The organism is Rhodococcus sp. SJ-2, from assembly GCF_053750035.1.
The window spans coordinates 3,429,815-3,485,149 of sequence record NZ_CM132340.1; the positions used below are offsets into that span (position 1 = coordinate 3,429,815).

The 55,335-nt window shown below is 66.3% G+C and carries 57 protein-coding genes, 2 pseudogenes and 1 riboswitch (2 of these 60 only partly in view); of the genes and pseudogenes, 33 read left to right on the top strand and 26 right to left on the bottom strand.

Features of this window, described 5'->3' with window-relative positions:
• The 4 genes from ACSYG9_RS16125 to ACSYG9_RS16140 all read right to left on the bottom strand — a co-directional run.
• Positions 1 to 104, bottom strand: partial view of a nuclear transport factor 2 family protein gene (locus ACSYG9_RS16125; protein ID WP_454839116.1) — the 5' end (the start) only. Its footprint begins 256 nt before the window's first position; only the first 104 of its 360 coding nucleotides appear in the window; its start codon is at positions 102 to 104; its stop codon lies beyond the left edge, outside the window.
• 49 nt (positions 105 to 153) lie between these two features.
• Positions 154 to 588 (bottom strand): SRPBCC domain-containing protein, encoded by a 435-nt coding sequence (locus ACSYG9_RS16130; RefSeq protein WP_440123525.1) that lies wholly within the window; start codon positions 586 to 588, stop codon positions 154 to 156.
• Entirely contained in the window at positions 581 to 916 is a 336-nt protein-coding gene (locus tag ACSYG9_RS16135; protein ID WP_454839117.1) for an ArsR/SmtB family transcription factor, read from the bottom strand. Before ACSYG9_RS16135 ends, ACSYG9_RS16130 begins: the two co-directional genes overlap by 8 nt.
• Before the next feature lie 100 nt (positions 917 to 1,016).
• On the bottom strand, positions 1,017 to 1,658 hold the full coding sequence (locus tag ACSYG9_RS16140; protein ID WP_454839119.1) for a class I SAM-dependent methyltransferase: 642 nt from the start codon (positions 1,656 to 1,658) through the stop codon (positions 1,017 to 1,019).
• Between the two features lie 56 nt (positions 1,659 to 1,714).
• Between ACSYG9_RS16140 and ACSYG9_RS16145 the strand changes: the two genes are divergently transcribed.
• The gene (locus ACSYG9_RS16145; protein WP_454839121.1) at positions 1,715 to 2,170 is read left to right on the top strand and encodes a MerR family transcriptional regulator; all 456 of its coding nucleotides are present in this window, start codon (positions 1,715 to 1,717) and stop codon (positions 2,168 to 2,170) included.
• 32 nt (positions 2,171 to 2,202) lie between these two features.
• Here the strand turns inward: ACSYG9_RS16145 and ACSYG9_RS16150 are convergent, their stop codons facing one another.
• The 5 genes from ACSYG9_RS16150 to ACSYG9_RS16170 form a co-directional block, all read right to left on the bottom strand.
• The gene (locus tag ACSYG9_RS16150; protein ID WP_454839122.1) at positions 2,203 to 3,540 is read right to left on the bottom strand and encodes an LLM class flavin-dependent oxidoreductase; all 1,338 of its coding nucleotides are present in this window, start codon (positions 3,538 to 3,540) and stop codon (positions 2,203 to 2,205) included.
• Positions 3,540 to 4,319: a 3-oxoacyl-ACP reductase gene (locus ACSYG9_RS16155; RefSeq protein WP_454839124.1), complete on the bottom strand. Its 780-nt coding sequence runs from the start codon at positions 4,317 to 4,319 to the stop codon at positions 3,540 to 3,542. The genes ACSYG9_RS16150 and ACSYG9_RS16155 overlap by 1 nt, the downstream gene beginning before the upstream one ends.
• Before the next feature lie 54 nt (positions 4,320 to 4,373).
• A riboswitch (TPP riboswitch) is annotated at positions 4,374 to 4,465 on the bottom strand.
• A 43-nt stretch (positions 4,466 to 4,508) separates the two neighbouring features.
• Complete coding sequence (locus ACSYG9_RS16160) at positions 4,509 to 5,099, bottom strand: DUF998 domain-containing protein (RefSeq protein WP_454839126.1); 591 nt, start codon at positions 5,097 to 5,099, stop codon at positions 4,509 to 4,511.
• Positions 5,100 to 5,103: 4 nt separating this feature from the next.
• Entirely contained in the window at positions 5,104 to 5,871 is a 768-nt protein-coding gene (locus ACSYG9_RS16165) for an ABC transporter permease (protein WP_454839127.1), read from the bottom strand.
• Entirely contained in the window at positions 5,868 to 6,617 is a 750-nt protein-coding gene (locus tag ACSYG9_RS16170) for an ABC transporter ATP-binding protein (RefSeq protein WP_454839129.1), read from the bottom strand. The genes ACSYG9_RS16165 and ACSYG9_RS16170 overlap by 4 nt, the downstream gene beginning before the upstream one ends.
• A gap of 112 nt (positions 6,618 to 6,729) precedes the next feature.
• On the opposite strand from ACSYG9_RS16170, the gene ACSYG9_RS16175 reads away from it, so the two are divergent.
• The gene (locus tag ACSYG9_RS16175) at positions 6,730 to 7,830 is read left to right on the top strand and encodes a sensor histidine kinase (protein WP_454839131.1); all 1,101 of its coding nucleotides are present in this window, start codon (positions 6,730 to 6,732) and stop codon (positions 7,828 to 7,830) included.
• Positions 7,827 to 8,471, top strand: a complete 645-nt coding sequence (locus ACSYG9_RS16180; RefSeq protein ID WP_454839132.1) for a response regulator — start codon at positions 7,827 to 7,829, stop codon at positions 8,469 to 8,471. The genes ACSYG9_RS16175 and ACSYG9_RS16180 overlap by 4 nt, the downstream gene beginning before the upstream one ends.
• A gap of 25 nt (positions 8,472 to 8,496) precedes the next feature.
• Here ACSYG9_RS16180 and ACSYG9_RS16185 read toward each other — a convergent pair whose 3' ends face one another.
• Positions 8,497 to 8,856 carry an Rv2640c family ArsR-like transcriptional regulator gene (locus ACSYG9_RS16185; RefSeq protein ID WP_454839134.1) on the bottom strand — a complete coding sequence of 120 codons (360 nt, stop codon included), beginning with the start codon at positions 8,854 to 8,856 and terminating at the stop codon, positions 8,497 to 8,499.
• 92 nt (positions 8,857 to 8,948) lie between these two features.
• Between ACSYG9_RS16185 and ACSYG9_RS16190 the strand changes: the two genes are divergently transcribed.
• Positions 8,949 to 9,467, top strand: a complete 519-nt coding sequence (locus ACSYG9_RS16190) for an ArsI/CadI family heavy metal resistance metalloenzyme (RefSeq protein WP_454839136.1) — start codon at positions 8,949 to 8,951, stop codon at positions 9,465 to 9,467.
• An 82-nt stretch (positions 9,468 to 9,549) separates the two neighbouring features.
• Here the strand turns inward: ACSYG9_RS16190 and ACSYG9_RS16195 are convergent.
• A pseudogene (locus ACSYG9_RS16195) lies at positions 9,550 to 9,872 on the bottom strand (arsenate reductase/protein-tyrosine-phosphatase family protein); the annotation flags it as partial.
• Between ACSYG9_RS16195 and ACSYG9_RS16200 the strand changes: the two are divergent.
• Positions 9,870 to 10,168, top strand: a pseudogene (locus tag ACSYG9_RS16200) (amino acid permease); the annotation flags it as partial. The pseudogenes ACSYG9_RS16195 and ACSYG9_RS16200 overlap by 3 nt on opposite strands.
• Before the next feature lie 204 nt (positions 10,169 to 10,372).
• On the opposite strand, the gene ACSYG9_RS16205 reads toward ACSYG9_RS16200, so the two are convergent.
• Entirely contained in the window at positions 10,373 to 10,744 is a 372-nt protein-coding gene (locus ACSYG9_RS16205) for a MerR family transcriptional regulator (RefSeq protein ID WP_454842969.1), read from the bottom strand.
• Between the two features lie 203 nt (positions 10,745 to 10,947).
• Here ACSYG9_RS16205 and ACSYG9_RS16210 point away from each other — a divergent pair, with 203 nt between their 5' ends.
• The gene (locus ACSYG9_RS16210) at positions 10,948 to 12,489 is read left to right on the top strand and encodes a SulP family inorganic anion transporter (protein ID WP_454839137.1); all 1,542 of its coding nucleotides are present in this window, start codon (positions 10,948 to 10,950) and stop codon (positions 12,487 to 12,489) included.
• 37 nt (positions 12,490 to 12,526) lie between these two features.
• Here the strand turns inward: ACSYG9_RS16210 and ACSYG9_RS16215 are convergent, their stop codons facing one another.
• A complete protein-coding gene (locus ACSYG9_RS16215; RefSeq protein WP_454839139.1) occupies positions 12,527 to 13,033 on the bottom strand; it encodes a GbsR/MarR family transcriptional regulator in 507 nt (168 codons plus the stop codon).
• A 79-nt stretch (positions 13,034 to 13,112) separates the two neighbouring features.
• Between ACSYG9_RS16215 and ACSYG9_RS16220 the strand changes: the two genes are divergently transcribed.
• Positions 13,113 to 14,033 carry an ATP-binding cassette domain-containing protein gene (locus tag ACSYG9_RS16220; RefSeq protein WP_454839140.1) on the top strand — a complete coding sequence of 307 codons (921 nt, stop codon included), beginning with the start codon at positions 13,113 to 13,115 and terminating at the stop codon, positions 14,031 to 14,033.
• Complete coding sequence (locus tag ACSYG9_RS16225) at positions 14,030 to 15,691, top strand: ABC transporter permease (RefSeq protein ID WP_454839141.1); 1,662 nt, start codon at positions 14,030 to 14,032, stop codon at positions 15,689 to 15,691. Before ACSYG9_RS16220 ends, ACSYG9_RS16225 begins: the two co-directional genes overlap by 4 nt.
• A gap of 19 nt (positions 15,692 to 15,710) precedes the next feature.
• Here the strand turns inward: ACSYG9_RS16225 and ACSYG9_RS16230 are convergent, their stop codons facing one another.
• Positions 15,711 to 16,376 (bottom strand): potassium channel family protein, encoded by a 666-nt coding sequence (locus tag ACSYG9_RS16230; RefSeq protein ID WP_454839142.1) that lies wholly within the window; start codon positions 16,374 to 16,376, stop codon positions 15,711 to 15,713.
• The gene (locus ACSYG9_RS16235) at positions 16,369 to 17,724 is read right to left on the bottom strand and encodes a TrkH family potassium uptake protein (protein WP_454842970.1); all 1,356 of its coding nucleotides are present in this window, start codon (positions 17,722 to 17,724) and stop codon (positions 16,369 to 16,371) included. The genes ACSYG9_RS16230 and ACSYG9_RS16235 overlap by 8 nt, the downstream gene beginning before the upstream one ends.
• Positions 17,725 to 17,949: 225 nt before the next feature.
• Between ACSYG9_RS16235 and ACSYG9_RS16240 the strand changes: the two genes are divergently transcribed.
• From ACSYG9_RS16240 to ACSYG9_RS16255, 4 genes are all read left to right on the top strand, one after another.
• Positions 17,950 to 18,498: a TetR/AcrR family transcriptional regulator gene (locus ACSYG9_RS16240; protein WP_454839143.1), complete on the top strand. Its 549-nt coding sequence runs from the start codon at positions 17,950 to 17,952 to the stop codon at positions 18,496 to 18,498.
• On the top strand, positions 18,495 to 19,229 hold the full coding sequence (locus tag ACSYG9_RS16245) for an ABC transporter ATP-binding protein (protein ID WP_454839144.1): 735 nt from the start codon (positions 18,495 to 18,497) through the stop codon (positions 19,227 to 19,229). Before ACSYG9_RS16240 ends, ACSYG9_RS16245 begins: the two co-directional genes overlap by 4 nt.
• The gene (locus ACSYG9_RS16250) at positions 19,226 to 20,002 is read left to right on the top strand and encodes an ABC transporter permease (protein WP_454839145.1); all 777 of its coding nucleotides are present in this window, start codon (positions 19,226 to 19,228) and stop codon (positions 20,000 to 20,002) included. The genes ACSYG9_RS16245 and ACSYG9_RS16250 overlap by 4 nt, the downstream gene beginning before the upstream one ends.
• 212 nt (positions 20,003 to 20,214) lie before the next feature.
• Complete coding sequence (locus ACSYG9_RS16255) at positions 20,215 to 21,285, top strand: potassium channel family protein (protein WP_454842971.1); 1,071 nt, start codon at positions 20,215 to 20,217, stop codon at positions 21,283 to 21,285.
• A gap of 98 nt (positions 21,286 to 21,383) precedes the next feature.
• On the opposite strand, the gene ACSYG9_RS16260 is transcribed toward ACSYG9_RS16255, so the two are convergent.
• The gene (locus ACSYG9_RS16260) at positions 21,384 to 21,812 is read right to left on the bottom strand and encodes a DUF6653 family protein (RefSeq protein WP_454839147.1); all 429 of its coding nucleotides are present in this window, start codon (positions 21,810 to 21,812) and stop codon (positions 21,384 to 21,386) included.
• Positions 21,813 to 22,120: 308 nt separating this feature from the next.
• On the opposite strand from ACSYG9_RS16260, the gene ACSYG9_RS16265 reads away from it, so the two are divergent.
• From ACSYG9_RS16265 to ACSYG9_RS16285, 5 genes are all read left to right on the top strand, one after another.
• Entirely contained in the window at positions 22,121 to 23,026 is a 906-nt protein-coding gene (locus tag ACSYG9_RS16265; protein ID WP_454839148.1) for an alpha/beta fold hydrolase, read from the top strand.
• 28 nt (positions 23,027 to 23,054) lie between these two features.
• Positions 23,055 to 24,347 carry a Na+/H+ antiporter NhaA gene (gene nhaA, locus ACSYG9_RS16270; RefSeq protein WP_454839149.1) on the top strand — a complete coding sequence of 431 codons (1,293 nt, stop codon included), beginning with the start codon at positions 23,055 to 23,057 and terminating at the stop codon, positions 24,345 to 24,347.
• An 84-nt stretch (positions 24,348 to 24,431) separates the two neighbouring features.
• Positions 24,432 to 25,604, top strand: coding sequence for a glycosyltransferase family 87 protein (locus ACSYG9_RS16275; protein ID WP_454842972.1), 1,173 nt, complete (start codon positions 24,432 to 24,434; stop codon positions 25,602 to 25,604).
• A 112-nt stretch (positions 25,605 to 25,716) separates the two neighbouring features.
• A complete protein-coding gene (locus ACSYG9_RS16280) occupies positions 25,717 to 25,860 on the top strand; it encodes a hypothetical protein (RefSeq protein ID WP_454839151.1) in 144 nt (47 codons plus the stop codon).
• Positions 25,861 to 25,903: 43 nt separating this feature from the next.
• The gene (locus ACSYG9_RS16285; RefSeq protein WP_454839152.1) at positions 25,904 to 26,761 is read left to right on the top strand and encodes an SDR family oxidoreductase; all 858 of its coding nucleotides are present in this window, start codon (positions 25,904 to 25,906) and stop codon (positions 26,759 to 26,761) included.
• A gap of 23 nt (positions 26,762 to 26,784) precedes the next feature.
• Here the strand turns inward: ACSYG9_RS16285 and ACSYG9_RS16290 are convergent, their stop codons facing one another.
• Entirely contained in the window at positions 26,785 to 27,264 is a 480-nt protein-coding gene (locus tag ACSYG9_RS16290) for an FABP family protein (RefSeq protein ID WP_454839154.1), read from the bottom strand.
• Between the two features lie 69 nt (positions 27,265 to 27,333).
• On the opposite strand from ACSYG9_RS16290, the gene arcA reads away from it, so the two are divergent.
• On the top strand, positions 27,334 to 28,545 hold the full coding sequence (gene arcA / locus ACSYG9_RS16295; protein ID WP_440123539.1) for an arginine deiminase: 1,212 nt from the start codon (positions 27,334 to 27,336) through the stop codon (positions 28,543 to 28,545).
• A gap of 7 nt (positions 28,546 to 28,552) precedes the next feature.
• Here the strand turns inward: arcA and arsC are convergent, their stop codons facing one another.
• Positions 28,553 to 28,900: an arsenate reductase (glutaredoxin) gene (gene arsC / locus ACSYG9_RS16300; RefSeq protein ID WP_454839156.1), complete on the bottom strand. Its 348-nt coding sequence runs from the start codon at positions 28,898 to 28,900 to the stop codon at positions 28,553 to 28,555.
• A 154-nt stretch (positions 28,901 to 29,054) separates the two neighbouring features.
• Between arsC and mscL the strand changes: the two genes are divergently transcribed.
• From mscL to ACSYG9_RS16330, 6 genes are all read left to right on the top strand, one after another.
• The gene (gene mscL, locus ACSYG9_RS16305; RefSeq protein WP_440127676.1) at positions 29,055 to 29,498 is read left to right on the top strand and encodes a large conductance mechanosensitive channel protein MscL; all 444 of its coding nucleotides are present in this window, start codon (positions 29,055 to 29,057) and stop codon (positions 29,496 to 29,498) included.
• 94 nt (positions 29,499 to 29,592) lie between these two features.
• Positions 29,593 to 29,952, top strand: a complete 360-nt coding sequence (locus ACSYG9_RS16310; RefSeq protein ID WP_440123541.1) for a GntR family transcriptional regulator — start codon at positions 29,593 to 29,595, stop codon at positions 29,950 to 29,952.
• A 585-nt stretch (positions 29,953 to 30,537) separates the two neighbouring features.
• The gene (locus ACSYG9_RS16315; RefSeq protein WP_454842973.1) at positions 30,538 to 32,016 is read left to right on the top strand and encodes a BCCT family transporter; all 1,479 of its coding nucleotides are present in this window, start codon (positions 30,538 to 30,540) and stop codon (positions 32,014 to 32,016) included.
• Complete coding sequence (locus ACSYG9_RS16320; RefSeq protein ID WP_454839157.1) at positions 32,013 to 32,423, top strand: hypothetical protein; 411 nt, start codon at positions 32,013 to 32,015, stop codon at positions 32,421 to 32,423. The genes ACSYG9_RS16315 and ACSYG9_RS16320 overlap by 4 nt, the downstream gene beginning before the upstream one ends.
• Positions 32,420 to 33,721: a class I SAM-dependent methyltransferase gene (locus ACSYG9_RS16325; protein ID WP_454839159.1), complete on the top strand. Its 1,302-nt coding sequence runs from the start codon at positions 32,420 to 32,422 to the stop codon at positions 33,719 to 33,721. Before ACSYG9_RS16320 ends, ACSYG9_RS16325 begins: the two co-directional genes overlap by 4 nt.
• A 96-nt stretch (positions 33,722 to 33,817) precedes the next feature.
• A complete protein-coding gene (locus ACSYG9_RS16330; protein WP_454839161.1) occupies positions 33,818 to 34,594 on the top strand; it encodes a T3SS (YopN, CesT) and YbjN peptide-binding chaperone 1 in 777 nt (258 codons plus the stop codon).
• Between the two features lie 33 nt (positions 34,595 to 34,627).
• On the opposite strand, the gene ACSYG9_RS16335 is transcribed toward ACSYG9_RS16330, so the two are convergent.
• Complete coding sequence (locus ACSYG9_RS16335) at positions 34,628 to 36,181, bottom strand: dolichyl-phosphate-mannose--protein mannosyltransferase (protein WP_454839163.1); 1,554 nt, start codon at positions 36,179 to 36,181, stop codon at positions 34,628 to 34,630.
• Between the two features lie 23 nt (positions 36,182 to 36,204).
• On the opposite strand from ACSYG9_RS16335, the gene rsmI reads away from it, so the two are divergent.
• The 3 genes from rsmI (at position 36,205) to ACSYG9_RS16350 (ending at position 42,851) form a co-directional block, all read left to right on the top strand.
• Positions 36,205 to 37,089 carry a 16S rRNA (cytidine(1402)-2'-O)-methyltransferase gene (rsmI, locus tag ACSYG9_RS16340; protein ID WP_440123547.1) on the top strand — a complete coding sequence of 295 codons (885 nt, stop codon included), beginning with the start codon at positions 36,205 to 36,207 and terminating at the stop codon, positions 37,087 to 37,089.
• A 76-nt stretch (positions 37,090 to 37,165) separates the two neighbouring features.
• Positions 37,166 to 38,563: an amino acid carrier protein gene (locus ACSYG9_RS16345; RefSeq protein WP_440123548.1), complete on the top strand. Its 1,398-nt coding sequence runs from the start codon at positions 37,166 to 37,168 to the stop codon at positions 38,561 to 38,563.
• A 313-nt stretch (positions 38,564 to 38,876) separates the two neighbouring features.
• Entirely contained in the window at positions 38,877 to 42,851 is a 3,975-nt protein-coding gene (locus ACSYG9_RS16350) for an NACHT and WD repeat domain-containing protein (protein WP_454839165.1), read from the top strand.
• Here ACSYG9_RS16350 and ACSYG9_RS16355 read toward each other — a convergent pair.
• From ACSYG9_RS16355 to metG, 5 genes are all read right to left on the bottom strand, one after another.
• Complete coding sequence (locus tag ACSYG9_RS16355) at positions 42,796 to 44,100, bottom strand: aminodeoxychorismate synthase component I (protein ID WP_454839167.1); 1,305 nt, start codon at positions 44,098 to 44,100, stop codon at positions 42,796 to 42,798. The two genes, ACSYG9_RS16350 and ACSYG9_RS16355, sit on opposite strands and share 56 nt — an antisense overlap.
• 12 nt (positions 44,101 to 44,112) lie before the next feature.
• A complete protein-coding gene (locus ACSYG9_RS16360; RefSeq protein ID WP_440123551.1) occupies positions 44,113 to 45,012 on the bottom strand; it encodes an RNA polymerase sigma-70 factor in 900 nt (299 codons plus the stop codon).
• Positions 45,009 to 46,157, bottom strand: a complete 1,149-nt coding sequence (locus tag ACSYG9_RS16365) for an FAD-dependent oxidoreductase (RefSeq protein ID WP_440123552.1) — start codon at positions 46,155 to 46,157, stop codon at positions 45,009 to 45,011. Before ACSYG9_RS16365 ends, ACSYG9_RS16360 begins: the two co-directional genes overlap by 4 nt.
• Positions 46,158 to 46,244: 87 nt before the next feature.
• Positions 46,245 to 47,390, bottom strand: coding sequence for a DUF2786 domain-containing protein (locus tag ACSYG9_RS16370; protein ID WP_454839170.1), 1,146 nt, complete (start codon positions 47,388 to 47,390; stop codon positions 46,245 to 46,247).
• A gap of 131 nt (positions 47,391 to 47,521) precedes the next feature.
• A complete protein-coding gene (gene metG / locus ACSYG9_RS16375; RefSeq protein ID WP_454839171.1) occupies positions 47,522 to 49,102 on the bottom strand; it encodes a methionine--tRNA ligase in 1,581 nt (526 codons plus the stop codon).
• Positions 49,103 to 49,124: 22 nt separating this feature from the next.
• On the opposite strand from metG, the gene ACSYG9_RS16380 reads away from it, so the two are divergent.
• From ACSYG9_RS16380 to ACSYG9_RS16405, 6 genes are all read left to right on the top strand, one after another.
• Positions 49,125 to 49,955: a TatD family hydrolase gene (locus ACSYG9_RS16380; protein ID WP_454839172.1), complete on the top strand. Its 831-nt coding sequence runs from the start codon at positions 49,125 to 49,127 to the stop codon at positions 49,953 to 49,955.
• A gap of 42 nt (positions 49,956 to 49,997) precedes the next feature.
• Positions 49,998 to 51,056, top strand: coding sequence for a maleylacetate reductase (locus tag ACSYG9_RS16385; protein WP_454839174.1), 1,059 nt, complete (start codon positions 49,998 to 50,000; stop codon positions 51,054 to 51,056).
• A gap of 109 nt (positions 51,057 to 51,165) precedes the next feature.
• Positions 51,166 to 51,630 (top strand): DoxX family protein, encoded by a 465-nt coding sequence (locus ACSYG9_RS16390; RefSeq protein ID WP_454839176.1) that lies wholly within the window; start codon positions 51,166 to 51,168, stop codon positions 51,628 to 51,630.
• A gap of 370 nt (positions 51,631 to 52,000) precedes the next feature.
• Positions 52,001 to 53,128, top strand: a complete 1,128-nt coding sequence (locus ACSYG9_RS16395) for a transglycosylase family protein (protein WP_454839177.1) — start codon at positions 52,001 to 52,003, stop codon at positions 53,126 to 53,128.
• A gap of 39 nt (positions 53,129 to 53,167) precedes the next feature.
• Positions 53,168 to 54,073 carry a 16S rRNA (adenine(1518)-N(6)/adenine(1519)-N(6))-dimethyltransferase RsmA gene (gene rsmA, locus ACSYG9_RS16400; protein WP_454839179.1) on the top strand — a complete coding sequence of 302 codons (906 nt, stop codon included), beginning with the start codon at positions 53,168 to 53,170 and terminating at the stop codon, positions 54,071 to 54,073.
• 220 nt (positions 54,074 to 54,293) lie between these two features.
• A complete protein-coding gene (locus ACSYG9_RS16405; protein WP_006553820.1) occupies positions 54,294 to 54,500 on the top strand; it encodes a cold-shock protein in 207 nt (68 codons plus the stop codon).
• Positions 54,501 to 54,579: 79 nt separating this feature from the next.
• Here ACSYG9_RS16405 and ACSYG9_RS16410 read toward each other — a convergent pair whose 3' ends face one another.
• Both ACSYG9_RS16410 and ACSYG9_RS16415 read right to left on the bottom strand, forming a co-directional pair.
• The gene (locus ACSYG9_RS16410; RefSeq protein WP_440123560.1) at positions 54,580 to 54,849 is read right to left on the bottom strand and encodes a hypothetical protein; all 270 of its coding nucleotides are present in this window, start codon (positions 54,847 to 54,849) and stop codon (positions 54,580 to 54,582) included.
• Between the two features lie 68 nt (positions 54,850 to 54,917).
• Positions 54,918 to 55,335 carry the 3' portion of a WYL domain-containing protein gene (locus ACSYG9_RS16415; RefSeq protein WP_440123561.1) on the bottom strand. The gene runs 551 nt beyond the window's last position, so only the last 418 of its 969 coding nucleotides appear in the window; its start codon lies off the right edge, out of view; it ends in the stop codon at positions 54,918 to 54,920.

The following is a 55,335-nucleotide window of genomic DNA, read 5'->3' on the forward strand; positions in this document are numbered from 1 at the left end:
CAGATGATGTCGTCGGCAACGTGGGTCATGGCACGCGCGACATCCCCGCTCGTCCAGGCCCGGTGGTAGTTCTTCACGACGTCGTAGGCGGATTCCTGTGGCATGGGAGACTCCCTCGATTCTCGTTCGTGTAGTGATGTCTTTCGGGTCGGTTCACTCGCCGCGCGGCTGCCACTCGTCCGGTCCGGCGTCGCCGCCGGAGCCTGCTGTGGCCAGACGGGGGAGGAAATGGTCCCACCCGTGGGCGTGCCCGCGCAGTTCGGTATCGGGAAGGTCGGAGTGGACGAGGTCGACACGGGTGCCGCCGGCGACGGCGGTGAGCCGGAACTCGACCGTCGATGCTCCGATGGGCAGATCCGCATTCCCTGCAAATCCCCACGAGACGACCACGCGGGTCGGGTAGTCGACGTGAAGATACTCGCCACGCACCGGGTAGCCGGCGATGTCGACCGCGAAGAGGCCGCCGGGTCTCGGATCGAGTTCGGCGTACTGGCCCATCCACGCTGTCATCCCGGAGTTCGTGGTGAGGTACTCGAACACTGTCTCGGGCGCCGCGGCAATGTCGATCGAATCTCGGAACTCAGCCACGGTTCTCGCCCGCCCTCGCTTCGATCACGGTCTTGAGTGCAGACAACTTCCCCGGCCAGAAATCGTCGAGGTATGACCGCACTGCGGCAAGACCGTCGGTGTTCACTGTGAACAAGTGGCGTGTGCCCTCGCGTGTGCTGGTTGCGAGGCCCGCTTTCCGGAGGACTCCGAGGTGGTGCGACGTCGTCTGTTGGGACAATCCGACTTCCTCGGCGATAGAACCCACCGGGCGCGGAGCGGAGCGGATGACCCGTAGGATCGTCCGTCGATTCTCGTCGGCAAGCGCCCGTAACGCCCTGTCGAGGTCCGCTGCAGCCTCGGCACCCATTGTTCGCCTCCGCTCATCGAGTGCCATGAGGGTAGCACAAATGAATATTTGTACTCATGCATATGCGTGGACTCGAGTGCTCGGAATAGCTATCCCGCGCTCACAGCCGCCGCAGGACCACGACGGTGTCGTCGAGTACGACCTGGGTTCCGTCCGGGCCGATGGCGTCACGCGCGCGGGTCTCGGCGATCCGCACTTCCCAGCTGCCCGGTTCGAGGTCGAGTGCCTCGACCTCTTCCTGCGGGCTCGGGAACCGATGGTCGCCGTGCCCCTCGTGCGCATCCGCGCCCGCCCACGGTGGGAATGCGGCGTGCGAGACGATCACGAGGTGCCCGCGCGGCGCGACGAGTCCGGCGGCGTGGCGAAGCACGTCGGTGCGCGGAAACTCGACGGGCGAGTGAAGGAACGATGCGGCGACGAGGTCGTAGCTGCTGTCTTCGCGCCAGGTTGCCAGGTCTGCCGCGGCGAACCGGATGCGGTCGTCGGGAAGTCCGGCGGCGCGCGCAGCGTCGGTGGCGCGGCGGACGGCGGTGCGGGAGATGTCTACTCCGGTCGCGTCCCAGCCGCCGCGTGCCAGCCAGATCGTGTCGGCACCTTCGCCGCAGCCGAGGTCGAGAGCAGTGCCCGGTGCCAGGCCGGATACTGCGTCGACGAGGGACGCGTTCGCGTTGCCCGACCACAGACCGTCGCTGTCGGTGTATCGGTTCTCCCAGAATTGTGCCGGTGATGTGTCGGCGTGCATGAACTCTCCTCGTGTGCGGGCTTGCGTCACCGCCGATAATGCGACTTCATGTTGACATGAAGTCAAGTCTGAGGTGGACGATCGGTGAGGTGGCCGGGCGCTTCGGCCTCGCCACACATGTATTGCGGCATTGGGAGGATGTCGGGCTGATCGCGCCCGACCGCGACAGCGCAGGGCGCCGCCGCTACCGCGACGCCGACGTCACCAGGGTGGCGGTGATCATCAGGAGCAAGGCCGCCGGAATGAGTCTCGACCAGATCCATGTCCTGCTGGCAGGGCAGACGGACGAGCGGCGCGAGGTGCTCACCGCGCACCTCGACGACCTGGAGCGACGGATGGCGGAGATGGCCCGCTCCCGGGAGATGACACTGCATGCACTCGAATGCCGCGCTCACGACATCGCGACATGCCCCAATTTCGCGGCAGGCGTCGCCGATCTCCTCGAGAACCGCACCGACACACGTCCTGATTTCGGCTCGGGCCGCACCGTCACGGAAGAGGCATCTCGATGAGTTCTTCTCGGACCCGGCACAATTTCCGTGCGCTATCCGGCAACCGCACTCTGCCGAGGCGGTAGAGCCGGTACCTCCAGCCCCAGCGATTCGCGCAGGGTCCTACCCGGATACTCGGTGCGGAACAGACCGCGGCGCTGCAACTCCGGCACCACGAGGTCGACGAAGTCGACGAGAGAATCCGGGTAGGCAGGGCACATCAGATTGAAGCCGTCGCAGGCGCCGGCAGCGAACCATTCCTCGATACGGTCGGCGATCGATTCCGGTGTGCCGATCATGGTGGCGTGGCCGCCACCTGCAGCGAGAAATCCGAGCAGTTCCCGCAGCGTGGGACGTTGCGTCTCGATGATTCGCTGCACCGTCGCGTACCGCCCCTGCGGGCCGGTGAACTCCGATATGGGAGGCAGGTCCGAAACCGGAGCGTCGAGAGCATGACCGGTGTAGTCCCGGCCGGTGAACGACCCGAGCTGGGCGAGAGCACCCTCGACATCGAGAAGAGAGTCCAATGCGGCCTTCTTCGCGTGTGCTTCGTCGTCGGTGCGGCCGACGTAGGTGACGAGACCGGGCAGTATCGCGATAGACGCGGCATCACGCCCCGCGGCGGCGGTGCGGGCCCGCAGATCGGTAGCGAACTCGAGCGCTGCCGGAAGGTCCCAGGCGACCGAATACACGGCCTCGGCGTGGCGTGCTGCGAGGTCGCGTCCGGTGTCGGAGGCGCCGGCCTGGAACAACACGGGGCGTCCCTGCGGGCAGCGTGGCACCGTGAGCGGGCCGTCCACGCGGAAGTGTCTACCGTGGTGTTCGATCCGGTGGATCGCGTCGGCATCCAGGAAACGCCCGGCAGCGCGGTCCGCGATCACGGCGTGCTCTTCCCACGAATCCCACAGCGCGACAATCGCGTCGATGAACTCCTCCGCCCGTCCGTATCGTTCGGCGTGGGCCGGTAGCGACTCGAGTCCGTGGTTGCGGGCTTCGGCGTCGAACATCGAGGTCACGATGTTGGCACCGGCGCGTCCACCGCTGATGTGATCGAGCGAGGCGAGCATGCGGGCCGCGTGGAAGGGCGTGTAGAAGCTTGCGGACACCGTGGTGACCAAGCCGATCTTCTCGGTGGCCCGCGCCATCGCAGACAGCGCCGTGAGCGGTTCGAGAAACCACGTCGTGCCCGCCGTGTACGCGGTATTCACGCTGTGCCCGTCGGCGAAGAACACCGCATCGAAGCAGCCCCGTTCGGCGGTGCGCGCGAGTTCCTCGAAGTAGGCGATGTCGCCGATGCGCTCCGCGGCGGAGTCCGGGTGCCGCCACGCCGAAGAATGATGGCCGGCACCGTACAGAAATGCGCCCAGATGCAGGGTGCGTACCGCAGGCATCAGTCCATCACCAGCCCGCCGTCTACGACGAGGTTCTGCCCGGTCACTGCCCGCGACCAGTCGGACGCGAAGAACAGCACGGCGGCGGCGAAGTCCTCCGGCGTCGTGACCGCACGCAGCGGGGTGGACGCGGCGATCAGGTCGAAGACCTCAGGAGGTGTCGCGGACGATGCATCGGTGGTGCGCAGGAGTCCGCCCGACACCATGTTCACCCGGATGCCTTCGGGGCCCAGATCCGCAGCGAAGGTGCGGGTCGTCGACAGCAGGGCCGCTTTCGCCGCGGTGTAGTCGTGGTACGGCACGACCGGGTTCTGGAACAGGTTGGTCCCGATGTTGACGATGCTGCCGCCGCCGGCTTCGCGCATGCCCGGCAAGGCGGCCTGGATCGTGTTCACCGCGCCACCGACGACGCCTTCGAGTTGCGCTGCGAACGCACCGTAACCGATCTCGTCGGCCTTGTCTCGGGCGTCACCGTTGAAGGAGAAGTCGGGAAGGGCATTGTTCACCACGGTGGTCACCGGACGTCCGAAGTGTTCGCGCGCCCGGTCGAACGCAGCCTGTACCTGCGTGCGGTCGGTGACATCGGCCTGCACGGCGATCGCTCGTTCGGAGCCGATGCTCTCGGCGAGAGCCTGTGCTGCATCGCCGCTGCGTCGGTAGTTCACCACGACCGACGCGCCTTCGTCCGCGAAGGCCTGCGCGATGCTGCTGCCGAGCCCGCGGGCTGCGCCGGTGATCAGGACGATCTGATTCTGCAGTGACGTTGTGACGAGAGCCATTGTGGCGCCTTCCCTTCGGAGCGAGGGATACACAGGCGGCATCGGTCCACTGGCCTGTTGCCGACTCGGCATCCCTTCGCTCGCATGATCGAGATCAGGTTCTACGGGTGTGGTCTCAGCCGTTTCCGGCACCCCGTGTCGAGTTCCGAACGCCAGGTTAGCAGTGTGCACGGGCAACGCCGGAGCACGTCACGTTCCGGCATGGGCGAACAGCAACGCGAGCCACGCCCAGCCCACGGTGATCACCACCCGCTGCACGAGCCCGGCGAGCCGGGCGTCGTTTTCCCACGCCTGCCCGAATGCGACGAAGCCGATGCTCAGCGCGCCGGCGGTCAGGCCCGAAAACCATGTCCACGCGGCGCCGGACACCGTGAACGCGGCGATGATCGCGGCTGCAGGAAGCGAGGTGAACACGACTGCACCCGCGTGGTCGTGAATCTTGTGGCGGCGCGTGTACTCCGTCGGTGTGCGGTCCGGTGTGCCCGGCGGATATCCACGCATCGCATCCATCGGAAAGAGTCCCGAGAGTACGAGGGCGACGCCGAACACTCCGATCGTCACGCCGAGCAACACACTGCCGAATGCGTCGGCGACGCCGACGGATCCGAGGGCCACTCCTACGCCGCACGCGATGAAGTTGGTGGTCTGGATCCAGCCTCGGCGGCCGAGTGCGAGCGCACTGACGGGCTGGCGTACCGGGTGATAGCCGGGGCGGGTCCACCCCTCGACGAGGAAGACCACGACGAAGACCGTGAGCGCGACCGAACCGATGATCGTCACGCGGTCATTCCCACCGGAAGAGCGCCGCCGCAACGACGACACCGGTCACGATCGCCACGCCGAGCGCGACGAAATGGGCCGGATCGGCCGGACTTCCGGCCCATGCCGCGGACATGGCCTGCGACGAGGCGCCGAACGGTAGCCACTCTCCCACCGCGGCAACGGGCTCCGGGAGCGAATCGATGCTGCCGAACAAGCCGCCGGTCGCGCCGAGTGCGAAGAACGCGACGAGACCGATCGCCACCGCGGAGTTCGGGGTCGGGGAGATCGCCGCGACGATCATTCCCACCGCATACATCGCCGCCATCGAAAGCACGAAGACACCGAGAGCAGTGCCTGGGTGCACAGGTAGCCGGGCGTCGAAGAAGACGATCGCGACGATCAGCGCCGCACCGAGCCCGACCAGGGTCTGCAGCACGCTCACCACGACCTGCGCCACCAGGACCATCGCAGGCGACGCCGGCGTCACCGACAGCCGGCGCAGAATCCCCGTGCGACGGTAGTACGCGAGGAAGCTCGGCATATTGATGACGCCGATCGTGGCGATGATGATCGTGAACACCAGCGGCAGAACGTACACATCGAGCGCTGACCGTCCGTTGATCACAACCTCGCCGCTCGCAGACGACGCACTCATGACGAGGATCAACAGCGGGAGTCCGATCGGAACGACGAGACCCGCAGTGTCGCGTGCCACCATCTTCGCCTCGCACACGATCAGTGTCAGCCACGCCGCGAGACCGGGACGCCGGGTTTCGGTGACGGTGTTCATACGGTGTCCTCCAGTTCTTTTCCGGTGAGGGCGACGAATGCCTCGTCGAGGTTGTTCGCCGATGCTGCCGAAACGAGTCCGGACGGAGTGTCCAGAGCGACGAGCCTGCCTGCGTCGAGCAGGGCCACACGGTCGCAGAGACGTTCGACCTCTTCCATTGCGTGGCTGACCAGGAGGACCGCAACATCGTCGTCGCGCAATCTCTCGACCGTTTCCCACATCTGTCGCCTGGCCCGCGGGTCGAGGCCGGTGGTGAGTTCATCGAGGATGACCACTCGTGGCCGTCCGACGAGTGCCAGCGCGATCGACAACCGCTGCTGCTGACCACCCGAGAGCTTCTCGAATCGGATTCCTCGCTGCGCGGTGAGACCGACCATCTCCAAGAGTTCTGCGGCACCGGCGGGTGCCGGATAGAAGGTGCGATACAGGCCGACGAGTTCGGCGACGGTCAGCGCCCCGTGGAGGGTGGCCGCCTGCAACTGAACTCCGAGAATCTGTCGGGCGTGCGCACGGTCGCGGTGGGGATCGACGCCGAGAACACGCACACGTCCACCGTCGGGCGATCGCAAGCCCGCGACCATTTCGACGGTGGTGGTCTTTCCCGCCCCGTTCGTCCCGATGATCCCGAGGGTTTCGCCGACCCCGAGTGTGAAGCTGATGTCGTCGACCGCGACCTTGTCTCGGTACCTCTTGCACAGGTGCTCGGCGACGATCGCCGGGGTACTGCCCGGGGCGCTGATGTTCATGACGCCGACGGTATGAGCCGAGCGTGCGTGATCGCGTGTGCCGGATGTCAGGAATGCCGACCATGACTTTCGGCACCCGCTCAGCATGATGGTCGCGGCTTAGAGTGGTGTCGTGCATCGATGGTCACCTGAGGGATTGTCGGGCGTGGCGATGCTCGTCGTCTCGGTTGTGGTGGGCGGACCGATCCTGTTCGGCGGCGCTCACACCGAGATCCCGCGCGCCGCATGGATCGTGCTGTTCGGTGTCCTGCTCGTCGCGTTGTTCGGTGCCGCTGCGGCCCAACGACCGTCGGCAGGCAAGGTCTCGTTCGCGGTGGCCGTCGTCTCCGGCTGGGCGGTGGTGGCGACCGCGCCGGGGATGGGACCGCTGCCGATTCTGCTCGTCGTCGTCGCTGCCGTGAGTGTCTACGTCGTACCGGTTCGCGCGGGTCTGCTCGTGGTGGTTCTCAACACGCTCGTCATCGCCTTCGCGGCGGCGCAGCAGACCGGGGATACGGGTGCGACGATCCTGACCGCAGGCTTCTATCTCCTCATCCAGCTGGCCACGCTGTTCAGTTCGTTGTCGCTGCTGCGGGAACAGCGGATGCGGCGGGAGCTGGCCGAAGCACACGTCGAACTCCAGGCAGCGACCGTCCTGCTGTCGGAATCCGCGCGCACCGCGGAACGACTGCGGATCTCCCGCGACTTGCACGACCTCATCGGTCACCAGCTCACGGTGCTCGCTCTCGAGCTGGAGACCGCACGGCACCGCGACGGTGACCGGGCCCGTGAACACGTCGAGCGAGCAAACAGAGTTGCACGGGAATTGCTCGCCGACGTCCGGTCCACGGTAGGGGAGCTGCGAGTCGAGCCCTTGAATCTCGAGGTCGCCTTGAACCGTGTGGTGCGCGATCTGCCCGGGCTCGATGTGCAGATCGACGTCGCATCCGATGTGGAGGTCCGAGAAGAGCAGGCTGCGGCATTCGTGCGTGCGGTGCAGGAGATCGTGACGAACGCGCTTCGGCACGCCGATGCTCGTACAGTTCGCGTCGAGGTCTCGTCGGAGGCCGGAAGCGTGGTCCTGTCCGCGACCGACGACGGGGCAGGCACCCGGAAGTTGACCGTCGGCAATGGTCTGCGCGGCCTCGCTGAACGGTTCGAAGCTCTGGGCGGATACGCCACATTCGACGGCAACGGTGGGTTCCGAGTCACAGCGAGAGTGCCGATCTCATGATCCGCGTTGTGGTGGTGGACGACCAGACGCTTGTGCGTCAGGGAATCCGGAGTTTGCTGGAGGTCGCCGAGATCGACGTGGTCGGGGAGGCGGACGACGGTCGGGTGGCCCTCGACGTCATCGCCGAGGCCGGCCCCGACGTGGTCCTGCTGGATCTCAGGATGCCCGGGTACGACGGCATCTGGACGCTCGATCGCCTGCGTGAGCGGGAGGTCGCGGTCCCGGTCCTCGTGCTCACGACATTCGACGACGACGCCCTCGTGCTCGATGCTCTGCGCTCGGGAGCGCGCGGCTACCTGCTCAAGGACGTCACACTCGACCAGTTGACGCACGCGGTGCGGACCCTTGCCGACGGCGGAACGCTCATCGCCCCGTCGATCACCGACCGGCTTCTCCGCGCGATCCGGTCCGGCCCGTCGCCCGCGGGCGTCGATGCGCCGCCCGCGCAGCGCCTCACCGACCGCGAACTCGAAGTGCTTCGCCTGATGGCCGAGGGCTTCAGCAACCGCCGAATCTCCGAGGCACTGTTCCTCGCCGAGGGCACAGTGAAGAACCACGTGTCGTCGATTCTGCTCAAATTCGGTGCCCGCGACCGGACCAACGCGGTGTTGCGGGCACTCCACGACGGAGTTCTACGCTGAGTGGCCCGAGGACGACCCGGGCAGATCAGCGGCAGCAGTTCGGATCGAGTACCGTGCGCAGGGCGTCGAGGGCTTCACCGTGGACTCGGTGATAGACGTTCATGCCTCGTCGGGTCGAGTCGACCATTCCGGCTCTACGGAGTTGCCCGAGGTGATGGCTGACGGTTGATTCGGCCAGGCCCACCGCGCCGGCGAGGTCGCATGTGCACACCTCACCGGCGTCCGCTGTGAGCAGAATCGACATCAGCTGGATGCGAGTCGGGTCGGCGAGCGCTTTGAGCCGCAATGCCACCTCGAGAGCGGCGTCGGCGTTCATCGGAGCAGCCGAGACAGGGGCGCAGCAGATCGGGGCGGTGATGTCGACGACGGGCAGGGCCTTGGGCATGTTTCCATCCTCCCCACCTTCTTGACATATGTCAAAAAGGGGGGAGACTGAACCTTAATAATTCGATGTATGTCTCACAGGTGGAGGTTCTCATGTCCCGCGCTCAACTCGCCCTCAACGTCGACGACCTGCAACAGGCAGTGACGTTCTACTCGAAGCTGTTCGGTGTCGAGCCGAACAAGCTCAAGCCCGGCTACGCCAACTTCGCGATCACCGAGCCGCCGCTCAAGCTCGTGCTGCTCGAAAACCCCGGCCGGGGCGGCACCCTCAACCACCTCGGCGTGGAGGTCGACTCCAGCGAGAAGGTGCATGCCGAGATTGCCCGCCTGACCGACGCGGGGTTGTTCACCGACGAGGAGATCGGCACCACCTGCTGTTTCGCCACACAGGACAAGGTGTGGGTCACCGGCCCGGCAGGGGAGAAATGGGAGGTCTACACCGTGCTGGCGGACAGCGAGACCTTCGGCAGCAGCCCGAAACTGCTCGCCGGCGAGAGCGCCGACCGGGACGCGAACTCCGCTGACGCGGTGTGTTGCGGGTCGGCCGCCGCGGCCGCTACCACCGACGGCGCGAACGGCACGCAGACCGCGCAGACGAGCGCGTGTTGCTGACACCCGAGTGGCAGTGCCCTCCCGAATCCGGATTCGGGAGGGCACTCGCATTCATGGTGAGCACAGCGAACGCTGATCTCATCTATGGGGTAGCACCGGGAACCATTTCGGCAATCAGGGCTACGACCTTGGCTTTGATCTCGTCGCGGATCGGCCGGACCGCCTCGATGCCCTGGCCGGCCGGATCCTCGAGCACCCAATCGCGGTAGGACGTGCCAGGAAAGACCGGACAGGTGTCGCCGCATCCATCGTAATCACCACATCGGAGGCCTGCACCGCATCGACAGTGAGGATCTTCGGGTTCTCAGTGGAGATGTCGATACCGACCTCGGCCATGGCTGCGACTGCAGCCGGGTTGACGTGTTCGGCCGGAGCAGAGCCTGTGGATCGGACCTCGATCGTGTCGTCGCGTTGGCGGTGCTGCACGTGTTGGGACCTCAGAAACTCGGCGAGGCCACGGCTCCGTTGGCCGAAGCCGTGCGTGCCGCCGGGGCGGGCTGGCTGGTTCCCGTGGTCCAGGGTGGGGCTGCCGTCGTCGCTGCCCTTGGGCTCGCTGCCGGCGCTGATCCTCAGGGTCTCTCGCACCCCTTTGGCAATGGTCCGCGACCGGCACCTGCCTCACGCCCGGGTCCGCGGTGCACTCTCGATTCCATGTCCCGCATCGCGCCGAGATCGCGGTGGGGCTGGTGGTGGTCGTGCTGGTGGTGAGACACCCGAGTAGCCCGAGCGCCGGGACCACGCGTCTCGCCGCGGAACCAGAGCCAGAGGGCCCAGCAGAGCCACCTCGATATGCGGAGGCGATCGATGGATCGCGAGCCGGGCGACGCTGCTTGCCAGCGCGGGAATCTTTGAATTCGGCCGCGACAGGGCGGTCTTCGTAGGCACTCGGCAATGAGGCCTCAATGTCAGCCGGCGTGCGTTTTCAGAATGGACGTCAGCTCTTCCGCATACGTGACTTGGGTGCGCAGCCGGGCGCAGCTGTCCTCGGCGCGCTCGTAGAATCCGGCCAGTACCGTGCGGGCCCCGGCGACCGCATCCGGGGCGGCGTCGGCACCGGCGATCGTGTCGAGTGCAGCCAATAGCTCACGCATCTCCTCGAGCGAGAACCCCAGCGGCTTCATCCGCCGGATCACCAACAGACGCTGCACATCGTCCTCTGTGTAGAGCCGGAACCCGCCGCTGCTGCGGGCCGACGGGGTGACCAGGCCGACCTCATCGTAGTGGCGGATGGTCTTGAGCGAGAGTTCGGTGCGCGTAGCCACCTGCCCGATCTGCATATGGTCCCACTCGATCGTCACCTGTCTGCTCCCTTGTCGCCCTGGTCGAGTGTCCACCGTACTGGGACGGCGTCCCTCGATTCGAACTCTACCCTTACGTGAGGGTAGAGTTCGCCGCGTTCCGTGGACGCGACGACGCAGTCCCGTCCGCCGTGGGCCCCTGGCCCGCTCTCCCCGATTCATCCCCGGACAGAAAGACGCCTGTGACCACTCCTGCCGGAAAAGCGCCGACTGTCCACGAGGCAGACGACGATCCCGCTATCTCGGTGCGCGCCGCGCTGCGCTCCCCCCGACGCCTGAAAACCGAGGTTCTCGCCGGTCTCGTCGTTGCACTGGCGCTGATTCCGGAGGCGATCTCGTTCTCCATCATCGCGGGCGTCGACCCGCGGATCGGATTGTTTGCCTCGTTCACCATGGCCGTGACGATCTCTATCGTCGGCGGCCGGCCGGCAATGATCTCCGCCGCCACCGCTGCGATCGCGTTGGTCATCGCACCGGTCGCGCAGCAGCACGGCCTCGATTACTTCATCGCCACCGTCATCCTCGCCGGCCTGCTGCAGATCCTGCTCTCGATCCTCGGCGTGGCCAAGCTGATGCGATTCATCCCGCGCAGCGTGATGATCGGTTTCGTCAACGCGCTCGCAATCTTGATTTTCACCGCGCAGTTGCCGCACCTGATCGACGTGCCCGTCTTGGTGTATCCGATGGTCGCGGCCGGGTTGGCCGTGATGTTCTTCCTGCCCAAGATCACCACGCTCGTCCCCGCGCCGCTCGTTGCGATCGTCCTGCTCACCGCCACTGCCCTCATCTTCGGCTGGGGCATCCCGAACGTCGGCGACGAAGGTGAACTCCCCGAATCCCTGCCGGCCTTGTTCTTCCCGGACGTGCCGTGGACCATGGACACCTTGTCGATCATTGCCCCGTATGCGTTGGCCATGGCACTGGTAGGCCTGCTCGAATCGCTCATGACCGCAAAACTCGTCGACGACATCACCGACACCCACTCGAACAAGACCCGGGAAGGCTGGGGCCAGGGCGTGGCGAACATCGTCACCGGGTTCTTCGGGGGCATGGGTGGCTGCGCCATGATCGGCCAGACCATGATCAACGTCAAGGTCTCCGGCGCCCGCACCCGCATCTCCACCTTCCTGGCCGGGGTGTTCCTGCTGATCCTCGTCGTCGCCCTCGGCGACATCGTCGCCGTGATCCCGATGGCCGCCCTCGTCGCAGTGATGATCATGGTCTCCGTCGCCACCCTCGACTGGCACAGCATCCATCCGCGCACCCTGAAGTTGATGCCCCGCAGCGAAACCCTCGTCATGGCTGTGACCGTCGTCGCCACCGTGGTGACGCACAACCTCGCGATCGGGGTGATCCTCGGCGTGGTCACCGCGATGGTGCTGTTCGCGCGCCGAGTCGCGCACATGATCAGCATCGAGAAGGTGTCCGACGTCGATTCCGACCATGACGGCACCATCGATACCCGCGTCTACAAGGTGCACGGCGAGTTGTTCTTCGCCTCATCCAACGACCTGGTCTATCAGTTCGACTACGTCGACGACCCGACCAATGTCGTCATCGACCTCACCGGTGCCGACATCTGGGATGCCTCGACCGTGGCGACTTTCGATTCGATCAGGCGCAAATACGCGAGTAAAGGCAAAACCGTCGAGATCATCGGCCTCGACGGTGCGAGCCTCGAACGCCTGAATCGGCTCTCCGGCCGTCTCGGTGACGGCCACTGATCAGGTCGCTGGGCCGAGATGATCCACCGCTCTCTCCTCACCGAGGTCGAGCGTCAGGAAACACTTCGCGTCGGTGGATTTGCCAGCGCTGCATCACCTGCGGAAGTTCGGCGGACATGAACCTGTAGTACTCCAACGTCTCTCGGATACGACGTGCCCCAGGGCGGGCCTGATCCAGCAGTTCGACGCCCTCGGCCAGGAACACGACCCACCTCTCGATCACCTGTTGGCGCTGGCGAGTGATCGCAGACCAGACGTCGTCGTCGTAGACGCGGTAGCTGTCCTTCCGGGCGCCGGGTTCGCGCTCACGACCGAGCAGCCCGGTGTGGACGAGATAGTTCACCGCACCGGAGATTGCGGCCGGACTCACCCGCAGGCCGTCGGCAAGTTCCTTCGCGGTGTAGCGCTCGGCGTCGTCGGCGAGCACGAACGCGAAGACCCGCGCCGGCATGCGGGGCATGCCCCCGTCGGTGAGCAGCAGCGCGAACTGTTCGACGAACCTCAACACCGATTCTTGGTGCGGATCGGGCTGAGCACCAGACACCCTGACCTCCTCGAAACTTACGAAATTTATACAGTTCAGACCATTCACAAATTTGTGAAATGATCGTAGCGTGGCTCTCATGAGCAACGCCATCACCATTGCGGGGCTGTACAAATCGTTCGGCAACGTCCACGCGCTCGACGGTCTCGACCTCGAGGTCGCCCACGGCGAGGTACACGGCTTCCTCGGACCCAACGGGGCCGGCAAGACCACCACCATCCGGATTCTCCTCGGCCTGCTCAAGGCCGACCGGGGCACATGCACGATGCTCGGCGCAGACCCCTGGCGCGACGCCGTGTCCCTGCACCGACGCCTCGCCTACGTCCCCGGCGACGTCGAACTCTGGCCCACTCTCACCGGCGGCGAATCGATCGACCTGTTCGCGAGGCTGCGCGGCGGAGTCGACACGCGGCAGCGCGACGACCTGATCGAACGCTTCGACCTCGACCCCACCAAAAAGGGCCGCACCTACTCCAAGGGAAACCGGCAGAAGGTGGCGTTGATCGCCGCATTGGCATCCCACGTCGACCTGCTGCTCCTCGACGAACCGACCGCCGGTCTCGACCCGCTGATGGAAGTGGTCTTCCAGGACATCGTCCGCGAAGCCACTTCCGCCGGTGCCACGGTGCTGCTGTCCAGTCACATCCTGGCCCAAGTGGAGAAACTCGCCGACCGGGTCAGCATCATCCGACGCGGACGGATCATCGAATCCGGTTCCCTGGTGCAGCTACGACACCTGACGAGAACGGCCGTCGAGGCCGTGACCGTCGGGCGGGTCTCCGGGCTGGACCGTCTCGACGGCGTCCACGCCGTCGTCACCGACGGCGACCGCGTGCGATTCTCCGTGGACGGAGCGGCGATCGATACCGCCATCGGCGTGCTCAAGGGCGCCGGAATCCGTTCGCTGACCAGCCATCCACCCACCCTCGAAGAGCTCATGCTCCGCCACTACGGAGATGAGGTCGCCGACAGCAACGACCACGACACGGTGCCGCGATGACCACCAGTGCAGGTCCGCGCGTCGGTGCAGCTGCTCGCCGTACCGGCTTCGGGCCACGCGAGCCACTCGCCGGCACCGGCACCCTCATCCGGTTCATTCTGCGCCGCGACCGCATCAAACTGCCCGCATGGATCCTGGGTATCACCCTGGTGGTGCTGTATTACGGCGTTGCGCTGCAACAGCTCTACCAAAGTCCGGACGACCTACGCTCGGTCGGTCAGTTCGGCCGGGGTGTGATGGGTGCACTCGTCTCCGGACCCGGATTCGGTCTCGACGAGCCCACGCTGGAACGGATCATCGTCGGTGTGTACGGCCTGTATCTGATGCTGCTCGCCGCGCTGATGAACATCCTGCTCGTGTCCCGGCACACCCGAGTCGAGGAGCAGACCGGCCGCGCCGAACTGGTCCGCGCCGCTGTCGTCGGCAGGCACGCGCCCCTGTCGGCGACGCTGATCGTCGCTGCCTCGGCCAACCTCGCGCTCAGTGTGCTGCTGGCCGGGGCGGTCGCCGCCGCCGGCCTCGACACCGCCGACGGGTTGCTGTTCGGCGCGAGCGTCGGCGCCGTCGGCCTGGTGTTCGCGGGAATCACCGCGATCACAGTCCAGGTCACCGCATTTTCCCGCGCGGCAGCCGGAGCGGCCGGCGCAGTGCTGGGCCTGGCGTATGTGATCCGCGCCTCCGGCGACATGCTCCGCGACGGCGGCAGCCCGCTGTCCTGGTTCTCCCCGCTGGCGTGGTCGCAGCAGACCCGGCCATATGTGGACGGTCGCTGGTGGCCGCTGCTGTTGTCGGTGGGCTTGTTCGTGGCGGCCACCGCCGCGGCATATGCGTTGTCGGCGCGGCGAGACCTGGGCGCGGGCCTGGTCGCGCCGCGGCGCGGGAACCGCGAGGCGCCAACATGGCTGAATTCACCTGTTGCCCTGGCCTTTCGGTTACAGCGCTCGGCGCTGACCTGGTGGGCGATCGCCCTCGGTGTGGGAGGCGTTGTCTACGGCGTCATCACCCGGCCACTGGTCGATGCGTTTGCAGACATGCCCGAGTCGGTGGTGCAGGTCATGGGCGGCGACCCGACCCGCATGCTCGACGGCTACCTCGCCACGATGGCGTTGTTCGATGCGCTGATCGTGGTCGTTTTCGTCATTCTCGGCGTCCAGTCGTTGCGCGGCGAGGAAACTGCCGGACGGGCCGAACCGGTGTTGGCGACCGCAACCCGGCGCGTGGCGTGGATGGGCGGCTATCTGCTGGTCCTCGCCGCGGGTGTCGTCGCTCTGCTGGCCGTCGTAGGTCTGGCGTTGGGGGTGGCGAGCGCGGTCTCGGTCGGTGAGAGCGAGTACGTCGGGACCATCCTCGGTGCTCACCTGACCTACGTTCCGGCGGTGTGGACGGTGCTTGCCGTGGCGGCATGCCTGTACGGGATCCTGCCGCGGGCTGTCGGGGCGGTATGGGCCGTGTTCGGGTTCGCCATGATCATCGGCACGTTCGGGCCGCTGATGGATCTGCCTCGGTGGGTGCACGATCTGTCCCCGTTCGAGCACATCGCGCGCCTGCCGATGGACGCATTGTCCTGGGCCTCGCTGATCGTGCTCACGATCGTCGCGTTCGCGGTGTCCGTGATCGGCCTGGCGGGGTTCCGCCACCGCGACCTGGAGACCACCTGACCACCCTGGGCCGGACCGCTCAGCTCAGATCGGCGAAGCGTTCGGTGTCACGGACCTGGCCGGAGACGATGATGGTGTCCCCGGCCGAGAGAACGGTGTCGGCGGTGGCGTAGGTGAAGCCTTCGCCGGGGCGTTTGATCGCGACGACGGTGACCTTGTAGGTGGAGCGGATGGTGGTCTCGGCGAGCCGCTTGCCGAGCGCGAAGGCCGGCGGGGCGGTCTTGACCATGGCGAAGCCGTCGTCGAATTCGATGTAGTCGCTCATCCGTCCGCGGACCAGATGCGCGACACGTTTACCCATGTCGTGCTCGGGGCGGATCACGTGGTGCACGCCGATCTGGGTGAGGATCTTGGCGTGCGCGTTGCTGATCGCCTTCGCCCAGATGTTCGGTACTTCCAGGTTGATCAGCGCGGACGCGGTGAGCAGGCTCGCTTCGAGGTCGGAACCGATACCGACGACGGCGCGGGCGTACTCGGGTACCGAGAGTTGACGTAGCGAATGCTCATCGGTGGTGTCGGCCACCACCGCGTGGGTCAGTCGGTCGGCGACCTTCGTGATGACCGTCTCGCTGCTGTCGATGCCGAGGACCTCGGCGCCCTGCGCCATCAGCTCGAGTGCCAACGATTTACCGAAGCGGCCGAGGCCGAGCACAACCACGACATCGGAAGCGGGTTTCCTAGCCAATGAACGGCCTTTCCACAGGGTATTCGTAACGGCGGCCACGGTGTCGGGCAGCCAGGGCGCTGACGAGGGTGATCGATCCGATGCGGCCGAGATACATCAGCAGCACCAGAATCAGCTGCCCCCAGGCGGGGAGCTGGGCGGTGATGCCGGTGGACAGCCCGACGGTGGCGAATGCGGAGGTGACCTCGAACAAGAGGACGTTGAGATCGAAGTCGGTTTCGGCGAGCAGGACGATGGTCGGCACTATGACCAGCGCGACACCGACCAGTGCCACCGACAGTGCCTGTCGCTGGACGCGGGTGTCGATGCGGCGGTCGAAGATGGTCACCGACTTCTGGCCGCGGACCTCGGCGGCGATGACGAACAGCAGCAGCACGAAGGTGGTGACCTTGATGCCGCCTGCGGTGCCGCCGCTACCACCTCCGATGAACATCAGCACGTCGGTCACCAGCAGGGTGGCGTCGTCCATCTGGGCGTAGTCGACACTGTTGAACCCGGCGGTGCGAGGCATGACGCCTTGAAACGTGGCCACAAGCAGTTTGTCGGCGAACGCGTACTGCTGCAGCGTCCGGGACCATTCGAGTAGCAGCACCAGGGCCGGTCCCACCACCAGCAGCACCGCCGTGACCGTCACGGTCAACCGGGTGTGCAGGCTCCACCGACGAGAGCGGTCTTTGAGTGGGCGTCGAAGTCTGCGGCCGACTTCGAATAGCACCGGGAAGCCGATTCCGCCGAGAATCACGGCCACCATCAGCGGGATGCAGATCCACGGGTCGTCGGCGAATCCGATGATGTTGTCGCTGTAGAGGGCGAAGCCGGCGTTGTTGAATGCCGAAATCGCGTGGAACACGCCCAGCCAGAGCGCCCGCAACGGTGGTTCGTCGTATCCGAGTGCGAACCGGAGCGTCAGCGCCGCCGCGACAACGGCTTCGATGAGCACGCTGACGCGGACGACGCCGTAGACCACCGAGCGTACGCCTCCGAGCCCGGACGCCCGCGCCTCGGCAGCGGTGTTGAGCCTGGCCTTGAGTCCGATCCGGTTGGCGAGTACCAGTCCGACGAGCGAGGCCATCGTCATGATCCCGAATCCGCCGGCTTGGATCAGCGCGAGGATGACGCCTTGTCCGAACCCGGACCAGTGGACGGGGGTGTCGACGACGATCAGTCCGGTCAGGCACATGGCGGAGGTCGCGGTGAACAAGGACTCGATGACGGAGGTCTGCGCGCCGGACCTGGTCGCTGCCGGGATGAGCAGCAGGACCGAACCGATGATGATCGCCGCGGCGAAGCTCAACGCCACGACTCGGACCGGGGTGAGGGTGGCCTGCGCCGCCAGCCGGCGCCGCAGTGCAGTCCGTGTCGACGGTGCGGTGCGTTCGGTCACGCCGACGAACACTAGACCTGTCGACGCTGCTGAGACACCAGGCCTGCCGGGTGGCGCCGGAACAGGCGCATCCGGCCGTCGTTGACGCAGGACTTGTGACGGCATGCACCGAATCCCGACCCGCCTGGGGGCTCGGCAGAAGGCGAACCGCTCTTGCCAAGCTGAATGTTAGTGACTAACATTCAGCAGATGGGAAGGTCCGAACAGACTCGCAAGCGACTTCAGGCGACAGCGATCAGGCTGTTCGCCGAGGAAGGCTACGACGCCGTCACCATCGACCGCATCGCCGCCGCTGCCGGCGTCTCTCATATGACGTTCTTCCGGCATTTCCCTTCCAAGGACGCAGTGCTCCTGGACGATCCGTACGACCCGCTCATCGCAGAGGCCGTCGCCGCGCAACCGGCTGATCGCAGCCCCCTCGAACGGGCATGCAACGGAATCCTCAGCGCATGGACGCGCATCCCCGAGGAACATCTCGGCGACGTGCGACTCCGCCTGCAGATCGCGGTGTCACATCCGGCCCTTCGTGCACGGATGTGGGAGAACACCTTGGAGACCCAGGAGGCAATCGCGGGTGCGCTCCGATCTCGCGGAGTGCGTGCGCTCGAAGCCGACGTGGCAGCCGGGGCGTGCGTGGGGGCACTGATGGCGGCGTTGACCGATTGGGCACGGCACGGCGAGGAGCCGCTTGGCACCCGGATCGCGCAGGCGATGCAGCTGCTGCAGGTCGAGTCATGACCGGCGATGGAGTTGCGCTGCTCGAATGCCGCAACGTCCGCACCCGCTACGGCGATGCGGTCGTGCTCGACGATGTGACCACCGAGGTCAGACCCGGGGAAGTGCATGCCTTCGTCGGCCTCAACGGTGCCGGAAAGACAACACTGATGCGCCTGTGTCTCGGCATGCTCGAACCGGACGAGGGCACCGTCCGGGTCGACGGACGGGCACCGACGACGATGGCCGCGCGGTACTGGACCGGTGTCGGGCATCTGGTCGAGACACCGTTCGCCTACCCGGAATTGAGCGTCACCGAGAACCTGTGCATGACGGGACGACTGGCGGGCCTGTCCACCAGGGCCGCCCGCGCCGCTGCCGACCGCGGGATCGAGGAACTGGCACTGACACCGTGGGCGATGACCGGGGCGCGGAAGCTGTCGCTGGGCAATCGTCAGCGGCTGGGCCTGGCCGCGGCCTTGATTGCCGATCCGCGTCTGCTGATCCTGGACGAGCCGACCAACGCGCTCGATCCGGCAGGGGTCGTTCTGGTGCGCACGCAGTTGCAGCGGTGTCGCGAACGTGGTGCGGCCGTGATGGTGTCGAGTCACCATCTCGATGAGGTTGCCCGCGTCGCCGATCGCATCACGGTCGTGGGTGCCGGTCGCATCGTCGGGTCCCTCGATCCGGACGGCATCGACCTCGAGCGGCAGTTCTTCGAACTGGTGTATCGGGACGGCGAGACGAGACGATGACCGGCACCGACCAGCTCCGCGTCGCCCTGGCGGTGGAATGGGTGAAATTCCGGCGAGCGCGTCCGGTATGGACCGCGACCGCGTTGCTCACAGTCGGGGTGATCGCCTTGTCCGTGGCCACCCTCGCGTCCGTGGGCGGCGCCAATCCGGCTGTTGCGAGCAAGGCTCAGTACCTCGTCGACGGCGGCGGGCAGGACGGCCTGTTCGCCGCCGCCTCCACGATCGTCTCGGTCGGCGGCATGCTCGGTTTCGGCGTGATCGCGGGATGGGTCTTCGGCCGAGAATTCACCGAGGGCACGATCACCGGGCTGTGGGCCACCCCGGTCGCGCGGCCCGTCGTTGCCACCGCCAAATTGCTGCTCCTGTCGGCGTGGAGTGTGGTCACCACGGTGGTGCTGGCCATTGCGCTGACGGTGGCGGCCTTGTTCGCCGACCCCGGCACCCTCGGAGCCGACGTCGTCGCGCTCGTCGGTAAGTTCACCGCCATCGCCCTACTGACCGCCGGACTGGCGATGCCCTGCGCATGGGTCGCCACCGTCGGCCGGGGTTTCCTTCCGGCGATCGGAGCGATCATCGCTGTCGTGCTCGTTGCTCAGATGGCGGTCATGGCGGGACTCGGCGGCTGGTTCCCGTTCGCTGCCCCCGGGGTGTGGGCGGCGGGAACGCAGGCCGGCACGGTAACGGGAGCACAATTCGCCCTCACACTCATGGTTCCCGCCATTTTCGCGGCCTTGACGATCCGATCGTGGCGCCGACTCACCCTGACGCGCTAGGTGTAGTTCCCTCGAGAGACACACGCTCCGGTACGAAGCGTTCCGGACAGGTTAGGCACACGATAGGGTGATCGGCGGTGTGCCGGGAAGTCTGGTCGGCGAGCAGATGAGCGCTGGACCAACCAGGGAGGCACCGTTGAATGCAGACAGGGTCCTGAACCGGGTATTCGGGTGAACTCGGTCCGGACCGGACACACCGTGCAGCTGTCGTGATGGTCGCCAGGAAATGGCGTAGCCACTCGAAGGGGACGGACATACTCACCCAACGACCCTGGTTTGCGCTGGTGGGCGTGTTACAGGTGCCGCAGCCGCAGACCAGCCCCGGCCGGGCGATCGTCCGCCGGGTCGGGTACGCCCTGGCCGCCCTGACGCTGGTGGTGCTCGTGGTCTACCTCGACCGCGACGGCTACACCGATGCTCAGGACAACGAGCTGTCACTGCTGGACTGCATCTACTACGCGACGGTGTCCCTGTCGACCACCGGCTACGGCGACATCGCCCCAGTGACCGACCACGCGCGGATGGTCAACATTCTGATTATCACGCCCCTGCGGATCTTCTTCCTGATCGTGCTGGTCGGCACCACCTTGTCGGCCCTGACCGCGAGCTCCCGCGACGCCTGGCGCATCCAACGCTGGCGGCGGCGGGTGCGCGATCACACCGTGGTCGTCGGGTACGGCACCAAGGGACGCGCCGCGGTGGACGCGATGCTCGGCGACGGTCTGCCCCCGTCAGGGATCGTCGTCGTCGACACCGACCCGACCGTCCTCGAAACCGCCACCGGCCAGGGGCTGGTCACCGTGCAGGGCTCGGCCACGAAATCTGATGTACTGCGCCTCGCCGGGGTACCGCACTGCACCTCGATCGTCGTCGCCGCCGACCGCGACGACACCGCGACGCTGATCACCCTCTCCGCCCGCGAGCTCGCCCCTACCGCGAAGATTGCCGTGGCGATCCGCGAATCGGAGAACACCCACGTGGTGCGCCAGTCCGGAGCCGACACCGTGGTCATCACGTCCGAAACCGCCGGGCGCCTGCTCGGGGTCGCCACCGCCGCACCGAGTGTGGTGCAGACAATCGAAGACCTGCTCACCCCCGAAGCCGGATTCGCCATCGCCGAACGCCCTGTCGAGTCCGACGAGATCGGCAGTTCGCCGCGAGACCTACCGGACATCGTGCTCGGTGTCGTGCGCGACGGTCACCTGCTGCGCGTCGGAACCCCCGAGGTGGGCACCGTCGACGTCGGCGACAGGCTGCTCTACACCCGCCGCAACTCGGGCTGACACCGCCGAATCCAGGTGTGGGCCGTCAGGATCTGCGAGAAAGTACCCGGGCGCAATTCTCGCACCGGACCGCAGGTTTCCCGTCTTCAGCGAGAACGTCAGAGGGCATTTCGTGCTCCGTCGTAGAGGTTGGCGTAGCGCCGCCAGCCGTACAGCGTGAGCGCCATGATGGCAGCTACACCGAGGACGGTGGGAACCTTCCGACGGTGCCAGGCCGCGAGGACGGCTCCGCCGAGGGCGATGGCGCCTAGTGCGTTGAGCGCGCTCATCGTCCGGTCCAGGCCAGGTTGGGTCAGCCAGCGCTCCTCGCCGAGAATGGCTCGGGTGGCAAACGATCTCCGATCGGCCGGCTCGGGAGTCATGATCGGGTTGATCGCGAACCAGACGAGAATTCCAGCGACCACATCCGCCCGCCGGGTCCAGAACGGTGCGACAACCAGCGGTGTGGTCAGTAGCCGGCTCCAGGCACTGATCGGGTGGGCATGCCGGGCGAACATCCAGTGTCGCAGCTGCTGCACTCGGTTCATGATCGTTCCTCGCGTTTGGGGGCGGTTCATGGCCACCAGGTCCGGCGCACCCCGGCGCACCGAGGACCGGGCGTGGACGAGGAGTCTGTCGGCGTCGGGTCGGCCCGGGTTTCCCCGAGGACAACACCGTCCCGACGACTGTGGCCTACGCCCGGCGGTGGATCGGTTCTCGTGCGGTACGGTATGGGACGGTGCGCCGGGAAGTCTGGTCGGCAAGTAGGTGATCATACTGTCGACCCTGGAGGGCCCATGTTCTCGTATTATCCTGTCCACGCCAGCACTGGCGGCAGCGATGCGCGATCGGCGCAGTGACCGAATCCCGAACCAGGTATCCGTACCGCAGTCCCGGTGACCACACCGCGGTGCAGGCTGCATGCCGCCGTGCGCTGACCGCCTCAGGTCTGCGTTGCGAGGTGCAGCTCGTCGACACTGCGCAGGGAGCCACCGGTGTCCTGGTCGCCGGACATCCATCTGCATTGCCACCCGTCGTGCTTGTCCCCGGAGCGCAGGCCCCAGCCGTGACCATGACCCCGGCGATCGAGGCGATCGGACGGTCGCGGCAGGTCTTCGTTCCCGACCCGCCCGGGATGCCCGGTCTGAGTGCACCGAAACAACCGGAACGCGATTTCTGGGCCTTGTACGGGTCCTGGCTCGACACGGTGCTACCTGCGCTCACGCCCGATCCCGTGATGTTGGTGGGGCACGGACTCGGAGCCTGCATCGCCCTGGCCGCCTCGCGTGAACACCAGGTCACACAGCTCGTTCTGACCGGCCCACTCGGACTGTCCCCGGTTCGGCACCCGCTGCCGGTGCGATGGCGCCGGTGGCTATGGAGGGTCAACGCCGACCACCAGGCCACCGGCCGGCTCCTACAATCCCTGACCTCACCCGGCTTTCGGCCCGACCCCGCAGCACTCGCGGTGTTGTGCGTGATCGGCGCGCATTACCGGCCTCCGCACATTCCACACCGGTTTCCTGAGGAATCGGTTCGACGGTGGACTCAGCGCACGCCGCTCACCGCAGTCGTCGGCGACTGCGACCCCGTCCTGACCGGCCGGGCACTTCGCGCGCTGGCAGCGCGGCTTCCCGCCGCATCGGTCCGCGTGCTAGACGGCGTCGGGCACCTGTTGCCACTCGAAGCGCCGGACCGTTTCGCTGAGCTGCTCGACCATGTGACGACCGCACGGTCGGCTCCGCGCAACGACCACCACTGATGACCACCCGCACTCTCGAGGACCCCTCATGCCCAAAAGGTTTTCTGCTCTACCGTTCCTCTCCCGCGGCTCCTGGGACGACTCCCGTCGGGTGGCGGAGATTCTCCGTAAGGAAACCGTCGGCGGAATATTACTGCTGATCGGCGCGCTGGCCGCGTTGATCTGGGCCAACACCACTTGGTCCGACTCCTACCACGCGTTGCGTGATATCACCGTCGGCCCTGCTGCACTACACCTGGACCTGTCCCTGGGCACATGGGCAGCAGACGGGTTGCTCGCGGTGTTCTTCTTCGTCGTCGGTGTCGAACTCAAACGTGAATTCGTCGAAGGCAGTCTTCGCGATCCACGTCGGGCAGCGATGCCCGTTATCGCCGCACTCGGCGGAATGGTGGTCCCGGCGCTGATCTTCGTCGCGATCAATGTGCGTGGCGGGGCCGAGTCCTTGAGCGGATGGGCGGTTCCGACAGCCACCGACATTGCCTTCGCGGTGGCCATCCTCGCCGTGATCGGGACCCATCTGCCGTCGGCCTTGCGGACTTTCCTGCTTACCCTCGCCGTGGTCGACGACCTGCTCGCCGTGACCGTGATCGCGATTTTCTACACCGATGAGATGAACCTGTTCTATCTCGGAGCAGCACTGATCCCACTTCTCGCCTTCGGTTTCGCGCTCAAAAAGGGCGTGCACGCCTGGTGGGTGCTGGTGCCCTTGGCCGTCGTCGCGTGGGTGCTTGTGCACGAATCCGGGGTGCACGCCACCATCGCCGGCGTCCTGCTCGGTTTCCTCGTCCCCGTCTCCCGCGATGCGGATGGAAAGAAGGTGTCCGTCGCCGAGCACATCGAACACCGGATTCGACCGCTGTCGGCCGGCCTCGCGGTCCCCGTGTTCGCGTTCTTCGCCGCCGGCGTCACGGTCGGTGGCCTCACCGGCTTGACCGAGGCGCTCACCGACACCATCTCACTCGGGGTGATCGCCGGATTGGTGCTCGGCAAGGTCGTCGGCATCTTCGGTGTCAGCTATCTGGTGGCCCGATTCACCCGCGCACATCTGGACGACGAGTTGAGATGGGTCGACGTCCTCGGGGTCGCGTTGCTCGGAGGCATCGGGTTCACCGTGTCCTTGTTGATCGGTGATCTCGCATACGGTGCGGGCACAGTCGCGGCAGACCATGTCAAGGTCGCGGTCCTGGCCGGTTCGTTGCTCAGCGCCGCCCTCGCCTCGGTGGTGCTGACCATCCGCAACCGCGCTTACCGTCGGATCATCGCCCTCGAACAGGTCGACGACGACGGTGATGGGATTCCGGACGTCTACCAGGGACGGTGAACAGCCATGCCCTCCACCGAGTTCCGCAGATCGCCCTGGTGGACAGCGACCACTGTCGACTCGCCGGAGTCGCTGGTCAAGTGCATGCTGTGGCCGGTCGCGGTGATGCTCGTGATCCACCGCACGGTGATTCTCGCCGTCAACGGTGCCCGCACCGACGATTTCACCGGGGTGTACCGGGCTGCGGTCGCGTTCTGGAACCGCGAACCGGTCTACACCGCCGCCTACCAGCACGTTGACCCGCATTACCTCTATCCGCCGTCCGGATCCTTGCTGATCGCACCGTTCGCGGTCTTCGAGCCGGACAGTTCACGGTGGCTGTTCATCGGTGTCAACGCGGTCGCAGTGCTGATCGCGGTGTACCTGGTGGTCCGGATGTTCGGATTCACCGCACACTCCGCAGCGCTACCCGTGGTGATCGTGCTCGCCTTCGCATCGGAATCGGTGACCAACACTCTGGTGTTCACCAACATCAACGGGGTCATCCTGCTCGGCCAGATGGCGTTCTTGACGTTGCTGCTTGCCCGGCGAGATCTGTGGGCCGGTGTGGCGATCGGGCTGACATTCGCGATCAAACCGATCCTGGCACCGTTGTTGCTGCTTCCACTGTTGCGGCGCCAGGGCAAGTTGTTTGTTACTGCCGCGGCGGTGCCGATTCTGCTCACCGCGCTGGCGTGGCCATGGGCCGCTGATCCGTGGCAGTTCGTCGAACGCACCGTGCCCTATCTGCTGCAGTCCCGGGATTACTTCAACAGTTCGATCACCGGTAACGGCAGCTACTACGGCCTGCCGGATCTGTTGATCCTGTTTCTGCGGGGTGGTTTCGCGCTGTTGGCCGCAGCCACGATGTATCTGCTCTACCGCTACCATCGCCGCGACGACGTGTTCTTCGTCGTCACCAGCGCGGGGGTGCTGATGACAGCCTCATTCCTGCTCGGGTCGCTCGGTCAGATGTACTACTCGATGCTGCTGTTCCCGTTGTTGATGAGTGTGGTGTTGCCGCAGTCGGTGATGCGTAACTGGCCGGCGTGGCTCGCGGTGTACGGGTTCCTCAGCGCCGACGAATGGTATTCGGGACGGTGGGTCGAGGCCGGACGGTATGCGGAGTACATGCGTCCGACGTGGGGCTGGTCGTTGGTGCTCATCGTGATCTTCGCGGTGCTGCTCGACCGTCGCCTCGACATCCGGCGCCGGGACTCGGTCTCCGCCGGCCGCGACGTAGACCCATGCGCCGACGCCGTGGTAATCGGAAAGTGAGGTCGCACGTCGATACCGTCGGCCTGTGAGGAGCGTATCGATCTCGCAATCGCACGTTCGGCTATGGCGCGGACCAGGGGGAACCGGCACACTGTGTGACATGGACCATAGAATGAGTGACGACGAATTGCGGCGTGCGATTCGGGTGCTGCGTGACCGAGCGGACCTTGCAAGAAATGAAGGTCGCCAGGATGACGCCGACATGCTGGAACGGACCATTCACGAATATCAGGAGGAGATGTCGCAGCGGCTCTGAGCAGGTTACGCACTCCAGATGTCCTGGCGGTTAGGGTGTCGCCATGGCGATCAAGGATCTGCGCGGCACTAGATTTCTCGTCACGGGCGCGGCCAGTGGAATCGGCCGGGCTCTCGCTTTCGCTGCGTCCGACGACGGCGCCGAACTCATTCTCACCGACCTTCATCCGGACGGTCTCGCCGATGTCGTGACGGCTGTCCGCAGCCGCGGAGGGACGGTACTGCATTCCGCAGCGTTCGACATCTCCGACTACGACGCCGTCACCGCCTTCGCACACGCCGTCCACGAGCGTTGCGAGTCGGTCGACATCGTTGCCAACGTCGCGGGAGTGTCGGTGTGGGGGACCGTCGACCGCCTGGAGCACAAGCACTGGAAGCTCATGGTCGACGTCAACCTCATGGGACCGATCCACGTCATCGAGAACTTCGTGCCGCCGATGATCGCGGCCGGTCGCGGAGGGCATCTGGTCAACGTCTCGTCGGCCGCTGGGCTTCTCGCATTGCCGTGGCATTCGGCGTACAGCGCCAGCAAGTTCGGGCTACGTGGCGTATCGGAGGTGCTGCGGTTCGACCTCAAACGGGACGGTATCGGTGTTTCGCTGGTGGTGCCCGGAGCTGTGGCCACCCCGCTGGTCGACACGGTGGACATCATCGGCGTCGATCGCGACGCGCCCGCGGTCCGGAAACTGACGGGGCGTTTCGTCAAGCACGCGGCGTCGCCCGAGAAGGTCGCCGAGTGCATTCTCGCCGGCATCAGGAAGAATCGCTTCATGGTGTACACGTCGTTCGACACCAGGTTCGGTTTCTGGTGGGCCCGCAAGTTCGCCCCGCCCTACAACCTCGTGATGCAGGGCGCCAACGACTACTTCCGCAAGGTTCTACGCTCGGGCTCCGCGAAGTAGCCGGACCTGCCCGCGAAACCGATCTATGCGTCGCGCCGGAGTGCGGCGTGCAAGTGGTGGGTGAGCGGGGTGTCGGCGTGGGCCATCCACAGGTCGTAGGTGAGCGTGTCGCCGTCGAGGACGTAGCGACGCTTCAGTTCGTGCACCGGTTTCGCATCGGGTGAGCGTTCGAGAACTACCGCGGTGAGGTCGAGCACGCCCTGGGTGAGGCGACCGCGCTGGATTTCGACGAAACCCGTCGGTTGCGACACGAGCAGTTCGATGTCCCCGCCGCTGTTGCGCAGGTACCCGTTCTCGGTGTGCAGCGGTCGCGCCTCGGTGCGGTGACGGGTCCGGCTCACGTACATCAGGAACGGTTTGCCGGGGATCGAGGCGAATTCGATCGTCTCGTCGTACGAGAAGTCGTCGATGGTGGGGTAGTGGCCTTCACCGCCTCCCACCCAGCGACCCGCGAACGCGATGAGCTCGCCGAGTGGATCGTTGTCGGCCGGATTGTCGGACATCGGTAACTCCTCGCGGGTGGGCTGCGCGTGTGCACCCGCCATCCTTCCGCAGAGAGTTACCGTTGTCGCATGAACCAGCAGTGGGGTGTCGATTCCGAGGTGGGTGCGCTCACGTCCGTGATGCTGCATCGGCCCGGCGCGGAACTCGAGCGGCTCACCCCTCGGAACAACGATCAACTGTTGTTCGATGCGTTGCCGTGGGTCGCGCGAGCTCAGGAGGAGCACGACGCGTTCGCCGAGGTGCTGCGGAGTCGGGGTGTGGAAGTGCTCCTTCTTTCGGATCTGCTGACCGAAACCCTCGAGGTCAGCGGGGCTGCGCGGGTGCAGAGCATTTCGTCGGCCGTCGATCCGCGTCGCCTCGGGCACTCGCTGGCCAAGGAACTCGCCGGTCATCTGCGCACCGTTGCCGCACCCGAACTGGCGCGAATCCTGATCGCAGGAATGACTTTCGACGAATTGCCCGCGGCCGGTATGGGTTCGCCACCGTCGCTGGTGCGGCTGATGCATCACGGCCCGGACTTCGTCATCGAGCCGCTCCCCAACCTGCTCTTCACCCGGGATTCGTCGTTCTGGGTGGGCTCGCGCGTGGCGATCTCGACGCTCGCGCTGCCGGCAAGGCGACGGGAAACCAACCTCACCGACCTCATCTATGCGTTTCACCCGAAGTTCCTCGGTGTACGACGGGCGTACGAGTCGCACACGGCTCCCGTCGAAGGTGGCGACGTGTTGCTCCTCGCACCGGGCGTGATCGCGGTGGGAGTCGGGGAGCGGACGAGTCCGGCAGGGGCAGAAGCATTGGCGCGCAGTGTCTTCGAAGACGGTCTTGCTCATACGGTACTTGCCGTGCCGATCGAGCAGCGGCGCGCATCGATGCATCTCGACACGGTGTGCACCATGGTCGACGTCGACGCCGTCGTGATGTATCCCGCCATCCGCGACACGTTGGAGGCGTTCACGATTCGACGCGAAGACGGCTCTGCGCGGATATCGGGACCGCAGCCGTTCCTCGAGGCAGCGGCCGACGCAATGGGCATCGAGAAGCTCCGGATGATCGACACGGGGCTCGATTCCGTTGTCGCGGAGAGGGAACAGTGGGACGACGGGAACAACACCCTTGCGGTCGCGCCGGGGGTGGTCGTCGCGTACGAGCGCAACGTCGAAACCAATACGCGACTCGAGGATTCCGGAATCGAAGTGCTGCGGATCGCCGGGTCGGAGCTGGGCTCCGGCCGCGGCGGTCCGCGGTGCATGTCGTGCCCGCTGGCGCGGGCGGCGCTGTAGTAGCGCGTCAGAGAATGTCGCGGACCTTGTCGACGGGGCGTGCGAGCACCGTTCCCTTGTCGGTGACGACGAGGGGGCGTTCGATGAGGATGGGATTGTCGGCCATCGCGACGAGCAGTTCTTCCTCGGATGCTTCGGCGAGATTCAGCTCTTTGTAGAGCGATTCCTTCTTCCGGATCGCTTCGCTGGGGCGCAGTCCCGCGTCGTCGAGGAGCTTGCGCAGGCCGTCGCGCGACGGCGGGGTATCGAGGTACTTCACGATCGTGGGTTCGAGACCTTCCTCGCGCAGGAGTGCGAGGGTGTTGCGAGACGTGCTGCAGCGAGGATTGTGGTAGATCGTTGCGGTGTGTGCCATGTCTCGATTGTGCCCTGCCGGTACGGCTGTCGGAAATGTCCCTGCCGGTGCGGCTGTCGGAAATGTCTCTGTTGAGCGTGGTTGCTCGGCCCCATTAACATTTCCGGGTCAATCTGTTCGCACCATGTGGCTCAATCGTGAAAGGCCCGGGGGAATGCTCAAAGGTTTCAAGGATTTTCTGCTGCGCGGAAACGTCATCGAACTCGCCGTCGCAGTCGTGGTGGGCGCGGCGTTCACCGCGATCGTCACCGCGTTCACCGACAACATCGTCAATCCGCTTGTCGCGGTGGTCGGCGGCAACAACGAGATGGGCTTCGGCTTCAAGATCCTTGCGTCGAACGAGGCGACCTTCATCAACCTCGGTGCTGTGATCTCCGCGGTGATCAACTTCGTCATCATCGCTGCGGTCGTCTACTTCGTGCTGATCGTGCCGGTCAACGCAGCCAAGGCCCGTTTCGCCCCGGACAAGGAACCGGAGGACGAGCCGCTCAGCGAGACGGACCTGCTCATCCAGATCCGCGACCTGCTCGAGAAGGGCAGCTACAACACCGTCGACGACGACACAGATGGCCGCCACAGCGGCAAGGTGCGCGTCTGACTTCGCGGTCGCCGGGCCGAACCGGCGATCCTGTATCCGGGGCCCGCGTTCTCTTCCGGTCGAAACCTCTCGAGGACGCTGCTAGCCTGCATTAATGCTCGATATCGCGATCGATTCGGACTCATCCGTCCCACCGTTCGAGCAACTCCGCCGGCGGATCGTGGAACTTGTCCGGGATGGAGAGTTGATCGCCGGCACGAAGCTGCCCACCGTGCGTGGAATGGCAGAGACCCTCGGGATCGCACCGAACACGGTGGCGAAGACATATCGCGAGCTAGAGCAACTCGGAGTACTCGAAACACGCGGACGGGCCGGTACATTCATCGCGGATTCGGGCGACCCGACGCGTTCGCTCGCACAACAGGCGACGATCGAATACGTCGCATCTGCGCGTGTACTGGGAATGTCCGACGAGGAGATCATCGAGTTCGTCGAGGCCGCGCTGCGCGCCTGACAGACGACTTCCGCGCGATAGCACAACGTCGCCCGCCGCCCCCACCCCGGTGCTTCGGCAAATTCCGTCGTGGAGATGAGATGATCGAAAACCATGGCACGGAACAACCACTACGAGGCGTTCCTGCGACAGGTCTCGACCTTGGCAGGCCCACGCTGGATGCGGCCACCTGATCAGGGGCTTTCGGGTACCTGCTGTCCCACGCGCACCGGCAACATATGGAACGAAGTGCACTTCGAATGATGTCGCCGCAGCGATAGATCAATCCTCGGTATTTCGCGAACCGCGCCGACCTTCCGAGCCCGCCGCGCCACCACACGCGCGTCAGCGGCGTCATCCACTACCGTCGCCACGCGCCGGGAGCGGTGGCCCGGACGGCGCAGGAAATACCGCACAGTGTGCCGCTCGAGTTCTGCGAAAGCGGCACAATTTCGAGTCAATGAAGGAAAGTTGGGACATATGACTGTGCCAGACGACCGGACTCACGACGCAGACGCCGCTGTCACCGCCGGACCACCGGATGCTCCATCGTCGGATCCACCGCGCAGCCGCACCGACCGCGTCGTGTTCGGAATCTCCGCCGCCATGGTTGTTGCCATCGTCGTGTGGGGTCTCGCGGCTCCGGACAACTTCGGCTCCGTGACCGGGTCCGTTCTCGACTGGATCGTCATCGAGATGGGCTGGCTGTTCGTCCTCTCGGCAACGGCCTTCGTCATCTTCGTGTTGTGGATCGCAGCAAGCAAATACGGGCAGATACCACTCGGCAAGGACGAGGAGGAACCCGAGTTCCGCACCGTCAGCTGGATCGCCATGATGTTCAGCGCGGGAATGGGCATCGGACTGATGTTCTTCGGCGTGTCCGAGCCGGTCTCGCACTACGTGACAGCGCCTCCCGGCACCGATGGCGGAACGGGAGTGGCGATGGCGACCACGATGTTCCACTGGAGCCTCCATCCGTGGGCGATCTACGCGGTGGTGGGCTTGGCCATCGCTTACGGGACCTTCCGAAAAGGCCGCAAGCAGCTGATGAGCGCCGCGTTCATTCCGCTTCTCGGACGCCGTACCGAAGGCCCCATCGGTAAGCTCATCGACATCCTTGCCCTCTACGCGACACTGTTCGGAACGGCTGCGTCGCTCGGCTTGGGCGCATTGCAGATCGGGTCGGGATTCGAGGTCACCGGATGGCTGGAGACCGCCGGGGTGGGGCTCCTCGTGGCGATCGTCGCGGTGCTCACTCTCGCGTTCGTGGCATCCGCGGTGTCGGGAGTCGCGAAAGGCATCCAATGGCTCTCGAACATCAACATGGTGCTCGCGGGTGTCCTCGCGCTGTTCGTGTTCGTGCTCGGCCCGACGATCTTCATCCTCAACCTCATTCCCACCACTCTCGGCGCCTACGCTGCCAACCTCGCCGAGATGTCGGCGCGCACCGCGGCATCCGGACCGGAAGCAGGCGAGTGGCTGTCCAGCTGGACGATCTTCTACTGGGCCTGGTGGATCTCATGGGCGCCGTTCGTCGGCATGTTCCTGGCGCGGATCAGCCGTGGGCGCACCATCCGTGAATTCGTCATCGGCGTGATGATCGTGCCGAGTGTCGTGAGCCTGCTGTGGTTCGCCGTCTTCGGTGGCGCCGGGATCAACCAGCAGGAACAAGGGTACGACGTCGCCGGTGCCGGAAGCGTCGAAGAGCAGCTGTTCGGCATGCTCGACCACCTACCGCTCGTGGGCATTTCCACCGTCGTCGTGATGGTGCTCGTGTCCATCTTCTTCGTCTCGGGCGCCGACGCCGCGTCGATGGTGATGGGCAGCCTCACCCAGCGGGGAACGCTCACACCGAGCCGCGGCGTCGTCGTGTTCTGGGGTGGTCTGACGGGCGGTGTCGCAGCGCTGCTGCTGTGGACGGGCGGCTCGGAAGCGCTCAATGCACTACAGACGATGACGATCATCGCCGCCGCACCGTTCGTCATCGTGATGATCGGTCTGTGTGTGTCGCTCTACCGCGATCTGAGACGAGATCCGATCGTCACCGGTGGCCGTCGACGGCGACTGCTCAGACGCGTCGAGTGACGCCCGGGCATGCGGCATTCGCGGTCGAGGTGACGGATCCGCAGCCCGGATGCAGTGTCCTCGTGATCGGGACGGCCACCGCCGCCGAGGAATTCGCGTCGCGCGTCGGGCCGGGCGGCGTGATTCGAACCAGCGTCACCCTGGCCGACGCGGCCGGCTTCTTCGATCTCGTCTGTGGATTAGGGGTGCCGGAGTTCCGTGGCAGCGACACGTCGCGGCTCACCGGTGTCGCGGAGTTGCTCGCACCCGCCGGGCAACTGTGGGTATTCGATTCACCGGCGCACGGCGAGTCCGCCGGGCCGCTGTCGATGCAGATCAGCACGACGCTCTCGCATGCGGGACTCGCGATCGTCGACATACTCGAAGGGCGGTGCGTGATCGGTGTCTGTGCCATGGTGAAAGGATGAGCGCCGCACGCGACCTCCTGACCACCTTCGAAGAGTTCCTGCGAGTGCAGATTCCAGTTCACGTCCGATGCTGGGACGGCTCCGAAGCGGGACCGCCCGACGCCGACGCCCGCGTCGAATTCCGCAACCGCCGGGCACTGCGCCGTGTGCTGTGGGCTCCCAACGAACTCGGGTTGAGCCGCGCCTACGTCAGCGGCGACCTCGTGGTCGATGGCGATCTCTACGCGGTCCTCGGGCTTCCTGACCTCGTCGACAGCCTCGGCAGCCGCACGCTGCGCGACACCTCGCCACGTGAGTTCGCGCGTCTGGCGCGAAAGTTCGCCGCACTCGGCATCGTCGGGCCCCCGCCGCGACCACCCTCGGTGGAGATCCCTCGCCGGCGCGGTGCCCTGCACAGCAAACGACGCGACGCCCAGGTGGTCTCGCATCACTACGACGTCGGAAACGACTTCTACAGGCTGTTTCTCGGCCCCTCGATGGTGTACTCGTGCGCCTATTGGAGCCGGCCCGAAACCGGCACACCCGGCCTCGAGGACGCACAGCACGACAAGCTCGACCTGGTCTGCCGCAAGCTCGGACTCGAACCGGGCATGAGGCTGCTCGACGTCGGCTGCGGGTGGGGATCGATGGCGCTGCATGCGGCGCAGCACTACGGCGTCGATGTCCTCGGCGTCACGCTCAGCGCCGAACAGCGCGACTTCGCGCAGGCGCGTATCGCCGAGGCAGGCATGTCGGATCGCATCGAGATCCGGCTGCAGGATTATCGCGACATCGACGAGACCCCGTTCGACGCGATCTCGAGCATCGGGATGTCCGAGCACGTCGGGGCGGCCAAACTCCCCGAGTACGCGCAGCACCTGCACGAACTGCTCGTCCCGGGTGGGCGGTTGCTCAACCACGCCATCGCGTCGGTGGTGCACCGGCCCGATCCCCGCAGTCGTCCCGCTACCTTCATCGACCGTTATGTGTTCCCCGACGGGGAGATACTGCCGCTGAGCCGGACCCTCGATGCATTCGAACGCGCGGGCCTCGAAGTCCGCGACGTCGAGGCGCTGCGCGAACACTATGCGCTGACATTGCGTGCGTGGGTCGCGAACCTGCAGGAATCGTGGGACGAGGCGAGCTCGCTCGTCGGAGCCGAACGAGCTCGAACCTGGTTGCTGTACCTCACCGCGAGCGCACTCGGCTTCGAGGAACCCGGACGTCTGTCGATCAACCAGGTTCTCGCGATACGTCCCACCGCTACCGGCGCGAGCAACATGCCGCGGACCCGTCACGAATGGCTCTCGAGCGGGTGATGTCCCGGTGTCGGACGGTGCGCCTGACGGGAGTTGTCGGCACCTCGCAGTAGCGTGACCGCAGCCCGCTGTTGCACTGCGAGAGGGGAGACACGGATGGCCCGCACAGACCGCTTCGACGGAATTCTGGAACGGGGCTGGGACCGTTTCCGCACTCGACTTGCGGGGCGGATCGCCGCGCTCGGAAAGGGCGAGCGGATCGACCTCGCCGCCGAGACCACAGGTGAACATCTCACCACCCTGGTGAAGATCGTCGCGCTCGATGCGAGGTGTATCGAGGTCGAGATGGCGGGAATCGGCCCCAGCATCAGCCCGGTGCGTCAGGCCGACGAGATCGCGCACCGCATCGTCTCTGCGCTGCGCGAGACGTACGGCGTGCTGCATCCCACCTTCCTGCGCAGCGAGGAGCCCGACGCTCCCCGCACACTGCGCTCGCGTGTCGGTGAGGCACTCCAGCTGCAGTTCGGGCGGCCGATCCCTCTCGACGCCGACGGAGACTATGTCGTCGTCGTCGATTCCCAGGCGGTGTTCGTCGTGGTCGACGACAGTGCCCGCACCATCCAGCTGTGGGCGCCGCTGCTGCACGGCATCACCGGGCGTGCGCGGGCGGCCGAGGAACTACTCGAACTCAACCGCGCATGGCCGCACATCAAACTGCTCCTCGTCGAAGATCGGCTCGTGGCGACGATCGACGTGATGGGCGACCCGTTCGTGCCCCGGCACCTCGCCGACCTCTTCGGTGCGTTGAGAGTGCTTCTCGGCACCATCGACACCGGATTCGCACAGCGCTTCGACGGGGAGCGGTACACCGGCGACACCGACGCAGAGCCCACATTGTTCGACGAACCGACGGTGTTCGACGAACCGAGCTGACCGAGCCGGACACGCACGGTCGGATCAGCAGAATCAACGCCAGCTGGGCAACCACAGTTCGCTGTGCCAGTGCGCCACCGTGATCGGCAACCCGGTCAGGATCGGCCACAACCACACGAAGTTCGCGACCACCAGACCCACGTAGAGGCACACCACGAGCAGACCGGTGGTCCGCCTTTCCGGCGACGCGTAACGCTGTCCCAGCACCTCACCGAGAACCAGCGTGATCGCCATGACGAGGAACGGCGCGAGCGGAACCGCGTAGAAGTAGTACATCTGCCGGTCGAGGCTCGCGAGCCACGGCAGAATGCCGGCCCCGTAGCCGGTGAGCACCGCAGCCCACCGCCAATCGCGGCGGACCAGCATGTGCCACAAACCCCACCCGAGGACGGGCACCGACACCCACCACAGGGCCGGAGTACCGATGAGCATCACGGCCTTGACGCATTCGTCGGCTCCACAACCGTCGATGTTCGACCCGTCCGCGAAGTAATACAGCATCGGGCGCAGCCCCATGGGCCACGTCCACGGCTTCGACTCCCACGGGTGGATGTTGCCCGCGGAATTGGTCAGACCCGAGTGGAACTGCAGGACACTCGCGCTGTAGTACCACAGCGACCGCAGCGCATCCGGCACGAACGAGAAGGCACTGTCGTGGCCGATCTGATTGCCCACGGCATGGCGGTAGACCCCGGTCTCGCTGGCGAACCATGCCCAGAACGTCGCCAGATAGACGCCGACGGGGATCACCACCAGTGCGTACAGCGCGGGACCGATATCGCGGAGCGCGGTGCCGATCCACGGTCGCTGCACACCGTAGGCCCGGCGTGCAGCGAGATCGAACGCCACCGACATCAGACCGAAGAACGCAATGAAGTACAGCCCGGACCATTTGGTGCCCACGGCCAGACCGAGCAGGACACCGGCCCCGAAACGCCACCACCGCACCCCGAAGCGAGGCCCCCACACCGAGTCGCCGAGGCGACCCTCGGCGTACACGCGGGCCATACGGCGGCGGATATCGTCGCGGTCGACGAGCAGGCATCCGAATGCGGCGACGACGAACACCGCCTGAAAGATGTCGAGCATGCCCATCCGCGACGAGACGAACGTGACCCCGTCCACGATGAGGAGCAATCCGGCAACGGCACCGAGCATCGTCGAATGCGTCATCCGGCGCACGATGCGCACAACCAACAGCACCAGCACGACGCCGGCGACGGCAGACGAGATCCGCCAACCCCAACCGTTGTAACCGAACAGTGCTTCCCCGACCGCGATGAGCTGCTTGCCTACCGGCGGGTGCACCACGAGCCCGTATCCCGGGTTGTCCTCGATCCACCCGCCGGTGAGGATCTGCCAGCCCTGCGGAACGTAGTGTTTCTCGTCGAATACCGGCGTCCTGGCGTCGGTCGGATAGTTCAGCATCGTGAAACGGGTGATGGCCGCGAGAACCGTCACGAACGCCGTGACGACCCAACCGCGTGTCCGATCGGCCGGAGCGGACTGCGGAGGTGGTACCAGCGGAGCGGGACTCGAGAGGCGGCGGTGCGGGGCCTCGGAAGGGCGCAGGTCCGTCGCGGTCACAATCCGATCGTAGGCTGAACCGCATGCAGGCAGAAAATCCGGGACAACAGGGGAATCCGGGACACCACGCGAATCCGGGGCGGGGTCGGCTCGTGCTGGCCGCGACACCGATGGGCGATATCGGCGACGCCTCCAAACGGCTCTGCGACGCGCTGGCCACCGCGGACGTCGTCGCGGCAGAGGACACCCGTCGCACCAGGTCTCTCGCCTCCGCGCTCGGCGTGACCATCACCGGCCGTGTCGTGAGCTTCTACGACCAGGTCGAAGTGTCGAGGGCGCCCGCGCTGATCGCCGATATCGAAAGCGGCCGCACGGTGCTGCTCGTCACCGATGCGGGCATGCCGTCGGTGAGCGATCCCGGTTACCGGCTGGTCTCCGCATGCGTCGAGGCGGGCCTGCCCGTGACGTGCCTGCCGGGCCCGTCCGCGGTGACCACCGCACTCGCGTTGTCTGGTCTGCCCGTCGAACGCTTCTGCTTCGACGGATTCCCGCCCCGTAAGCAGGGGCAGCGCCGCACCTGGCTGGCGACACTCGCGACCGAGCCACGGGCCGTGGTGTTCTTCGAAGCGCCGCACCGACTGGCCGCGTGTCTGGTCGATGCCGCCGAGGTCTTGGGCGGAGAACGCCGCGCCGCGGTGTGCCGCGAGCTGACGAAGACCTACGAGGAGGTCAAACGCGGAACCCTCGCCGAGCTCTCCGAGTGGGCAGCGGGCGGGGTTCGAGGTGAAATCACTGTCGTGCTCGAAGGCGCCGCCCCACGCAGCAGCGATCCCGCCGATCTCGTCGATGACGTCGAAGAGCTCGTCGCCGATGGTGTCCGGCTCAAGGACGCCTGTGCGCAGGTGGCGGGGACCTCCGTATCGAAGAAGGAACTGTACGACGCGGTGCTGGCCGCTCGGCGCGTCTGACCTCAACTCCGGTACACCGCGGGCATACACTTTCCGTCCATCGGATCACCCACCGGACGACGAGCAGGAGAAGTGTATGGACGCTGTCAACGATTTCCTCGTCGAGGTGGCGGGGGTGGTGTGGGGTCCGTATCTGCTGATTCCTCTGCTGCTCGGGACGGGTCTGCTCCTGACCATCCGGCTTCGTGGTGTGCAGTTCCGCAAGTTGGGCCCCGCCCTCAAATTGGGGCTGATCACCCGTAACGATCCCGGTGCCGCCGAAGGCGACATCTCTCAGTACCAGGCGTTGACGACCGCTCTGGCGGCCACGGTCGGCGTCGGCAACATCGCGGGTGTCGCGACGGCCATCTATCTCGGCGGTCCCGGAGCGCTCTTCTGGATGTGGGTGACCGGCCTGCTCGGCATGGCGAGCAAGTATTCGGAGGCTTTCCTCGGGGTCAAGTACCGCACCAGGGACGCCAAGGGTGAGCAGAGCGGTGGCCCGCAGTACTACCTGGCACGCGCGATCCCGAACAAGTTCGGGCTCGTCCTCAGTCTCGTCTTCGCCGTGTTTGCGGTGCTCGCGAGCTTCGGTATCGGCAACATGACGCAGGCCAATACCGTCGCGACGCAGATGGACGGCACGTTCGGGGTGCCGACGTGGGTCAGTGGGGCCGTCATGACGGTGCTCGCCGCCGCTGTGCTCCTGGGCGGAATCAAGTCGATCGGGCGGGTCACCGCCGGGTTCGTGCCCGCCATGATCGTCCTGTATGTCGGTGCGGGCATTCTCGTGCTCGCGGTGAATTTCGGCGATATTCCCGCAGCCCTCGGCCTCGTGTTCTCCGACGCCTTCACCGGAACGGCAGCGACCGGAGGCTTCATCGGCTCGGTGTTCATGGCCGCGATGCGCTACGGCGTCGCGCGCGGTATCTTCTCCAACGAGTCGGGCATGGGTAGTGCCGCGATCGCGGCCGCCGCAGCCCGGACGACGCACCCGGTCCGGCAGGGCCTGGTGTCGATGACGCAGACATTCATCGACACCATCATCGTGGTGACCTTCACCGGCATGGTCATCATCACCACCGGCGCCTGGCAGTCGGGCGAGGAGGGCGCCGCGATGACGTCCACGGCGTTCGCAGACGGCCTCGGCGGCGACTGGGGCCACTGGATCGTGGCGATCTCCGTCGTGTTCTTCGCCTTCTCGACGATCCTCGGATGGTCGTACTACGGCGAGCGATGCGTCGAACGTCTCGTCGGCCGCGGTGGTGTGGTGCCGTACCGCGCGATCTTCGTGGTCGTCGTGTTCATCGGCGCGACCACCGAACTCCAGGTGGTGTGGAACTTCTCCGACGTGATGAACGGTCTGATGGCGCTGCCGAACCTCATCGGCCTGATCCTGCTGTCCGGGATGATCGCGCGGGAGACGAAGGCGTATCTCGACCGCGACCCTTATCTGCTGGGGGAGCCACCTGCCCGGGAACCGGACAAGGCCTGACCGGAACGGAAGGTAGCGGAGATACGCAACGGCCGGACGATCATCGATCGTCCGGCCGTTGCTCTCCCGATTCAGGGCGCCCGCTGTACCGAATGGAACTACCCCTCGATCAGTTCCACTCGATGCAGAGCACTCGCCCTGGTGCAAGGTGACCTTGCGTGGTGACCAGTTTCGTACCCGATGGCAAAGCTCTCCAATCGCGCACCGTGGCGGAACGGGTATCATCCCAGGTCGGACATAGTGAGGAACTTTTCCGCAGCGGACTTTCCTCGGCGGATTCCCCTCGCGGAAACGGATCGGAAGGGCGCGGAAGGTGAGTGCGGACGACGGTACGACGCAGGACGCAGATCACCGGCGCTTCTTCGCCGACCAGCTCCGCATCCTGTTCGCCGCTGCAGGCCGCCCGGCGTTGAAGAAGGTGGTGTCGGGCGCGTCGACGATCTCTCGCGCGGTCGGAAACGACCGAACGGTATCGGTGCAGCGGGTCAGCGATTGGCGTAGCGGCAAGCGCGTGCCTGCGAGCTTCGAATCCGTCCACCCGGTGCTCGTCGTGTTGATCCGCTCCGCCCGCGAGCTCACCGCCGAACCCCCGGCCCCGGGCCTCTACTCGCTCAAGCAGTGGGAGCGATGGTGGAAAGCCGCGCGCGGCGAGAGCGGTGGAGCCCGGTCGGCCGACAGACCACCCGCGGTGATCGTGGACACGCGCCCCTACAAGGGGCTGTCCGCCTATCGAGCGGACGACGCGCGGATGTTCTTCGGCCGGACCACGAGTATGCGCATGCTGGCCGACACGGTCGTCGCGGCGCACGGTCAGGGGCTGGTCATCGTGACCGGTGCGTCCGGTGTCGGAAAGTCCTCACTCGTCCAGGCCGGTCTCATCCCGCTGATGTGTGGTGGTGGCGAGTGCGACCCGGTGGTCTTCACCCCCGGCTCCGACCCGGTCGGCCGGCTCGTGGAGGTACTGCCTGCCTTGGCCGGACTCGATGGCCCCTCCGGCAATCCTGTGGCCGATCGGGCAGCGGTGCACGAGGCCATGGCTGCGGAAGCGGAAAAGGCATCGGTGTCGACGCTGCTGGTCGTGGTCGACCAACTCGAGGATCTGTTCACCCAGTGCGATGATCCCGACAGCCGCGCGCACTTCTTGATGCTGCTCGAACACATGTCGACGGCCGGCGACTCCGATGCGCCCGCGCATGTCGTTGCGACGATGCGTTCGGACTTCTACGAGCAGGCCGTGGCGTATCCGGCGCTTGCTCGTGCACTCGAACGCCGAAGCAAGGCCGTGCAGCCGTTGGACCGGGACGATCTCGTCGAGGTCATCTCTGCGCCGGCCAAGCTCCTCGGTGTACGACTCGAACCGGGACTCGTCGACCTCATCCTGCACGACCTGGGTGTGCTGGCACCGGGGGACATCAGCGGCACCGAGCTGCCGCTGCTGTCCCATCTTCTCGACACCATGTGGGACAAACGCACCGGCGGCGCGCTCACCGTGGCCGGCTATCGCGCGACCGGTGGGGTGCGTGGTTCGATCGCCGCAGGAGCCGAGCGGGCCTGGGAAAGCCTCGACGAACGCGACCGCGAGATCGTGCGGACGGTGATGGTCCACCTCGTCTACGTGACGAACACCGGCACGGACGTGAAGATGGCCCGCCCGCTCTCCGTGCTTCTCGCAGTCGGAAGCGACGACCGCGCGGCCACCGCAAGAGTCGTGGACCATTTCGTGTCGGCGCGCGTGCTCGTCGTCCACGAGGGGCACGTCGAACTCATCCACGACGCGGTGATCGTGGCATGGCCGCGCCTGAAGGCGTGGGTCCACGAGGACAGGCAGTTCGCTGCGTCTCGCCAGCAGATCGAGGCCGACGCCGCGAACTGGATCGAGAGCGACCGCAACAAGGGCATGCTCTATCAGCGCGGGCGGATGGATCTGCTCTCCGAACAGGGCGCGCGGTTCGGCGGCAGCGCGCCAGGAGAACGGTCCGTTGCCGCGGTGAGTCCGGCCGCCCGCGAGTTTCTCCGGGCGTCCCGACGGCAGATCGATTGGCAGCGACGTCGTCGCGGGGGAGCACTGGCAGGACTGGTCCTGCTGACGATAGTCGCGCTCGTGATGGGCGGCCTGGCGTGGGTCGGCAAGAACAAAGCAGACGAGGAACGAGAGGCCGCGCAATTCCAGCAGGTCGTGGCGCTGTCGGATTCGAGCCGATCGGACGATCCGACGATGTCAGCGCATCTTGCGCTGGCCGCGACCTCGCTCGGCGACGGCAGCGAGGTGGCCTACTCGCGACTCATCGCCACGCAAGGGGTGCCCCTCGCACGCGTCCTGGTGGGGCATACCGGGCCGATCTACGGAACCGCTGTCTCGCCCGACGGCGCGACGTTGGCCTCGGCCAGTGACGACGGCACCGTGCGCTTGTGGTCGTTGACGGGTGACGTCTCGTCGATCGGCACCCCGCTGGTGTCGTCGTCGAACTACATGGCGTCGGTGTCGTTCAGTCCGGACGGGCGTTATCTCGCCGCAGGCGGCGGCGACGGGGGTGTGTGGATCTGGGACATCTCGGACCGCGGCGCACCCCGATCTGTGCTGGACCGTCGAGTTCTGGGAGCGGGCGCTGTGCACAATGTTCGGTACAGTCCGGACGGGCGGACGCTGGCGGTGCCCTACGACGACGGTTCCGTTGTCCTGCTCGACACCTCGGCGCCTGCAGCCGGCCGGTTCCCTGTGACGGAGATACGCGGACACGAGGGCGGTGTGCGGACGGTCTCGTTCCGCACCGATGGTTCGGTTCTGGCCACCGCGAGCGACGACCGCACGGTGCGACTGTGGGATCTGTCCGATCGTTCGGCGCCGATTCCGCTCGCCGACCCATTGACCGGGTTCGGTGACGTCGCCCATTCGGTCAGCTTCAATGCGGACGGCACCCTCTTGGCTGCGAGTAGCGACGACGGTGTGCTGTGGTTGTTCGACACCACCGACCCTCGGAACCCCCAGCAGATCGGCACTCCGGTGCAGGCCCATACCGGAGGGGTGTGGAGCGTGTCCTTTCTTCCGGACGGGCTCACCCTCGCCAGTGCGTCGTGGGACGGCACCGCGAAGTTGTGGTCGGTGGATCAGGACGCTCGGCGGATCGATGAGCTCACGCCCGCGCTCACAGGGCACGGCGGTGGTGTACCCGCGCTGACGGTCACCCCCACCGGAGACACGATCATCACCGGAGGCCAGGACGCGAATCTGCGAATCTGGACCATGCCGCATCGCCGCGTGTTCGTCTCGCAGGCGCCTTTGACATTGCCTGTCGCCGACCGCTCGGGCGATCTCGTCGCCACCGGAAGCTACGACTCGGTCGTCCGGCTGTGGCACGTCGACGACGGTGGATGGTCCCGCGTCGGCCAGGTGGAGCTCACGCGTCCACTCGGCGGCGGCTACGTGAGCGCACTGTCTCCGTCGGGTGAGGTGCTGGCGGCGGCGGCAACCTCCGGGGGAAGCATCGAACTGTGGAATGTCGCCGAACCTGCGGCGCCACGGCAGCTGGGTGAGCCGCTCGCGCTCGCAACCCGATTCACCTCGGCCCTTGCATTCGGGCCCGAGGGCACCACCCTGGTCACGGGCAACGACGACTTTTCGGTGCAGTTGTGGGATCTGTCCGATCCGGCAGCGCCGAAGCCGTGGGGTGAACCGCTCGGCGGGCCGACCAACCTGGTGCGACACACGGCGATCAGCCCCGATGGACGCAGTCTCGTGGTAACCAGCGCCGACGGCCGGATCTACGCCTGGGACATCACCGACCGGTCTGCCCCCCGCTCCGTGGCCGTCACCGAGGGGCATACCGCCGGAGCGAACGGACTGGCGTTCGCTCCCGACAGTTCGGTTCTCGTCACCGGTGGTGACGATCATCAGGTCGTGGTGTGGGACCGCGGCCCCGCAGGAGGTTTCGTCGCACGCGACACGCCGCTCCGCGGTCACACCGGCACGGTGTACTCGGTGTCGGTGTCGCCCGACGGCAAGCACGTCGTCAGTGGCAGCGACGATGGCACGGTCCGGTTGTGGGACGTGTCGGATCCCGAGGGCATGCGCGCGGTGGGGGGACCGATCACCGATACCGGTTCGGGGCGCTGGCAGGTGATGTTCCATCCGAACGGCACGGTGATCGCTGCGGGCGGCGACGGTGTGCTGCGCACCTGGAGTCTGAACCCCGACGTGGTCGTCGAGCGGATCTGCTCCGCGACGTCGGGGCAGTTCAGGGAACTCCTACCGCAGTTCGGACTGCCGTTTCTGCGTGACGAGGTGTGCTGAGAGCCAGGATGCTCGCTGCCTTGTCGAGACATTCCTGCCATTCGGCGTCGGGGTCGGAGTCGATGGTGATGCCTCCACCGACCCCGAGGGCGCAGGTCCCGTCGGCGTCGAACTCGACGGTCCGTATTGCGACGTTCGATTCGGTGCCCGCCAGCGGACTCGCCATTCCCACTGTGCCGCAATAGACACCGCGCGAGGATGGTTCCCACTGCTGCAGCAGTTCACGGGCGCGGCTCTTCGGGCACCCTGTGACCGAGGCGGGCGGGAAGGTGGCCTCGAGCAGATCACGGGCGGATACGCCGGGGCGGGCTGTCGCAGTGACGGTCGAGACCAGGTGCCACACGCCGGGCGCGGGCCGGACTGCGAGGAGTTCGGGCACGACGACGCTGCCTGGTTCGGCCACACGGCCGAGGTCGTTGCGAACCAGATCGACGATCATGATGTTCTCGGCGACATCCTTGACGGAGGCCCGCAGGTCGTCGGGGTGCCGGTCCAGCGGGAGCGTGCCTTTGATCGGGCTGGAGACAAGCCGCCGGCCGTGGCGGGCGACGAACAGTTCCGGTGACAGTGACGCCACCGCACCCCACGATCCTTCGAGGTAGGCGGCGCGGGCCGGGTTCGTGCGGGTGATCGCGTCGACGAAGAAGGCGAGAGGGTCGCCGGTGTAGTCGCCGGTGAACCGGGTGCACACGCATGCCTGGTACACCTCGCCGGCCCGGATGGCGTCGAGGCACTGCTCGACACCGTGCCGGTGGGTGTCACGCTCGGGCAGCGACCAGTCGATGTTCCACTGTGCTTCGAGCACCGCTGCAGTGTCGACGGCGTCCGTCCTGTCTGCAGGAACTGCGAGGGCCGCGCGGGCCAGTGCATCGGGACATTCTCTGTCGGTGAGTGTTTCGTACCACCAGCATCCGTCGTGGTCGAGACGCAGGACGGTGTCGGTCCAGCCACCTGCCGCGACGGGTAGTGCCGGGGGCCCGGAGGTGGCCGGGTCCGGGTAGGAGAGGTACCCCATCCATCCGCCGCCGATGTGTGGGCCGCCTGCCCGGAGCTGTGTGTCCGGGCAGGTGAATGCGTCGGTGGCCGAGACCGGCTGCACATCGAGCGACGGTGCGATCACCGCTGCGGCACCGAACCACGATCCGGTGAGCGCCGCGGGCGCGGGTGTACCGAGACGCCGGGCGTGCTCACCGAAAGTGGCGAGCACCTGAGCAGGTGTACCTCCGTGTCCGAGTCGTTCCATCCGCATCGGACCAGCCTGTCACGACGCGGGCGAGGCCCCGAAGCGGGTCAGTTTGTCGGGATTGCGCACCGCGTACACGCCGGTGATCAGGCCCTCTGCGATCTCGAAGAGGAAGACGAGGTCGATCACGCCGCGCGAGTACACGAGCACACCCGGTGCCGTGTTGACCGTCGCGGCGGAGACGGTCATGTCCGGTAGTCCCACACGTGCGAGTCCGGAGAACAGGCGCGCCACCTTCTGCGCACCGTGGACCGGCACCTTGGCCGCGGTGACCTTGCCTCCGCCATCCGCGATGTACATGGCATCGGGCGCGAGCAGCCGGAGCAGGCCGTCGAGATCGCCGGTCATTGCGGCCGTGAAGAACTCACCGACCACGCGGTCGGTCTCGTCGCTCGCGGGTGTGAACCGCCGTCGCCGCTCCTGCACGTGGTCGCGGGCCCGGTGAGCGATCTGCCGGACGGAAGCCGGGGTGCGGTCGACGGCGTCGGCGATGTGCGTGTAGTCGAATCCGAAGACCTCGCGCATCACGAACACCGCTCGTTCGAGGGGGCTCAACGTCTCGAGAACCAGGAGCATCGCCATCGACACCGATTCGGCGAGTTCGACCTCCGCCGACGGATCGGTATGGCGCTCGTCCGTCGCGGTGAGGAGCGGTTCGGGCAGCCACGGCCCGACGTACTCCTCACGCCGCCGTTGCGCAGCTCGCAACGAATTGAGTGCCTGCCGCGTGACGACCTGCGCTGCGTAGGCGCGTGGTTCCGCGATTGTGCTCGGGTCGACCTTCGCGAACCGCAGGTAGCTGTCCTGGAGGACATCTTCGCTGTCCGCGACGCTACCGGTGATCTCGTAGGCGATCGAGAACAACAGGCCGCGGTGTTCGGTGAAGACCCGCGACGGCGAGGTGTCGCCGGAGGTCACCGTACGCCGGCCGTGTCGAGGGCGGGGCCTGCCGGGACGAACGGTGCGTGGCCGCGGGCTTGGCGTCGCATGAACCAGATGGTGCCACGCAGGATGCCCTCCTTGGCGACTGTCGCCGGCCTCCCCCGTACCGCCGTCGCGCGAGGTGTGTCGGCGGATGTGGTGAACTGCAACGCGGCCCGGCCACGACCCAGCGAGATGCACTGCGCGACGAACCCGAGCGACAACGGTTCGGGTTCGCGACCCTGTAACACGTCCCACACCGTTCCCGCACCGTGTACACCGAGCGGAATCGCGGCCTGGCAGCTCATCCGGACGTAGGGCCGCTGCGCGATCGTGATGGCGTCGCCCACGCCGATCACGTCGGCACGGTTCGTCGACCGCAGAGCAGCATCGACGCGCAGGCGACCGAAATCGTCGACGTCGAGTCCGCTGCGGCGAGCGAGATCGGGTACCGAGAATCCTCCCGCCCACACCGTCAGGTGGGAGGGCACCTCGGTGCCGTCGTCGAATCGCACACCGGCATCGTCGATCTCGGTGACGGTGACGCCGGTGAGAATGTCGATGCCGAATCCGGTCAGGGTGCGTCGCAGGTACCGGCGGGTGCGGTCGGGCAGGCCCGGGCCGGGATCACCGACGAGTGTGTAGCGATTGCCGGGGTGCGCCGTGGCGAGTTCGGTCACGGTCTCGATGCCGGTGAATCCGCCGCCGACGACCGTGACCGCAGCACCGGCGGGCAATGCTTCGATCGCGGTGTGCAACGCCGACGCGGATTCGAGGTCGGATACCGAATGCGCCCGCTCGCCGCCCGGGACGTCGATCCGGGCCGGTCCGCTACCGACCGCGTACACCACGGCGTCGCAGGTCAGTACCGAACCGTCGGTGAGGAGTACTGCACCGTCGTCGATCCGTTCGGCGGTGCCCACTCGCAGTTCGGCACGGGGATGAAGCAGGTCGGTGAGTTCGTGTGTCGCCGACCCGGTCGCGGCCGCATGCTGGTGCAGCCGGGTCCGTTCGACGAACACCGATCGAGGATTCACCACGGTCACTGCGACGTCGGGGTGTTCGGAGAGGAGTCGGTTCGTGGCCATCACGCCCGCATATCCGGCGCCGACGACCACCACATGAATGTGTGTGTTGCTCATGGTTCTCGCCTCGATCCATTCGTTCGGATGTGTCGGTCATTGGACACCGCGCGGGCCGGGAACGTGACATCTCGGTGGGAAATGTGGTCAGCGTCGCAGCGGAGACTGCCCCGGTGCCAGGGATGCGTTCTCGGCGGCGTCGCGTCCGGCATGGAAACCGTCGGCGTCGACACCGCGACCACCGGAGGAGCGGGTGGTGGGGAACAGACGCCGGAACTCCGCATCCACCGCTTCGGAGCGGCGCGCGAGGATGGGGGCGAGATCGGTCATCGGTACGCGCGCATCGGCGGCGGCTTCCGCAGTGGCGTGAGCTTGGGCCTCGCGGAGTCGCTCGCCGATGCGGTTCGCGAAACCGGTGAGGAAGGCGCGTCGGAACGACGTGGCCCCGCCACCCCGCCTGCCTGCAGTCCCGGCCGTGTTCATGGCGCGCGTGCTCTGGACGAGCAGAGATGTGAAGAGCATCTCGACCTGCTCGAGATCGACCACGGTGCCGACGATGGTCGCGATCTGCACCCGGGTGAACCACACCGTGCGGACCCGGTTCGCATCGCCGATCGCGGTGAGCAGCAGTACTTTCTCCTTCGCGTAAGGACGCTCGAGGTGGAGGCGCCGGCCCCTGACCGGATCGGTGGAAGGCCGGGCACCACCGAGTACAGCCGCTCCTACCGCGTACCGAGTCATGAGCTCCTGTGCCTTGGCGGTGAATGCCTCTGCCTCGCCGGGGAATTCGGTGGACTCGGCTTTCGAGAGTAATCCGCGGATGCGTTCGAGCACCCGCGGATCCGGGGCAGGGGGAGCGGTGCCGTCCGGTGTGGTGCGCGTCTGAGGCCATTGGGACGGCGGCGTGGTCAGCTGGGTGAACCGCGGAAGGTATTTCCACGTGTAGGCGAGTCCGTCGACCTGGAACCGCGACACGTGCGGCAGTACGCGCAACAGGCTCGTCTCGAACGGGTGGCCGGCTTCGGCGATGCGGGCGATCGCGGGGTGGCGATCGCCGATCGTGCGGACCTGGTGCAGCCATTCGGTGGGCGCGCGGTGGGACGCGCGGGTGCGATGGGCGTCGAACAGCACGGACGCGGCAGCGAGCGGCGTATCGGTGGGATCTCCAGAGTGTGCGGCCATGTGGAGTACGTCGGCGGGCTGCCAGCCGCGCTCGTAGGCGCCGTTCAGCTCGACGAGCAGGACCTCGGCGCGCACTTCGTCGGTTCGAATGTATGTTCCATTGCTGGGCATGGGGGAGAGTGTGGCGGAAGCCACCGACAAGTTCCGGTTCGGTGTGGCTGCTCCCCGAAACGCCGGAGTCCGGGCCGCGTCACGCTGCGGCCCGGACTCCGGCGATGCGATCCTCGCTCGGCGACGTTCGACTACTCCTCGTCGACGAAACGCGGGAATACCGGTGATGGCGCAGGCAGCGCGGTGCCCGGCACGAGACGCGTCGCGATGTCGGAGAACTGCCGAGCCTGAGGACCCTGGCCGAGCAGATCGAGGATCTTCGAACCCGCGTCCGGCATCACCGGTTGAACCAGGATGCCCACGACACGTACGACTTCGAGAGTCACGTACAGCACCGTGGCCATCCGCGCCGGATCCGTCTTGCGGAGCACCCACGGCTCCTGCGCCGAGAAGTACCGGTTGGTCTCCCCGAGCACATGCCAGATCGCTTCCAGCCCGAGATGGATCTGCTGTGCGTCGAACTCGGCGCGAACCTGCTCGAGCAACGCGTGTGCCTGCGCGAGCATCGCGTCGTCCTCGGCGGTGAACTCGCCCGGGGTCGGAACCTGCCCATCGAGGTTCTTCGCGACCATCGTCAGCGACCGTTGCGCAAGGTTGCCCAGGTCGTTCGCGAGATCGGCATTGATCCGGGTGACGATCGCCTCGTGACTGTAGCTGCCGTCCTGTCCGTACGAGATCTCGCGGAGCAGGAAGAAACGCAGCGGATCGAGGCCGTACTTCTCGACCATCTCGATCGGGTCGACGACGTTGCCGACCGACTTCGACATCTTCTCGCCCTTGTTGAACAGGAAGCCGTGCACGAACACCCGCTTGGGCAGTTCGAGACCGGCCGAGATGAGGAACGCAGGCCAGTACACGGTGTGGAAGCGGGTGATGTCCTTGCCGATGATGTGCAGATCGGCCGGCCAGTACCGCTTGTACGACTCCGACTCGGTGTCGGGGAACCCCGCGCCGGTGAGGTAGTTCGTCAGGGCGTCGACCCACACGTACATGACGTGATCGGGGTGGCCCGGGACGGGCACGCCCCAGTCGAAGGTGGTGCGGGAGATCGACAGGTCCTTGAGCCCGCCCGAGACGAAGCTGACGATCTCGTTGCGCCGCGTCGCGGGAGCGATGAACTCGGGGTGTTCGTCGTAGAGCTTCAGGAGCTTGTCCTGGTACGCCGACAGGCGGAAGAAATACGTCGACTCCTCGGTCCACTCCACGGGCGTGCCCGTGTCGGTGGACAGGCGCGACCCGTCGTCCTGCAGGGTCGTCTCGGCCTCGGTGTAGAACGCTTCGTCGCGCACCGAGTACCAACCCGCATAGGTGTCGAGGTAGATGTCGCCGTTGTCGACCATGCGCTGCCAGATCTCCTTGCTGGCCTCGAGGTGATCGTCGTCGGTGGTGCGGATGAACCGGTCGTACGAGACGTTGAGGGACTTGTCCAGGGCCTCGAACACGTCGGAGTTGCGTCGCGCCAGCTCGGTGACGGAGATGCCCTCCTTGGCGGCTGTCTGCTGCATCTTCAAGCCGTGTTCGTCGGTGCCGGTGAGGAACCGGACGTCGAAGCCGTCGAGGCGCTTGAACCGTGCGAGGGCGTCGGTGGAGATGTACTCGTACGCGTGCCCGATGTGCGGGACGCCGTTCGGGTACGCGATCGCGGTGGTCACGTAGAACGGCGGGCGAGCGGACTCGGCGAACGGCGGGCGGGTGGGAGCGGCGGCAGTCATGGTGGCAACTACTTTATAGGGCGTGAGCAAAAGCCGTCCTGCCCCCGAAGCTCCGGAACCGCTGGCGCCGCTCGTCGACGCCCATACCCATCTCGATGCGTGCGGAGCGACCGATGCTGCGACGACCGCCACGATCGTGGACCGGGCCGCCGCGGTGGGCGTCGGCCGGGTGGTCACGGTGGCCGACGACCTCGATGCCGCGCAGTTCGCGGTGCGGGCCGCGCACTGGGATCCGCGGGTGTTCGCGGCCGTGGCGATCCATCCGACGCGCGCGAACAGCCTCGACGACACGACACGCACCGAGATCGAGCGGCTCGCAGCCGACCCGCGGTGCGTCGCAGTGGGGGAGACCGGCCTCGACCTCTACTGGCCGGGGAAGCTCGACGGCTGCGCCGAGCCGGCCGAACAGGAAGAGGGCTTCCGCTGGCACATCGATCTCGCGAAGAGGCTCGACAAGCCGCTGATGATCCACAACCGCGAGGCCGACGACGATCTGCTGCGGGTGCTGCACAGCGAGGGCGCACCCGAGACCGTCATCTTCCACTGTTTCTCCTCCGGCCCCGAGATGGCGCGGGCCTGCGTCGACGCCGGCTACCACCTGAGCTTCTCGGGCACCGTCAGTTTCAGAAACGCCAAGGCGTTGCGCGAGGCGGCGCCTCTCGTGCCGCGCACGCAGGTCCTCGTCGAGACCGACGCGCCGTTTCTCACACCGCACCCGTTCCGGGGCGCACCCAACGAGCCCTACTGCCTGCCCTACACGGTGCGCGCTCTCGCCGACGTGCGCGGCGAGAGCGCGCCTGAGCTGGCCGCAGCAACCACCGCGAATGCCGAGCGGGTGTACGGACTTTCGTGAGTGACGCCCGCATCGGCGCCCCGGACGTGAGACCGTGGGCGCATGCACAACTTCGTCTATACGGCACAACCGGCCCGGGTGATCTTCGGTACGGGCACCGCGTCGACTGTCGGCGACGAGGTGCGCCGGCTCGGTAGATCGCGTGTGTTGCTGCTCGGCGGCGAGCATGTGAGTCCGCAGACGGATCTCGTCGAGCGCGCACTCGGATCGTTACAGGTGGCGCGGTTCGACGGTGCGGTGATGCACACTCCGGTCGCCGTGACCGAGCGTGTTCTGAAGTACGTGACCGACCATCGGGCGGATGCGGTCGTCGCCGTCGGTGGTGGATCGACCACGGGCCTGGCGAAGGCATTGGCGGTGCGAACCGGGATCGATCAGGTGATCCTGCCGACCACCTACGCGGGTTCGGAGGTCACGCCCACCCTCGGGGAGACGGCCCACGGGGTGAAGACGACGAGGTCGTCGCCGGACATCCTGCCGGAGACGGTGATCTACGACGTGGAGTTCAGCGCCGGGTTGCCGGTGCCGATGGCCGTGACCAGCGCCGTCAATGCGCTGGCGCACGCGGTCGAGGCGTTGTATGCACAGCACGCCAATCCGATTGTCGATGCTCTCGGGTTGCAGGCGATCGTGTCGATCGGGCGCGGTCTGCCTGCGCTCGGTGTCGACGGTGCCGACCTGGAAGGCCGCTCCGATCTGCTGCTTGCCGCGTGGTTGTCGGGGGTGTGTCTCGGATCGGTGGGGATGGCTCTGCATCACAAGTTGTGTCACGTTCTCGGTGGGTCGTTCGATCTGCCGCATGCTGCGACGCACACCGTGATGCTGCCGCACGTCATGGCGTACAACGCGCCGTCGGTTCCGGACGTGATGGCCCGGATCGCCGAGGCGCTCGAGGTGGATTCGGCTCCCGCGGGCGTGTACGACCTCATCGTTTCTGCAGGCGGGCCGACGAGTCTGGCGGAGCTCGGCCTGCGGGAGGGCGATCTCGACGATGCCGCACGACGAGCGACCGAGAAGACGTATCCGAACCCGAGAGAGGTCACCAACGTGGGGGTGCGGCGGTTGCTCGGCGAGGCGTTTACAGGGAGACGTCCGGCGTGACGTCGATTACACCGGTCGCGCTAGGTTGAACCTACAACCTCGCGCTGCTACTTTTGGTTGCGTTGTCAACTAGAAGGGGCCTTCGGCCTCGCAACCGAAAGGTCATTTCGTGAACAATCCCCTCGTTCGAGACATCGGCATTCTCATCGCGCGGCTGGGCCTCGGAATCATCCTGTTGACCCACGGCCTGCAGAAGCTCACGGTGTGGGGCCAGTCCGGTACTTCCGCCGCGTTCGAGGGTATGGGTGTGCCCGCGGCCTCGGTGAGTGCGTTCGTTGCGACGTGGGTCGAGATCCTCGGCGGCATCGCACTGATTCTCGGTCTGCTGGTGCCTGTCTTCGGCGCGCTGCTGTTCCTCGTTATGGCGGGTGCGTTCGTCATCGTTCACGTCGGAAACGGCGTCTATGTGGCCGACGGCGGCTTCGAGCTCGTCGCTGCGCTCGGCCTCGGGGCGCTGCTCCTTGCTGTCGTGGGTGCGGGTCGTTTCAGCATCGACCACATTCTCGGGCCCAAGCTTCCGTTCCTCGCGCAGTCGGCGCAGGCGGAGCGGGCGCCGGCTCGCAGCGCCGTGTAGTCGATCCCGTCGATCGGGCGGCGACTGTCGATCGCAGCCGGAGGGCGCATTGTGGGTGATTCTTCACCCGCGATGCGCCCTTCTCTCGTTTCCACCCTGCATCCGCGGTGTCGCCCGAGGCAGGAAGATCAACGGCATTCCGGGACGATCGTAGGAAATTCATCGAAATCGAGAACAATGTAACTCCGGCCACAATATCCGCGAATCCTGGCGGCCGATGAGCTTTGTATCAGCACGAGTTGTGATTGAAAATATCGGTTTATCACCGAATGGTTACGCTCATATACCCAGGTGAAGTGGGTGTAGTTGCCATATCAATTCACGTTCGTTACCGTGCCGTGATCACAGTCGTCGTCTGTCTGGAATTGTTGTGTCACCCTTCACCAAGATCAACCGAATCAAATCGCCGGTGTTCTTCGCGCTCGTTGCGGCATTGTTCGTAACCATTGCGGCCGGCGGGATCACCGCGCTCGTCAAGCACAAGGACGTCACGCTCGACATCGACGGAGAGCAACGAGCCTTCGGCACGATGAGCTCGAACGTCGGCGACATCCTTGCCGCTGCCGGATACCAGGTGGAGGAGCACGACGTCGTCGCCCCGGCCGTCGATTCCGCCGTGTCCGACGGGGGCACCATCGTGTTGCGCCAGGCCCGCGAGGTCACGCTCACCGTCGACGGTGCGGAGCGCACCGTGTGGACCACTGCGCTCACCGTCGACGAAGCTCTCGCGCAGTTCGAGCTGAACGACGACGTGTACGTGTCGGCTTCCCGTTCGCACCGTCTGCCGCTCGACGGCACCGAACTCGAGGTCGTCAATCCCAAGACCGTGCAGTTCGCCGACAACGGCGCGCCCGCCGCGCCCGTGCGCCTCGCGGCACCCACCGTGGGTGAGTTCTTGACCGCGCACAATGTTGCCCTCGAGCAGGCCGACAGCGTGAACGTCCCGGCCGATGCCGCGCTCGAAGAGGGCATGGAGATCGTCGTGACCCGCGACCGTGTCGAGAGCCGCATCGAGACCCTGCCGATCGAGGCCCCGCAGAACCGGGTCGACGATCCGAACATGACCGAGGGCGAGACCGCGCTCGACAACCCGGGTGTTCCGGGTGAGCGTTCCGTCACCTTCGACGTCCACACCGTCAACGGTGTCGAGGTCGGCCGTACCGAGACCGCGTCGACGGTTCTCTCCGAACCTCAGCCCGCGATCCTTCGGGTCGGCACCATGCCCAAGCCTGCAGTTCCCGCATCCGGCCGGGCATCCACGTGGGACGCCCTTGCGCAGTGTGAGGCCACCGGAAACTGGGCCATCAACACCGGAAACGGCTTCTACGGAGGCCTGCAGTTCACGCAGCAGACCTGGGCCGGGTTCGGCGGAACCGAGTACGCTCCGCGCGCCGATATGGCCACCCGCGAACAGCAGATCGCCGTCGCCGAGAAGGTTCAGGCAGCACAGGGCTGGGGTGCATGGCCGTCATGCACCAGCAAGCTCGGCCTGCGCTGAGGCGACATGCCGCCGACTCCGGTGCGCTAGGTTCGCCTCGTGCAAGCAGACGATTCAGACGCCACCCCGGCTTCTCCGCGCGGCCTCGCCGCGTTGCTCGGCCCCGCAGAGGTCCGGACTCTCGCGGAGGAGTTCGGGGTGCGTCCGACCAAGCAGCTGGGCCAGAACTTCGTGCATGATGCCAACACGGTGCGGCGCATCGTGTCGGCCGCGGGAGTCGGCCCCGACGACGTGGTGCTCGAGGTCGGGCCGGGGCTGGGGTCACTGACCCTGGCCCTGCTGGACGTCGTCGACCGCGTGGTCGCGGTGGAGATCGATCCCAGGCTGGCCGAGCGCCTGCCTGCGACGGTCGCTGCGCGTGCCCCGCAACTCGCCGGTCGCCTCGATGTCGTGCCGATGGATGCGATGAAGGTTTCGGTGGACGATCTCCCGTCGCAACCGACCGCGCTCGTCGCGAATCTCCCCTACAACGTGGCTGTGCCGGTGCTGTTGCACCTGTTCGCCGAAATTCCGTCATTGCGCACTGCCCTGGTGATGGTGCAGCTCGAAGTGGCCGATCGTCTTGCGGCGCAACCGGGTAGCAAGGTCTACGGCGTGCCGAGCGTGAAGGCCCGATACTTCGGCGATGTTCGGCGCGCGGGTTCGGTCGGGCGTTCGGTGTTCTGGCCTGTGCCGCAGGTCGAGTCGGGCCTCGTGCGCATCGACCGTTACGAAACCCCGCCGTGGCCCACTGATCCGGCGCACCGCAAGGCGGTCTTCGCGGTGGTGGACGCGGCATTCGCTCAGCGGCGAAAGACGTTGCGCGCAGCGTTGAGTGGTTGGGCCGGCTCGCCCGCAGACGCCGAACGGCGCCTGGTCGCAGCGGGTATCGAGCCGTCGACGCGGGGGGAGAGGCTCGATGCAGCCGCCTTCGTCCGGCTGACGTCGATCGCAACTGAGGGTTGAGTCACCTTGCGGTGGCATCGAGACCCGATGTGTGCTCTACTTGAACCTGGTCGTTAGGTAGTGTGTTTGTGGTTAACCCTCGCACATTTCTAGTTGCGAGCGGATGCGATACCACCACGGAATCGGTTCAGCCGTCGAGTGACAGACCCGGAAGCCGAGACCGGCTTCCGACGAGACAGGGCGGCAACTGTGCGTCCTGCCTGTAAGTGAAGGAACAGCAATGGCTGAAGGTACTGTGAAGTGGTTCAACGGCGAAAAGGGCTTCGGCTTCATCGCTCCGTCCGACGGTTCGGCTGACGTCTTCGTGCACTTCTCCGAGATCCAGGGCCGCGGCTTCCGCACCCTCGAGGAGAACCAGCGCGTGAGCTTCGAGATCGGCCAGGGCCAGAAGGGCCCGCAGGCCACCGGCGTCAACGTCATCGGCTGATACCAGGCTTCTCATCATCAGGGCCGGCACCCGTTTCGGGTGCCGGCCCTGATGTGTTGTTGCCGAGAACCGAAGTGCGTCAGCCGATGACGGCGCCGTGCCCGACGATGCCGACGTTCGACGAACCGGTCGACGACCCTGCTCCGTCGGCCGAACCGGTGGCGATCCCAGCGGATCCCGTCGGGGGGTTCACGCAGTCGACCATGTTCAACGACCGCAGAACGAGATCGCCCAGGGAGCACACGCGAGGTGCAGGTGCGGGCTCCGCCGACGCAGGGCCTGCTGTGCCCAGAGCAGCTGCCAGTGCGAGCGCTCCGACCGCGACGGTGCTTCGCAGAACTCGTCTCATGTATTTCCTCCAGATCCGGCGCCGTGACGTGATGACGGCGATCGCCCGAGCATAGATGCGCCCGATGTTCACGCGCGCGTGTACCTCTCCGCGAGAAACCGGAGCCGCTCGCTCTGCGCCCGGCACGCATCGCGGAGGCCGGCGGGTTCGAGCACCGTGAAGTCCACGTCGAAGGCGACGAGCCACTCGGCGATTCTCTCCAGGGACTGTCCGCCGAGCACGAGTGCGCATGTTCGTGCGTCGACCTGCTCGAGGGTCCCCCATCTGTCGTCGACCATCGGGGTGATCGTCTCGAACGGTGCGTGCAGCAGCACCCTCGCGGTTACCGGTGCTGCGCCACGCGTGATGCCCCGCGAGACGAACTCGGCAGCACCTCCAGGCGGGAGCTCGCGCGGAACGAACCGCGGGCCGGTGGGGATCTTCGGTTCCATGCGGTCCACGCGGAACGAGCGCCAATCCTCGCGTGCGAGGTCCCACGCGACGAGA

Excerpts from the sequence above, each read along its gene's own strand:
- ACSYG9_RS16135 (WP_454839117.1), bottom strand. The coding sequence starts at position 916 with ATGGGTGCCGAGGCTGCAGCGGACCTCGACAGGGCGTTACGGGCGCTT.
- ACSYG9_RS16140 (WP_454839119.1), bottom strand. The coding sequence starts at position 1,658 with ATGCACGCCGACACATCACCGGCACAATTCTGGGAGAACCGATACACC.
- ACSYG9_RS16145 (WP_454839121.1), top strand. The coding sequence starts at position 1,715 with ATGAAGTCAAGTCTGAGGTGGACGATCGGTGAGGTGGCCGGGCGCTTC.
- ACSYG9_RS16150 (WP_454839122.1), bottom strand. The coding sequence starts at position 3,540 with ATGCCTGCGGTACGCACCCTGCATCTGGGCGCATTTCTGTACGGTGCC.
- ACSYG9_RS16155 (WP_454839124.1), bottom strand. The coding sequence starts at position 4,319 with ATGGCTCTCGTCACAACGTCACTGCAGAATCAGATCGTCCTGATCACC.
- ACSYG9_RS16165 (WP_454839127.1), bottom strand. The coding sequence starts at position 5,871 with ATGAACACCGTCACCGAAACCCGGCGTCCCGGTCTCGCGGCGTGGCTG.
- ACSYG9_RS16170 (WP_454839129.1), bottom strand. The coding sequence starts at position 6,617 with ATGAACATCAGCGCCCCGGGCAGTACCCCGGCGATCGTCGCCGAGCAC.
- ACSYG9_RS16180 (WP_454839132.1), top strand. The coding sequence starts at position 7,827 with ATGATCCGCGTTGTGGTGGTGGACGACCAGACGCTTGTGCGTCAGGGA.
- ACSYG9_RS16185 (WP_454839134.1), bottom strand. The coding sequence starts at position 8,856 with ATGCCCAAGGCCCTGCCCGTCGTCGACATCACCGCCCCGATCTGCTGC.
- ACSYG9_RS16190 (WP_454839136.1), top strand. The coding sequence starts at position 8,949 with ATGTCCCGCGCTCAACTCGCCCTCAACGTCGACGACCTGCAACAGGCA.
- ACSYG9_RS16205 (WP_454842969.1), bottom strand. The coding sequence starts at position 10,744 with ATGCAGATCGGGCAGGTGGCTACGCGCACCGAACTCTCGCTCAAGACC.
- ACSYG9_RS16220 (WP_454839140.1), top strand. The coding sequence starts at position 13,113 with ATGAGCAACGCCATCACCATTGCGGGGCTGTACAAATCGTTCGGCAAC.
- ACSYG9_RS16225 (WP_454839141.1), top strand. The coding sequence starts at position 14,030 with ATGACCACCAGTGCAGGTCCGCGCGTCGGTGCAGCTGCTCGCCGTACC.
- ACSYG9_RS16240 (WP_454839143.1), top strand. The coding sequence starts at position 17,950 with ATGGGAAGGTCCGAACAGACTCGCAAGCGACTTCAGGCGACAGCGATC.
- ACSYG9_RS16245 (WP_454839144.1), top strand. The coding sequence starts at position 18,495 with ATGACCGGCGATGGAGTTGCGCTGCTCGAATGCCGCAACGTCCGCACC.
- ACSYG9_RS16250 (WP_454839145.1), top strand. The coding sequence starts at position 19,226 with ATGACCGGCACCGACCAGCTCCGCGTCGCCCTGGCGGTGGAATGGGTG.
- ACSYG9_RS16255 (WP_454842971.1), top strand. The coding sequence starts at position 20,215 with ATGGTCGCCAGGAAATGGCGTAGCCACTCGAAGGGGACGGACATACTC.
- ACSYG9_RS16260 (WP_454839147.1), bottom strand. The coding sequence starts at position 21,812 with ATGAACCGAGTGCAGCAGCTGCGACACTGGATGTTCGCCCGGCATGCC.
- nhaA (WP_454839149.1), top strand. The coding sequence starts at position 23,055 with ATGCCCAAAAGGTTTTCTGCTCTACCGTTCCTCTCCCGCGGCTCCTGG.
- ACSYG9_RS16275 (WP_454842972.1), top strand. The coding sequence starts at position 24,432 with ATGCTGTGGCCGGTCGCGGTGATGCTCGTGATCCACCGCACGGTGATT.
- ACSYG9_RS16280 (WP_454839151.1), top strand. The coding sequence starts at position 25,717 with ATGAGTGACGACGAATTGCGGCGTGCGATTCGGGTGCTGCGTGACCGA.
- ACSYG9_RS16285 (WP_454839152.1), top strand. The coding sequence starts at position 25,904 with ATGGCGATCAAGGATCTGCGCGGCACTAGATTTCTCGTCACGGGCGCG.
- ACSYG9_RS16290 (WP_454839154.1), bottom strand. The coding sequence starts at position 27,264 with ATGTCCGACAATCCGGCCGACAACGATCCACTCGGCGAGCTCATCGCG.
- arcA (WP_440123539.1), top strand. The coding sequence starts at position 27,334 with ATGAACCAGCAGTGGGGTGTCGATTCCGAGGTGGGTGCGCTCACGTCC.
- arsC (WP_454839156.1), bottom strand. The coding sequence starts at position 28,900 with ATGGCACACACCGCAACGATCTACCACAATCCTCGCTGCAGCACGTCT.
- mscL (WP_440127676.1), top strand. The coding sequence starts at position 29,055 with ATGCTCAAAGGTTTCAAGGATTTTCTGCTGCGCGGAAACGTCATCGAA.
- ACSYG9_RS16310 (WP_440123541.1), top strand. The coding sequence starts at position 29,593 with ATGCTCGATATCGCGATCGATTCGGACTCATCCGTCCCACCGTTCGAG.
- ACSYG9_RS16315 (WP_454842973.1), top strand. The coding sequence starts at position 30,538 with ATGGTTGTTGCCATCGTCGTGTGGGGTCTCGCGGCTCCGGACAACTTC.
- ACSYG9_RS16325 (WP_454839159.1), top strand. The coding sequence starts at position 32,420 with ATGAGCGCCGCACGCGACCTCCTGACCACCTTCGAAGAGTTCCTGCGA.
- ACSYG9_RS16330 (WP_454839161.1), top strand. The coding sequence starts at position 33,818 with ATGGCCCGCACAGACCGCTTCGACGGAATTCTGGAACGGGGCTGGGAC.
- rsmI (WP_440123547.1), top strand. The coding sequence starts at position 36,205 with ATGCAGGCAGAAAATCCGGGACAACAGGGGAATCCGGGACACCACGCG.
- ACSYG9_RS16345 (WP_440123548.1), top strand. The coding sequence starts at position 37,166 with ATGGACGCTGTCAACGATTTCCTCGTCGAGGTGGCGGGGGTGGTGTGG.
- ACSYG9_RS16355 (WP_454839167.1), bottom strand. The coding sequence starts at position 44,100 with ATGCGGATGGAACGACTCGGACACGGAGGTACACCTGCTCAGGTGCTC.
- ACSYG9_RS16365 (WP_440123552.1), bottom strand. The coding sequence starts at position 46,157 with ATGAGCAACACACACATTCATGTGGTGGTCGTCGGCGCCGGATATGCG.
- ACSYG9_RS16370 (WP_454839170.1), bottom strand. The coding sequence starts at position 47,390 with ATGCCCAGCAATGGAACATACATTCGAACCGACGAAGTGCGCGCCGAG.
- metG (WP_454839171.1), bottom strand. The coding sequence starts at position 49,102 with ATGACTGCCGCCGCTCCCACCCGCCCGCCGTTCGCCGAGTCCGCTCGC.
- ACSYG9_RS16385 (WP_454839174.1), top strand. The coding sequence starts at position 49,998 with ATGCACAACTTCGTCTATACGGCACAACCGGCCCGGGTGATCTTCGGT.
- ACSYG9_RS16405 (WP_006553820.1), top strand. The coding sequence starts at position 54,294 with ATGGCTGAAGGTACTGTGAAGTGGTTCAACGGCGAAAAGGGCTTCGGC.
- ACSYG9_RS16410 (WP_440123560.1), bottom strand. The coding sequence starts at position 54,849 with ATGAGACGAGTTCTGCGAAGCACCGTCGCGGTCGGAGCGCTCGCACTG.